Here is a 57,671-nt window from a genome sequence, read left to right as displayed (position 1 = left end):
CCACCATCGGGCGCAGCTCCAAGCGGGCCGACTCGGCCGCCGGGCTCCAGGAGGCGCGCTCCGACTTCCTCGGGCAGTTCGGCATCGGCCTGCTGGCGTGTTTCGTCGTCGCCGAGCGCATACGGGTGGTCAGCCGCAGCGCCCGTACGCCGGATGCGCCGCCCGTGGAGTGGACGGCCGCCGACGACGGTTCGTACGTCGTGCGCACGCTGCCACCGGACGCCCGGCCCGAACCCGGCACCACAGTGCACCTGGTGGCGCGCCCGGGTGCCGGCGACTGGCTCTCCGCGGACCGGGTTCGGTCCCTGGCACGGGACTTCGGTTCGCTGCTGCCGTACGACGTCCGGGTGGGCGACGAGCCGGTCACGGATCTGCCGGCGCCCTGGGACCGCGCCCACCCCTCCCCCGCCACTCGCAGGATGGCCCTGGCGCGCCACTGTCACGACCTGTTCGGCTTCACCCCGCTGGACTCCATCGACCTGGACGTGCCCCTCGCGGGCATCCGGGGCGTGGCGTACGTGCTGCCGACCGCGGTGAGCCCGGCGCAGCGGGCGGGTCACCGGGTGCACCTGAAGGGCATGCTGCTGACCGAGCGGGCCGAACAGCTTCTGCCGGACTGGGCGTTCTTCGTGCGCTGTGTGCTCGACACGGACAGTCTGCGGCCCACGGCGTCGCGCGAGTCGCTGTACGAGGACGAGACCCTCGCGGCCGTGCGCGACGCCCTCGGGGAGCGCATCCGGTCGTGGCTGACCTCTCTCGCCGCCGGTGATCCCGAGCGGCTGGCCGCTTTCCTGTCGGTGCACTACCTGGGCGTGAAGTCGCTGGCGCGGCACGACAAGGAGATGCTGCGCACGATGCTGCCGTGGCTCCCCTTCGAGACGACCGACGGGCGGCTGTCCCTTGAGGAGTTCGCACAGCGGCACCCCGTCGTGCACTTCACCCGGACGGTGGAGGAGTACCGCCAGGTCGCGCCGATCGCGTCCGCGCAGGGCGTCGGGGTGGTCAACGGCGGCTACACGTACGACAGCGAGCTGATCGAGGCCCTGCCCTCGGTGCGCCCGGGCACGGCGGTCGCCGAACTGGACGCGGACACGGTGACCGCGCACCTGGATGCGGTCGACCCGGCCGAGGAGCTGGCGCTCGCCGCTTTCCTGGCGGCGGCGCGGGCCAAGCTCGACCCGCTGGGCTGCGACGTCGTGCTGCGCGCGTTCCACCCGCTGTCCGTGCCCGCGCTGCACCTGGACGACCGGGAGGCGCGCCACGAGCAGGCACGCGCGGAGGCCGAGGAGCAGGCCGACGAGCTGTGGGCGGGCATCCTGGGCTCGCTGCGGGGCAGTGCTCCCCGCGCACGTCTGGTGCTCAACCACCTCAACCCGCTGGTCCGCAGGATCAGCTCCCTGAAGGACGCGGAGCTGATCGGCACCGCCACGGAGTCGCTGTACGGGCAGGCCCTGCTGATGGCCCAGCGGCCGCTCAGGCCCGCGGACTCCGCGCTGCTGAACCGTGCCTTCATCGGCCTTCTGGAATGGGCCACCCACTCCGACTCGCCCAAGGACGGCTTCCGATGAGCCAGGTCATGGACTTCGACGCGCTGCGCCAGGCGATGGCGGACAACCACGAGCAGCCGGAGGGCCCGGCGCGCAACGCGCGCGCGGAGCAGCTGCTGGTGGAGGCGGAGAAGCTCGGCATTCCGCTGGCCGTGATCGAGGCGCTCGGACACCAGCTGAAGGTCTACAACTACAGCTCCGAGAAGGACAAGATGTTCGTCCCGTTCGCGCGGCTGCTGCGCATGTGGGACGAGCGCCCGGAGGACTTCGACGAGTACGAGTCCCATTCGCTGCACTGGGTCTTCAAGTGGGTGTCGGCGGGCATGCTGGGCCAGCCGCACATCCCGCTCGCCTCCATCGAGAAGTGGCTCGGCGAGATGGAGCACCGCTACCGGCTGGCCGGATACTCCGAACGGGCCGTCCGAAGCGCCGAGTTCAACATCGCCGCGCACGTCGGGGACCTGGAGCGGGCCGAGCGGGCGTACACGGCGTGGCTGGCCGCCGACCGGGACGCGATGGCCGACTGCCACGCGTGCGAGCTGCACGACCAGGGCTGGTGGCAGTCCCGCAAGGGCGAGGACGAGCGGGCGCTTCAGTCGTGGCGGCCGGTCCTGGAGGGCGAGCACGTCTGTGCGCACGAGCCGCACGCCGTCCTTGCCTCCTCCCTGTTGCCGCTGCTGCGGCTGGGCCGCCCGGACGAGGCGCGGGCGCACCACCTGCGCGGGCTGCGGCTGGTGCGGGCCATGGAGAGCATGCGCTCCTCGTACGCGGACCATGTGGAGTTCTGCGCGCTGACCGGCAACGAGGCGCGCGGCCTCGAACTGCTGGCCGAGCGGCCGGCGTACTTCACGGACTCCGGGGAGCCGCGCAGCAAGCTGAACTTCCTCGCCGTGGTGGCGCTGCTGATGGACCGGCTGGTCGAGCGCGGGCTCGGCGACCAGGTGGTGCCGGGGCCGGCAGGCCGCGAGTGGACCGCCCGGGAACTCGCCGTCCACGCGCGCGGGGAGGCGCTGGCGCTTGCCGCCCGCTTCGACGCGCGCAACGGCACGCCGTACGTCGGCGAGCGCGCCCGCGAGCGCATGGACCGCCGCCCGCTGGTGGACCGGCTGCCGCTCGGCGTGCGCGCCACGCGCCCGGCACCGGTGGCGCCGCCCCCGCCCGCCCCGCGGGCCGAGGAGCGGGACCTCGCGGACCTGCTCGCCGAGGCGCGGCGGCTCGCGGACGCCCTGGACCCGGCCGCCATGAACGCCTGGGCGGCGGTGGCTCGTGCCGCTCAGGGCCGGGAGCTGGACCCCCGGGACCAGGCGGACCTGATCGACCACGAGGCGATGAGCCGGGGCCCGGAGGGTGTCGGACTGTTCGAGCGGGCGGCCGAGTTGTACCTGGTCGCCGGTGACCCCGGTGAGGCGCTGGCGGCACGCGCGCGTGCGGCCTTCGTCCGCTCCCTGACGGGCCGGCCGGACGAGGCGCTGGAGACGGTCACCGCGCTGCGCGAGGAGGCGCTCGCCCTGTTCGAGGCGGGCGGGACGGGGGTGCGGCAGACGGCGTCCGTGCTCGTCGGGCGGGTCCGCGTCCTGATGAACCGGCTGCACGAGGACGGCGGCGACGCCGGGGCCGCGGAGGAGGCCGCCCGGGAGCTGCTGGCGTTCGCCGGGCCGCACACCGCCGATCGGCACCTGGCGTATCGGGCCGCCGAGGCCAAGGCCATGCTCGGGGAACTGGCGCTGCACGCCGGGGACCCGCAGGCCGGGGCGGAGTTGCTGGCCCGGGCGGCCGAGGAGTACGTCGCGGCCGGCCTGCCGTGGTTCGCGGTGGAGCACGAGGCGCGGCTGGCCGGCATCGCCCGGCAGCTCGGTGACGCGGAGTCGGCCGAGCGGGCGGCCCGTGCGGCGCTGGAGCACGGCCAGGGGCACCTGGAGCCGGTCGGGCAGGCGCAGCTGCACCTTCAGGTGGCGGAGGTGCTGGCGGCGTCGGGGAGGGTCCCGGAGGCCGCCGGGCACGCCCTGGAGGCGGCGCACTGGGCCGACGAGGCGGGCGAGGGCCCCACGCTGGGCGCCTGGGCGCGGCACCAGCTGGGCGGGTTCCTGCTGCGCCAGGGCCGCTTCGCGGAGGCGGCGGAGGTGCTGGAGTCGGCGCTGCCCGACCTGACCGTCGAGACGCACGGCGACGGGGCGATCGTGCAGACCCAGTGGTGGCTCGGCGACTGCCACACGCAGCTCGGCGAGCACCGGGAGGCGGCAGAGCGCCGGCTGCGAGCCGCGGAGATCGCCCGGCACTGGCCGGACCAGCGGGACCACGCCATGCTGGCGCACCTGGCCGCCGAGGCGCTGGGCCGCGCGGACCTGCCGGCGGAGGCGGACCGGGCGTACGCGCGCGCCGGTGACCTGTGGCGCGAGCTGGGCAACACGCCGGGTCTGGTGCGCGCGCTGCGCGCCCGGGCGTGGCTCGCGGCGGGCGGGGAGGCGGGCCTGGACGCGGGGCGGGAGCTGATGGCCGAGGCGGCGCGGGAATGCGCAGCGGCGGCGGACGCCACGGCGGACGACGACGCGCGCGCCCGGCTGATCATCGAACTCGGCCACACCCACCGCCAGTTCGGCGAGCTGGTCGCCCGGTCGGTCGATGACGGCGCGGACGAGGAGGCGACGCACGCGGCGTTCGAGGAGGCGCTGACGCACCTCACGGAGGCGATCGCCGCCTTCGCGTCCCTCGGCGCGGACGCCCTCGGTCCCCGCACGGCCGCGGAACTGGCCGCGGGCTGGCTCGAGGCCGACCTCGGGCGTCCCGAAGAGGCGTCGGCACGCGCGCGTGCCGTGCTGGCGGCCTACGAAGAGGCGGACGCCGACGCGGAGACCGCCGAGGCCCGGCGCGCGGAGGCGGAACGCCTGCTGGAAGTGGCGGCCACCCGGCGGGAAGGGTGACGGTCGCCGCCGGGCGCCCGCCTCCTCTGGGCGGGGCGCCCGGCGGCGCTCCGGATCACTCCACGCCGATCAGCAGCAGCGGCCCCTGACGGCCGCCCCGGTAGACCACCGTGTCCACCGCCAGGTACGACTCGCGCACCCGCGCCTCCAAGTGCTCCACGACGGCTTCCGGGGCCTCGTCGGCGAGGACCAGGGTGACCAGCTCCCCGCCCGCCGCGAGCATGCGGGTGAGGACCGTCTCGGCCGTCGCCGTGACCTCGGAGCCGATGACCACGACATCTCCGTCGATCAGACCGAGGACGTCCCCGGCCTGGCAGATGCCGGCCATCGTCCAGGACCGCTCCGCCGCCACGGTCACCTCGGCGTACCGGGTCGCCCCGGCCGCCGACGTCATCGCCACGACGTCCTCGTCGAAGCGCCGCTCCGGCTCGTGCACGGCCAGCGCCGCGATGCCCTGCACCGCGGACCGGGTCGGGATCAGCGCCACGCGGACGCCCTCGGTGCGGGCCTGCTCGGCCGCGGCGGCCGCGGTGTGGCGCAGGTCGGTGTCGTTGGGCAAGAGCACGACCTCGCGCGCGTGCGCCCGCCGTACCGCCTCCACCAGCTCCCCGCTCGCCGGGGGCTCCCCGGGGCGGGCGAGCACGGTGGTCGCCCCGGCCTCCTGGTAGAGCCCGGCCAGACCCTCGCCCGGCACCACGGCCACCACCGCCCGCTGCACCGGCTCACGCGGCGGTCGCCCGGCGCCCGCGGTGTGCGCGTCCTCGGCGCCGAAGTGGGTGATCCGGATCCGGTGCGGCCGCCCGGCCTCGATGCCCGCCTCCACGGCGGCGCCCGCGTCGTCGACGTGCACATGGACGTTCCACAACCCGTCCCCGCCGACCACGACCAGCGAGTCCCCGAGCGCGTCGAGCCGCTCCCGCAGCCGCGCCACGGCCGCGTCGTCGGCCTCCAGGAGGTAGATCACCTCGTACGCGGGCCCGCCCCCGTCGGCGGAGCAGTCCCCAGGCCCCTGGCGGGGCACGGCCGTCCTGGGGTCCGGCACGCGCGCGTGGCCGCCGGAAGCGGCGGCCGACGCCTCCACGGCCGCCCGGGGCGCCTCGCCGGTCAGCGTCTCCACCAGCGCCGCGAGCACCGCCACCAGCCCCCGGCCGCCCGCGTCGACGACTCCGGCGCGCTCCAGGACCGCCAGTTGTCCGGGCGTCGCCGCGAGGGCCGCCCGCGCTCCCTCGTACGCCGCCCGTGCCACGCCGCCGCAGTCGCCCTCGGCGCCGGTGACCGCGTCCGCGGCGGCCGAGGCGACGCTCAGCACGGTGCCCTCCACGGGGTGCGCGACGGCCTGGCGCGCGGAGTCGGCGGCCTGCCTCAGGGCGAGCCGCAGCCCCCGCGCGTCGGCATGGGCCGTCTCGCCGTCGGCGGCGAGCACCTGCGCCATGCCGCGCAGCAGCTGCGCGAGGATCGTCCCGGAGTTGCCGCGGGCACCGATGAGCGCGCCGTGCGCCATGGCCCGTACGGTGTCGGCGAGCGCCGGCCGCCCGTCGCTGCCGGCGGCGCCCGTCTCGTAGCCGGCGAAGACCGCCTCGACGGCCGCCGCGGCCGACTCCACGGTCAGATACAGGTTGGTGCCGGTGTCTCCGTCGGCCACGGGATAGACGTTGATCGCGTCGATCTCCTCGCGTGCCCGCCCCAGCGCCTGAAGGGCGAGAGAGCACCAGGTGCGCACCGCGCGAGCATCCAAGGGCTGCGGCACCTGCGCCACCTGCGCCTCCTTCAGCTGCTGGACGTGGGAGGCAGCGTAGACCCACAAGGGGTGCGGGCCGGAAGAGGGCCGGGGGACGCCCGTGGTCGGGCCGTCCACAGGGCCGGGAGGAGGTGCGGCGGGGCCGTGGTAGTTTCGTTCTACGGGCGCAGCCGATGTATGCTGCTCCGGTTGCCCGATCCAGGTCGGGTGTTTCCCCTGGCAGCGCCACTCAGATCCTGCGATCTCGATCCCGGCATGCCGGGACCATAACCGTAAGTGCATCTGAAGTCTTTGGAGTGACCCGTGGCTGCCAACTGCGACGTCTGTGGCAAGGGGCCGGGCTTCGGCAACAACATCTCGCACTCGCACCGCCGTACGTCCCGTCGCTGGAACCCGAACATCCAGCGTGTGCGTACTGTGGTCGGCGGGACGCCGAAGCGCGTGAACGCTTGCACCTCGTGCATCAAGGCCGGCAAGGTCTCGCGCTGACGTCCAGTTAAGCGCGCGGCCACCGCTGGTTCGCTGCACTGAGCCGGTCCACCTCGGTGGGCCGGCTTTTTGCTGTGCCCTCGCGGGCGACGCCTGCCAGAATCCGCCGCATGCGCTTCGGCATCCTCGGCCCCCTCGACGTCCGCACCGAGGACGGGACCCCGCTCGACGCCGGCGGCCCCCGCCCCCGGGCGCTCCTCACCCTGCTCCTCCTCGACGCCGGGCGGACTGTGTCCTACGAGCGTCTCACCGAGGGCCTGTACGGCGACGAGCCGCCCGCGGGAGCCGTGGGCGCCCTCCAGTCGCAGATCTCCCGGCTGCGCAGGCGGCTGGGCCCCCACGCGGAGATCGAGGCGGCCCCCACCGGCTACCGCCTCGCCGTCTCCCCCGACACGGTCGACGCGCACCGTTTCGAACGGCTCGCCCGCGAAGGCTCCACGGCCCTCTCCGGCGGCGACCACCGTGCGGCGGCCGCCGTGCTGCGGGAGGCGCTCGCCCTGTGGCGCGGCCCCGCGCTCGCCGACCTTCCCGACGCACCGGCCGAGCGCACCCGGCTCGAGGAGCTGCGGCTGGGCGCCTTGCAGGACCGCGCCGAGGCGGACCTCGCCCTCGGAGCCGGCTCCGGCCTCGTACCCGAACTGCGCGCACTGCTCGCCGCACACCCGCTCAGCGAACGTCTGTACGAGCTGCTGATGCGGGCCCTGCACGCGGCCGGGCGGCCCGCCGAGGCGCTCACGGTCTACGAGCAGGCGCGCCGCACCCTCGCCGACGAACTCGGTGCCGACCCCTCGCCCGGCCTGTCCGCCCTGCACCAGGAGCTGCTGCGCGGCACGGGTCCCTCCCGGGCCGCGCGCGTGCCGACCCATCTGACCGGCTTCGTCGGCCGCGCCCCGGAACTGGCGCGCATCCACGATCTGCTCACCGCGCCCGGCACCCGCCTGGTCACGCTCACCGGCCCGGGCGGTGCCGGCAAGACACGGCTGGCCACGGAGGCGGCCCGCAGGCACCCCGACGTCCACTTCGTCGAGCTGGCCCCGCTCACCGACGGCTCCGCCGTCCCGTACGCCGTCCTCACCGCGCTCGGTGTGCGCGACGGCTTCCGCGGGCCGGCCGTGGACGCCACGGAACGGCTGCTGGCGGCCCTGGAGGACCGTGAGCTGCTGCTGGTGCTCGACAACTGCGAGCACCTCGTCGAGGACGCCGCACGCCTCGCCGCGCTCGTTCTCGCCGCCTGCCCCGGCGTACGCGTCCTGGCGACCGGGCGCGAGGCGCTGGGCATCACCGGCGAGGTGCTGTGCCCGGTGCCGCCGCTGCCGCCGGAGCACGCCGAGCGGCTGTTCGTGGACCGGGCCCGGGCGGTGCGGCCCGGTTTCGAGGGGCACGCGCGCGTGGCGGACGTCTGTGCCGCGCTCGACGGGCTGCCGCTGGCCATCGAGCTGGCCGCGGCCCGGCTGCGCACCCTGACCCCGGACGAGCTGGCCGACCGCCTGGACGACCGGTTCCGGCTGCTGTCCCGGGGGGACCGCACCAAGGCGCCCAGGCACCGGACGCTGCGCGCGGTCGTGGAGTGGAGCTGGGACCTGCTGGACGACGAGGAGCGGGAGCTGGCCCGGCGGCTGTCCGTGTTCTCCGGCGGCGCGACCCTTAAGGCGGTGGAGGCGGTGTGCGACGCGCCGTTTCCGGAAGACCTCATGGCATCGCTCGCCGAGAAGTCGTTCCTGGAGGTGGCCGAGGGGCGCTACCGGATGCTGGAGACCATCCGCGCGTTCACCGCCGAGCACCTCGACCGGGCGGGAGAGCGGGAGCGGCTCAGGGACGCGCACGCCGCGTACTACCTGCGCCTGGCCGAGCGGGCGGAGCCGTACCTCCGCAGCGGGGAACAGCTGCCCTGGCTGGCCCTGCTCACCGCCGAGCACGGCAACCTGGAGGCGGCGCTGCGCCACCTCGTGTCCACCGCTCCCGCGGACGCCCTGCGCCTGATGGCCGGCCTGTCCTGGTTCCGCCGGCTGCGCGGGCCGCACGGTGAGCAGGTTCCCCTCGCCCGGGCACTGCTCGCGGCCGTCGGTGACGAACCGCCCGAGCGACTGGCCGAGGAGTACGCCCTGTGCGTGATGAACACGATCACCGGACGCGGCGACGACCCGGCCGAACCCGAGCGCATCGCGCGGGTCTCCACGGTCATGCGCGCTCTCGACGAGCCGCTGCGGCGGCCGTCCGCGATGGTCCTGTGGGCGCTGGTCGGTGGCCCGCTGCTGTCCGCCGACGCGGAAGCCCGGGCCGTCCAGGTCGGTGACGCCCCCTGGGGCCGCGCCGTGCTGGACCTCGGCCTCGCCTACCAGGCGCTGTTCTCGGGTGGGGCCGCCGTCTCGGAGGCCGCCTTCACCCGCGCCCTGGCCGGTTTCCGTGCGACCGGCGACCGCTGGGGCATGGCCAACTGCCTCGATCCGCTGGGAGCCTTCGCCGACTGGCGCGGCGAGTACGAGCGGGCCCTGGAGCTGCTCGACGAGGGCCTGGCGCACGCCCGGGAGCTTCAGGCCCCGGAGGAGACCGCGGACCTGCTGCGTTCCCGGGCGACCGTGCTGCTGCACGGCGGCGACTTCGCGCAGGCGGCCGCCGAGTTCGAGCAGTCGGCCGACCTCGCGCACTCCGCGGGCGCCCCCGACAAGGTGGCGGCGCCCGGCGCGGCCTGGGTGACCTGGCCCGGCGGTGCGGTGACACGGCGCACGCGCGCGTGATGTACGAGAGGGCCCTGGAGGCTTGCGCGGCCAGCTGGTTCAGCGCCGGTGAAACCGTCCGCATCCTCATCGGGCTCGGCCGCACGGCCGCCGCCGAGGGACATCCCGAGGAGGCCCGCGACTGGCTGGCGCAGGCCGCCGATCTCGCCGCCGAGCAGCCGGGTGTGCTGGAACTCGCCGAGACCGCCGAGGCGTTGGCGTCGATCGCGGAGTCACCCGAGCGTGCGGCCGTCCTCCTCGGCGCGGCCACGGGCCTGCGGGGCGCACCGCTGCTGGGCGACCCCGAGGTCGTGGGCATCCGCCGGGGCACCCGCGCGAAGCTGTCCCCCGAGGCGTACGAGAAGGCCTTCGAGGAGGGCCGGCGGCTGCGGTCAGCGGCGGTCAGCGAACGGTAAGGGAACGGTCAGCGGCCCCGGCGACGCTCCTTGCCATGACGAACACACACCGCCTCGGCCACCTGAACGTCCTCGTCTCCGGCGCCAGCGTCGCCGGACCCGCGATCGCGCTGAACCTCGCCCGGTACGGCGCACGCGTCACCGTCGTCGAGAAGGCGCCCGCCCTGCGCGGCGGCGGCTTCGCGGTCGACTTCCGCGGCCATGTGCACCGCAGGGTGCTGACCGCGATGGGCATCTGGGACGACATCCACGCCCACCAGACCCACATGGGCCGGCAGACGGTCGTCGGCCCCGACGGCAGCCCGCGCGTCGACCTGCCGTCCGAGATGATGAGCGGCGACGTGGAGATCTTCCGCGGCGACCTCGCCCGGATCATGTACGAACGCACCAAGGACCGTGTGGAGTACGTGTTCGGCGACTCCATAGCCACGCTCGACGACACCCCCGACGGCGTCGACGTCACCTTCGAGCACGGCGCGCCCCGCCGTTTCGACCTCGTGGTCGCCGCCGACGGCCTGCACTCGCCCACCCGTCGCCTCGTCTTCGGCGACGAGTCCCGCTACCTGCGCTTCTTCGACCACTACGTGGCCGCCTTCGACATCCCCAACCACCTGGGCCTGGACCGCACCGGCCGCCTGTACAGCGAGCCGGGCCGCGCGGTCGTCATCGGCAACTACGACGGCGACCCGGACCGCGCGGGCGCCCTGCTGGTCTTCCGCTCCGAGCGGCTCGCCCACGACCGCCGGGACATCGCCGCGCAGAAGCGGATCCTCACCGAGCGGTTCGCGGGCATGGGCTGGGAGGCCCCGGCGGTGCTCAAGGCCCTCGAGGACGCCGACGACCTGTACTTCGACGCGATCGCCCAGATCCATGTGGACCGCCTCACCAAGGGACGCGTGGTGCTGCTCGGGGACGCCGGGTACGGGGCCACGATGGGCGGCATGGGCACGGGCGTGGCGGTCGTCGGCGCGTACGTCCTGGCCGGTGAACTCGCCCTCGCGGGCGGCGACCACCGCAGCGCCCTGGTGGCGTACGAGGCGAGGATCCGGGACTTCGCCAAGGGCTGCCAGAAGACCTCCGGCAACGCGGGCCCGTTCTTCGCCCCGGCCACCGAGCGGCGGATCCGCACCCGGGACCGGATGTACCGGCTGCTGAGCTCCCGGCCTCTGGCGAGCTTCTTCAAACGGCTGACCGAGAAGTCGGCGACGGCCATCGAGCTGCCGGAGTACCCGTTGTGAGACCCCGGCTGCTACTCGATGTCCGAGAAGTGGTCCCAGCCGCCCTTGCTGGTCCACGGCGCCCCGTCGACCGTCACCTGCGGCAGCGCCGACGGGTTGAGGACCTCGCCGATCACCTTCCAGCGGGCCGGCAGCTTCACGTCCGGCGGGAAGGTGGCGACGATCGCGTGGTCCTCGCCGCCGGTGAGCACCCACTGCAGGGGGTCAACGCCCACGGCCTGCCCGATGTCGTTCATCTGGGAGGGGATGTCGATGGCACCGGAGCGGATGTCGATCCGCACCTTGCTCGCCTCCGCGATGTGCCCGAGGTCGGCGATGAGCCCGTCGCTGACGTCGCACATCGCGGTGGCGCCGAGCCCTGCGGCGGCCGGACCCGCGTGGTACGGCGGCTCGGGGCGCCGGTGTGCCTCCACGAACGCGCGCGGCGAGCGGAAGCCGCGGGAGAGCACCGCGTACCCGGCGGCGGACCAGCCGAGCCAGCCGGTGACGGCGACCACGTCGCCGGGCTGGGCGCCGGCCCGGGTGACCGGCTCCTGGTTCCGCAGGTCGCCGAGCGCGGTGATCGAGATCATGATGGTGTCGCCGCGTACGACGTCGCCGCCGACCACCGCCGCACCCGCGACCTGGCACTCGTCGCGCAGGCCGTCCATCAGCTCGGTGGGCCAGGTGGCGGGCAGTTCGGCGGGGACGACCAGACCGAGCAGCAGCGCGGTCGGCACGGCGCCCATGGCGGCGATGTCCGCGAGGTTCTGCGCGGCCGCCTTGCGGCCGACGTCGTATGCCGTCGACCAGTCGCGGCGGAAGTGCCGGCCCTCCAGCAGGATGTCGGTGCTCGCCACCACCCTGCGGTCGGGCGCGGCGACCACCGCGGCGTCGTCGCCGGGGCCGACCCGGACCGCCGGGGTGGTGGTGAGCCGCGAGGTGAGCTCCCTGATGAGCCCGAACTCGCCCAGCTCGCCCACGGTGCCCTTCATCGTCGTACGTCCCCTTCTCTTGCCTTCCGCGCCCGGTCGCGAGCTCTCATCGTCCTCGGTACGGTCGTCTCGACCGTCACCTTGTGCCGCCGGTGTCGCCCGGCGCTCACGCCACAGCGCCCGCGGGTCTCCCCTCGGCGAGCGACGACGCGGTACCGTGGCGTCCCTTCTCTCCACATGATCCTCGTGGCCGCCCTGGAGGTTCCGTGGTACAGGCGTACATCCTGATCCAGACGGAGGTCGGCAAGGCGTCGACCGTCGCCGAGACGATCAGCAAGATCCCTGGGGTGATCCAGGCCGAGGACGTGACGGGTCCGTACGACGTCATCGTGCGCGCCCAGGCCGACACCGTCGACGAACTCGGCCGCATGGTGGTCGCGAAGGTCCAGCAAGTGGACGGCATCACCCGCACCCTGACCTGCCCGGTGGTGCACCTGTAGCCCCCGTCTACGCTTGCCCGGTGAACATCCTGCGTCACCGGCTGCTCGGTCTGCCCGCCCTCGCCCTGCTGATCGCCGCCGTGGGCTGCACCTCGAGCGACGCACACCCCTCGGCCGCGGTTCCCAGCCCGGGCACGAAGGTCGCGAAGCTGTGCCGGAACCTGGACGAGGTGCTGCCGCGGAAGGTGGGCGGCCAGGGCCGGAACGACCCCGAGCCCCGGTCCGCGCTGACGGCGGGCTGGGGAAGCCCGGCGATCATACTGCGCTGCGGGGTGGAGCGGCCCGCGGAGATGTCGGACCCGGACGCCGACGGCGTGGAGGTCAACGGGGTGGGCTGGCTGTTGCAGAAGGAGAACGACGGGTCGTTCCGGTTCACGACGACGCTGCGGCAGGCGTACGTCGAGGTGACCATTCCCAAGGCGCGGACGGCTGGGGGCGCGGGACCGCTCGTCGATGTGGCCCCTGCCGTCAAGAAGGCGATCCCCGAGGGGATCGCCTCCTGAGAGCGGATGGGACACGGGCTCCGAGCCGTACGGTCCTCAGCGCAGCCCGGTCGCGCGGTCCAGCGCCGCCTGGATCAGGCGGTCGACCAGTTCGCCGTAGGAGATCCCGCTCGCCTGCCACATCTGCGGGTACATCGAGATGGGCGTGAACCCGGGCATCGTGTTGATCTCGTTGATCACGAACTCGCCCTCCTCCGTCAGGAAGAAGTCCGCGCGGACCAGCCCTTCGCAGGACGCGGCCTCGAACGCCGCCACCGCGAGCCGCTGCACCTCGGCGGTCTGCTCGTCGGTCAGCGGGGCGGGCACGATGCCGGGCGTGGAGTCGATGTACTTCGCCTCGAAGTCGTAGTAGGCGTGCGTGTCCGGCGGCGGGATCTCCGCCGGTACGGAGGCGCGCGGGCCGTCCTCGAACTCCAGGACGCCGCACTCGATCTCGCGGCCCCGGACCGCCGCCTCGACCAGGATCTTCGGGTCGTGGCGCTGGGCCTCGGCGATCGCCTCGTCGAGACCGGAGAGGTCCTCGACCTTGGTGATGCCGATCGACGAACCCGCCCGCGCGGGCTTCACGAACAGCGGCCAGCCGTGCTCGCCGGCGAAGTCGACGATCTTCTTGCGGGCGGCGGACTCGTCGCGCTGCCACTCACGCGGCCGGATCACCACGTACGGGCCGACCTTGAGCCCGAACGAGGCGAACACCCGCTTCATGTACTCCTTGTCCTGGCCGACGGCCGAGGCGAGCACGCCCGAACCCACGTAAGGGACCCCGGACAGCTCCAGGAGACCCTGGAGGGTGCCGTCCTCGCCGTAGGGGCCGTGCAGCACGGGGAAGACCACGTCGACCTCGCCCAGCGCCTTGGGCACCGAACCGGGCTCGCTGTAGACGACTTCGCGGCTCGCCGGGTCGACGGGCAGGACGACGCCGCCCTCCTGGGACTCCGCGAGGTCCTCGACGCTGGGCGTGCGGCGTTCGGTGATCGCCATGCGCTCCGGCGCATCGGCCGTGAGCGCCCAACGGCCGTCCTGAGTGATGCCGATCGGCAGGACGTCGTACTTCGTCCGGTCGATGGCGCGCAGCACCGCGCCGGCGGTGACCACGGAGATCCCGTGTTCGGAGCTGCGGCCGCCGAAGACGACGGCGACACGCGGCTTGCGGGGCGGCTGCCCAGGGCTCTGGAGGAGGTTCTCGGTGCTCATATCGCGATGAGAGTACCCGTAGGTAGTGCCCTGGGTCAGCGTGCGCCCCGCAGGCGAACGATCAAAAACGGGGCGGGATCGCTCAGCGTCGTTCGGGCTTCGCGCTGCGCGACATCAGTTCCTTCAGAGCGACCACCGGGGGCTTGCCCTCGTGGACGATGCCGACGACCGTCTCCGTGATCGGCATGTCGACACCGTGCCGGCGGGCCAGATCCAGCACGGACTCACAGGACTTGACCCCCTCGGCGGTCTGCCGGGTGACCGCGATGGTCTCCTCCAGCGTCATGCCCTTGCCGAGGTTGGTGCCGAAGGTGTGGTTGCGCGACAGCGGCGAGGAGCAGGTCGCGACCAGGTCACCCAGCCCGGCCAGTCCCGAGAACGTCAGCGGGTCGGCGCCCATGGCGAGCCCGAGCCGGGTCGTCTCGGCGAGGCCGCGGGTGATGAGCGAGCCCTTGGCGTTGTCGCCGAGGCCCATGCCGTCCGCGATGCCGACCGCCAGACCGATGACGTTCTTGACCGCGCCGCCGAGTTCGCAGCCGACGACGTCCGTGTTGGTGTACGGGCGGAAGTACGGCGTGTGGCAGACGGTCTGCAGCCGCTGTGCTACGGCCTCGTCGGTGCAGGCCACCACGGCGGCGGCGGGCATGCGCGCGGCGATCTCACGTGCCAGGTTGGGCCCGGTGACGACGGCGACGCGTTCCGGGACGACCTTGGCGACGTCCTCGATGACCTCGCTCATCCGCATGGCGGAGCCGAGTTCGACGCCCTTCATCAGGGAGACGAGGATCGTGTGGGGTGCGAGCAGCGGCGCCCACTCGGCGAGGTTCCCGCGCAGGGTCTGGGAGGGGACCGCGAGTATCGCGAAGTCGGCGTCGCGCGCGGCCTCGGCGGGGTCCGTGGTGGCGCGCAGGTTTCCGGGGAGTTCCACGCCCGGTAGGTAGTCCGGGTTCGTACGGGTGGAGTTGACCGCCTCGACGAGTTCGGCGCGGCGCGCCCAGAGGGTGACCTCGCACCCGGCGTCGGCGAGCACCATGCCGAATGCCGTCCCCCACGATCCCGTTCCGAACACGGCCGCCTTGACCGGCTTGCTCACTGGCCCTGCCCCTCCTTCTCCCGTGCCGTCTGCTGTGCGGCGGCCCGGCGGCGCTGCTCGATGCGCACCTCGCGCGGGTCGTACGGCTTCTCGGGCGCCTTCTCGCCGCGGATCTCCTCCAGCTGGCGGGTGATGGCGGCCATGATGACCTCCGTCGCCTCCTTCAGGAGGTCGGGGGACATCTCCTTGCCGTAGAAGCGCGTGAGGTCCACGGGCGGGCCGACGAGCACGTGATGCGTCTTGCGCGGAAAGAGGTCGGGCTTCTTGGCGTAGGGCGGCAGCAGCTCGTTGGCGCCCCACTGGGCGACGGGGATGACCGGGCACCTGGTCTGCAGGGCGACGCGGGCGGCGCCGGTCTTGCCGGTCATGGGCCAGCCGTTCGGGTCGCGGGTGAGGGTGCCCTCGGGGTAGAAGGCGACGCACTCGCCGCGCTCCACGGCGTCGATGGCGGCCCGGAAGGCGCTGAGCGCGTCCGTGGACTCCCGGTAGACGGGGATCTGGCCGGTGCCGCGCATCGCGGCGCCGACGAATCCCTTCTTGAAAAGGCCGCTCTTCGCGAGGAATCGGGGAACGCGCCCGGTGTTGTACTGAAAGTGGGCGTAGGCGAAGGGGTCCACATGCGAATTGTGGTTCACCACGGTGATAAATCCACCTTCGGCCGGAATGTTCTCCATTCCGCGCCAGTCCCGCTTGAGCAGAACCACCAGCGGCGGTTTGCAGAGGACCGCTGCGAAGCGGTACCAGAAGCCGATTCTGCGGCGGGGCACGCGGACACCTTCCTCTAGGGACCCGGCACGAGGGGCCTGGCGCTTGGCTGTGGGCCGCACAAGTGTCGCCCCAGGCCGCCCGTCTGTCGAGAACACCGTACGCCCGCCTGTCTCCGACGACCGCGCTGCATGCGGCTTCGCACATGTTCTCCATGGGGGCGGGAGACAATGGGCGCGACGAGGACAGGGACGGAGCGCTCGTGCAGTGGACTGTGGTCGTACCCCTGAAGGCCTTGGCGCGGGCCAAGAGCAGACTCTCGGACACCGCGGCGGACGCGGTGCGTCCGGGGCTGGCGCTCGCCTTCGCGCAGGACACGGTGGCCGCGGCGCTGGCGTGTGCCGCGGTGCGTGATGTGGCGGTCGTCACGGACGACCCGGTGGCCGGGCGGGCGCTGGCGGCCCTGGGCGCCCGGATCGTCCCGGACGAGCCGGCGGGCGGGCTGAACGCCGCGCTCGCGCACGGGGCGGCCGCCGTACGGGCACTGCGCCCGCGCGGTGCGGTGGCGGCGCTCAACGCGGATCTTCCGGCGCTGCGGCCCGTGGAATTGGCCCGGGTCCTGGACGCGGCCGCGGAATTCCCGCGCGCTTTTCTGCCGGACGCCGCCGAAATCGGCACGACGCTGCTGGCCGCGACCCCCGGCGGCGAATTGCGGCCGTCGTTCGGACCTGATTCCCGGGCACGTCATCGCGCGTCGGGAGCGGTGGAACTCGACCTCGCCGAGGTGCCTTCGGTACGCCAGGACGTGGACACGGGCGACGACCTGCGCGCGGCCCTGTCCCTGGGCGTGGGCCCGCACACCACGGCGGCTACGGCCCGGCTGCTGATTCCCGGGCAGCCGGGAGGCTGACGGACGCCTCCGGCGCGTGCGCGGTACGACGGGCCCGTCACCGGGTGCGGCCGTCGACGAACGGCGGCACGCCGTCGAGCGGAGAGCGGCCGCTCGGTACGCGCGGCCGGCGCTCGTGCGACGACGGGCGCGGACGGTGCGCCGAAGCGGAGCCGACGGCTCTCTCCTCCGGCGGTGCCGTCCGAACCGGCAGTGCGGTCGCGCCGCCGTCACTCGGCGCCGTGGCGCTGTGACGCCGTGGCGCTGTGACGCCGTGGCGCTGTGACGCCGTGGCGCCGTGGCGCCGTGGCGCCGTGGCGCCATCGCGGCGGCCGTCCAGGACCCGTCGGCGCTCAGTCCCGCCTTCGTGCCCCCGCCGCCGGGCTCGGCGCCCACCGGCGCCGATAGGCTGCGGTCATGCAGGCGACCGCGTACACCTACGACCCCGACAGCCGCACCGGGCAGGTGCTGCTCGACGACGGCACCCCGGTCCCCTTCGACGCGGCGGCGTTCGACGCCGGCGGGCTGCGCCTGCTGCGGCCGGGGCAGCGGGTGCGGGTCGAGATGGAGGGCGAGGGTGAGGGCCGGCGGATCACGCTGGTGACCCTGCACACGTTCTGAACACACCGCGGGCCGGGCTCCTGATGGGAGCCCGGCCCGGCGCGTGAGTGCCCGTGCGCCCCGGTTACCTGCGGGCGGTGGTCTTCTTGGCGGTGGTCTTCCGTCCCGTGGACTTCTTGGCCGGAGCCTTCTTGGCCGGGGCCTTCTTCGCCGCCGCCTTCTTGGTGGTGGTCTTCTTGGCCGTGGTCTTCTTGGCAGCCGCCGTGGTCTTGGCGGGCGCCTTCTTCGCCGTGGTCTTCTTGGCCGCCGTCGTGGTCTTCTTGGCGGGCGCCTTCTTCGCCGCGGCCTTCTTCGCGGCCGGTGCCGCCTTCTTGGCGGCGGCCTTCTTGCCGGCAGCCTTGGCGATGGTGGGCGGCGGGCCGGACAGGCTGCCCTTGGGCGCCTTCTTGACGGCGACCTCACCACCGCGCGGGAGCTTCTTCGTGCCGCTCACCAGGTCCTTGAAGCCCTGGCCCGCGCGGAAGCGCGGCACGGAGGTCTTCCTGACCCGAACCCTCTCGCCGGTCTGGGGGTTGCGGGCGTAACGGGCCGGACGCTCGACCTTCTCGAACGAACCGAAGCCGGTGACCGAGACCCGCTCGCCCGCGACGACAGCGCGGACGATGGCGTCCAGGACATGATCGACAGCATCGGCGGCCTGCTGGCGGCCACCCAACTTGTCGGCAATCGCTTCTACGAGCTGCGCCTTGTTCACGTCTTCCCCTTCGGAGACATCGCCGGAACGAAAGTGTTCAAGCTTTTTCGCACGTTAGGCAGATATATACCGCAAATCAAACACGAAACGGGCTTATCACCCTTGTGCCGCAACAGACTCGGCCGCCTCAGACTTCCTCTTCGGGGATGCGCTCCTCGTCCAGGTCGCCCATGAACCACTCCAGACGCCGGGCCGCTTCGGCGGGATCGTGCTTGGCCGCGGCCGTGATGACCAGCAGCTTCCGGGTCAGCGCCATCCGTACGCCCTCCGGGACTTGCAGTGTGCGCACCCTTGCGTGCGCTTCCTTGAGTTGGCCCGCGACCGCCGTATAGAGCTGGAGTTGGCCGTCGTTGTCCATGCACAGATTGTGCCATCTGGGGCGAGTTGTCGCCCCCGCTGGGGGGTAACTGCCGCGCCCCGGAGGCTCTCCGGGCGCCTCGGCACATCGCGGTGTCACCATGCGGGTACCCAGGCAATGACCTCTGTAACTGCGGTAGTTGATGACCACCGGGGCGACCCGCGGACCCTCCCCGGGGCAGATACGGCTGTACCCCCAACCGTCCACGATTGGGGGTACAGAGCGATCCTGCAATGGCCGAAACCAGCTCTTGCGCGAGGGCCGGGCGTCAGACCCGTGTCAGACCTGGAGCGTCCGCGGCTTGTAGGAGGGGCGGCGCGCCTCGTACGCGGCGATGTCGGCCTCGTTCTGGAGCGTGATGGAGATGTCGTCGAGGCCGTTCAGCAGCCGCCAGCGGGAGTTCTCGTCCAGCTCGAAGGCGGCGGTGATGCCCTCGGCGCGAACCTCACGAGCCTCAAGGTCCACAGTGACCTCAGCAGTGGGGTCCTTCTCCGTGAGCTCCCAGAGCGCGTCGACGATCTTCTGCTCGAGGACGACCGTGAGCAGCCCGTTCTTGAGCGAGTTGCCGCGGAAGATGTCGGCGAAGCGGGAGGAGATGACCGCCTTGAAGCCGTAGTTCTGCAGCGCCCAGACGGCGTGCTCACGGGAGGAGCCGGTGCCGAAGTCGGGGCCGGCGACCAGCACCGTGGCGCCCTGCCGCTCGGGTCGGTTGAGCACGAACTCCGGGTCCTTGCGCCAGGCCTCGAACAGCCCGTCCTCGAACCCGTCCCGCGTGACCTTCTTGAGCCAGTGGGCGGGGATGATCTGGTCGGTGTCGACGTTGCTGCGGCGCAGCGGGACGGCCCGGCCGGTGTGCGTGGTGAATGCTTCCATGACTCTCAGACTCCAGCGGGCGTACGAGTGTCGGCGTCGGACAGGTCGGCGGGGGACGCCAGGTGACCGAGGACGGCCGTGGCGGCGGCGACCTGCGGCGAGACCAGGTGCGTCCGGCCGCCCTTGCCCTGCCGGCCCTCGAAGTTGCGGTTGGAGGTGGACGCGGAGCGCTCGCCCGGGGCCAGCTGGTCCGGGTTCATGCCGAGGCACATCGAGCAGCCCGCGTGCCGCCATTCGGCGCCGGCCTCCTTGAAGACCACGTCGAGGCCCTCGGAGACGGCCTGGAGACCCACCCGCGCGGAGCCGGGAACGACGAGCATCCGTACGCCGTCGGCGACTTTGCGGTCCTTGAGGATCGCGGCGGCGGCGCGCAGGTCCTCGATGCGGCCGTTGGTGCAGGAGCCTACGAAGACGGTGTCCACCTTGATGGAGCGCAGCGGCTGACCGGCGTCCAACCCCATGTACTCCAGGGCCTTTTCGGCGGCCAGGCGCTCCGAAGCGTCCTCGTACGAAGCCGGGTCGGGGACGGACGCCGAAAGCGGCGCACCCTGGCCGGGGTTGGTGCCCCAGGTGACGAACGGCGAGAGCGCGGAGGCGTCGATGTGGACCTCGGCGTCGAATTCGGCGTCGTCGTCGGTCCGCAGCGTCTTCCAGTACTCGACGGCGGCGTCCCAGTCGGCGCCCTCGGGGGCGTGCGGGCGGCCCTTGAGGTACGCGAAGGTGGTCTCGTCCGGGGCGATCATGCCCGCGCGGGCGCCGGCCTCGATCGACATGTTGCAGATGGTCATCCGGGCCTCCATCGAGAGCTTCTCGATGGCCGAGCCGCGGTACTCCAGGATGTAGCCCTGGCCGCCGCCGGTGCCGATCTTCGCGATGATCGCCAGGATCAGGTCCTTGGCGGTGACGCCCTCGGGCAGCTCGCCGTCGACCGTGATCGCCATGGTCCTGGGGCGGGCCAGCGGCAGCGTCTGGGTGGCCAGGACGTGCTCGACCTGCGAGGTGCCGATGCCGAAGGCCAGCGCGCCGAAGGCGCCGTGCGTCGAGGTGTGCGAGTCGCCGCAGACGACCGTCGTGCCGGGCTGGGTCAGGCCCAGCTGCGGGCCGACGACGTGCACGACGCCCTGCTCGACGTCGCCCAGCGGGTGCAGCCGGACGCCGAACTCCGCGCAGTTCTTGCGCAGCGTCTCCAGCTGGGCGCGGGAGACGGGGTCCGCGATGGGCTTGTCGATGTCGAGGGTCGGGGTGTTGTGGTCCTCGGTCGCGATGGTGAGGTCGAGCCTGCGCACCTGGCGGCCGCTCTTGCGCAGCCCGTCGAAGGCCTGCGGGCTGGTCACCTCGTGCAGCAGGTGCAGATCGATGAAGAGGAGGTCGGGCTCGCCCTCGGCGCGCCGGACGACATGGTCGTCCCAGACCTTCTCCGCGAGTGTCCTACCCATCGCTTTCCCTCCGGTCGGCAAAGAGTGCACCGACCCAACTAGAGATCCTGGGGTGGCGGCGCCCGTACCCCTGGTTTGCGGGCGTGTGCCGCCGGGCCCGATGGTCCGCGGGCCGCCGTGACATCAAGGGTGGCGCGTTCCACGAAAAATTGAACTTGCGTTTCACAGAGTGAGACGTGAGTATCGTTGCATGGACAACAGTAGCGGCGTCGGCGTTCTGGACAAGGCGGCCCTCGTCCTGAGCGCTCTGGAGTCCGGTCCGGCCACCCTCGCGGGCCTGGTCGGCGCCACCGGACTGGCACGACCCACGGCGCACCGCCTCGCCGTGGCGCTTGAGCACCACCGCATGGTGGCGCGTGACATGCAGGGCCGTTTCATTCTCGGCCCCAGGCTGGCCGAGCTGGCCGCGGCGGCGGGCGAGGACCGCCTGCTGGCGACGGCGGGCCCCGTGCTGACCCACCTCCGCGACGTCACCGGGGAGAGCGCGCAGCTCTACCGACGCCAGGGTGACATGCGCATCTGTGTGGCCGCAGCGGAACGCCTGTCGGGCCTGAGGGACACCGTCCCGGTCGGCTCGACACTCACCATGAAGGCGGGCTCCTCGGCACAGATCCTGCTGGCCTGGGAGGAGCCCGAGCGGCTGCACCGCGGACTGCAGGGCGCCCGTTTCACGGCGACGGCCCTGTCGGGCGTGCGGCGCCGCGGCTGGGCCCAGTCCATCGGCGAGCGCGAGCCGGGCGTGGCGTCCGTCTCCGCGCCCGTACGCGGGCCCTCGAACCGCGTCGTGGCCGCGGTGTCCGTCTCCGGCCCCATCGAGCGCCTGACCCGCCACCCGGGCCGTATGCACGCCCAGGCGGTCATCGACGCCGCCGCCCGCCTCTCGGAGGCACTCCGCCGCTCGGGCTGACCATTCCAGTACGTCCCCGGGGAGGGCCGCCTCAACGCCGCGGCAGGCCCTCCCCGGCAGGCGGCTCAGGAGGCCCGAAGCCGGTCCGCCGCGCGCTCGCCCCGGCGGCCGACCGGTACGAGGCCCGTGGCCTTGGCCAGGCCGTAGGCAGGCATGTTCAGGTAGATCGCCTCGTGAGCGCCGGCCGGCACGACGTACGTCTCGTGCCAGATGCCGACCTTGCCCTTCCCCTCGCGCACCCGCCGGTTGAAAGCGGCCCAGGCAGGCCGGTGGTTCTTGTCCTGCGCTGCGGCGTACGCGAGGAGCTTCTCCTTCGACTCCCAGTACTGCACCATGTAGGTCTCGCGCGGCCCGCCCAGCAGGGTCTTGAAGCCGAGCAGCCCGCTGCCCTTCTCGCGGGAGAGCTCCGCGAGCATCGGCCCCATCGCCCTGAACGCCGGCCACCAACTGCGCACCGCCGCAAAGCTGTTGATGCGCAGCCCGATGAGGAAGACGACCACGCCGTCCTCGCTCGCAGCGGCCATGCGCCCCTCGATCGGCTTGGCACCCATGTGATTCCCCCAGTCACGCCGTCTCGGCTTGCCCGAATGTCGGATAGCTCTACTATCCATGATTGGATAGTGACACTCTCCAACGGGGCTCGCAAGAGGAATGAGGTGCGGGACGGAAATGCGACTGGCGGAGCTGAGCGCGCGCAGCGGCGTCTCGACGGCGACGATCAAGTACTACCTGCGCGAAGGGCTGCTGCACCCCGGCCGCCGGATCACGGTCACGCAGGCCGAGTACGACGAGGAACACCTGCGGCGGCTGAGGCTGGTGCGAGCACTGATCCAGGTGGGCCGGATCCCGGTGAATTCCGCCCGTGAGGTGCTCGCCGCCCTGCAGGAGGAGGACCTGGACCGCAACAGACGCCTGGGGGTCGCCGTATGGGCCCTGCCCCACGGCCCGGCCCCCGATGAGTCCGACCCGGCCACGGAGGCGGCCCGGCGCACCGCCGGCCAATTGCTGGACCGGCTCGGCTGGAACCACTGCGGCGCGTCCGGCGACACGCCGACGGCACCCGCGTACGACATGCTGGTGACCGCGATCGTCGCACTGTCGCGGCTCGGTTACCCCTGCGCCCTGGAGGACTTGGAACCCTACGCCCGCGCGATGCAGCGGATCGCCGTCACCGACCTGGACGTTGTGGAGCGCTACGAGACGCCGGACGAACAGGTGGAGGCGGCCGTGGCACTCACCGTGCTGTACGAGCCGGTGCTGCTGAGTCTGCGCCGACTGGCGGAGGCGGAGGAGTCGCGCCGCCGGTTCGGCGGGAAGTGACCCACGGATAAGGGCCCTCCCGAGGGAGGGCCCTTCCGACTGCGTACCCCCGACCGGATTCGAACCGGCGCTACCGCCTTGAGAGGGCGGCGTGCTAGGCCGCTACACAACGGGGGCGAGGATCATGCGTTTCCGCAGATCAGCTGGTCTACCTGGACTCGAACCAAGACTAACTGAACCAGAATCAGTCGTGCTGCCAATTACACCATAGACCAAAGGTGGTTTAGACCTTTCAGTACCCCCGACCGGATTCGAACCGGCGCTACCGCCTTGAGAGGGCGGCGTGCTAGGCCGCTACACAACGGGGGCCCATGTGATCCTGGAAGGATCCGTACCCCCGACCGGATTCGAACCGGCGCTACTGCCTTGAGAGGGCAGCGTGCTAGGCCGCTACACAACGGGGGCTTGCGGATGAGATCCGCGGGTGCAGATGAGCTCTGCGAGCTGGCCTACCTGGACTCGAACCAAGACTAACTGAACCAGAATCAGTCGTGCTGCCAATTACACCATAGGCCACTGGAACGCAAGCCCCTGAGGGGATCTTGTTCTAGTTCTACGCTGCTGAGTTCCGGCCTTCCGGCCCGCTCCCCGCGGCGCAGGAAGAACATTACCTGAAGGTGGACGGCGCTCCAAAACGGGTATCGGCGCGGAGGATCGCGGGGAGTTCGGCGAGGGACGAGATCCGATGGCGGCCCTCGATGGCGTCACCGCTGATCAGCGCCGTGTCACGGCAGATCCAGACCGAAAGCAGACCCGCCTCGGCGGCGCCCCGCCCGTCGATCTCCGGATGGTCTCCGACGTACGCCACCTGGTGGGGGGGCGAGCCCCAGCGCGTCGCAGGCGGCACGGAAGGCCCGGGCGTCCGGCTTGGAGACGCCCAGCTCGGCGGCGCACAGCACGGCCTCGAAGCGCTCGCGGACGCCGAGGGTGCGGAGCTTGTGCTCCTGGACGTGGACGCTGGAGTTGGACAGCACGGCGTGTCGGTGGCTGGCGGCGAGGGCGTCGAGGACGGGCAGGACGTCCGGGAAGAGCGCCCAGGCGGCCTCGTAGTGCTCCCGGTACCGCCGGAACCAGGCGTCGGCCTCGTCGTCGGTCAGGTCCTTCCCCAGAAAGACCCGCACCCGGTCGCGCCGCTGCCCCTCGAAGGAAACCTCCCCCGCCGCGTACCGCGCCCACTGCGCGTCGGTGATCTCCCGCCAGCGGGCGATGGCCTGCTCGGCGGTCGCGAAGCCGTCCAGCTGGCCCTCGGCCGCCAGATGGGCACGCATTCCGACTCGGTCGGCGGTGGTGTAGTCGAAGAGGGTGTCGTCGACGTCCCAGACCACGGCCCGAATACTCATGGCCCGACAGTAACTCGGACCGGTGACGCCTCTGCCGGTTTCCAGGATTCGGTGGCCCGCAGACGTCGTAGCGTGGCGGAACCGACGAGCGAAAGACCGGGCCACAGCCCATGACCGAGTGCCGCGTCCAGTTCACCGTCGAGGTCCGCGCGACGTACGAACCCCTGCCCGCGGAGCGCCGGGTTCAGTTGGACGAGGCGCTGCGCGTACTGGCCCGTGACCCGTTCCACAAGACGGCTACCGCCCAGCTCGGCCCGGACGGGCATCTGCGCAGGGCTTACGTGGCTCCCCGGCGTCGTACTCGAGTACATGGTGGCGGGCGCGATCATGGTCGTCGTGGTCCTGGAGACCTTCGACGAGAGCCACTACCCGATCGCCGAGAACGACGCCGCCCGACGTACGCCCAAGGGGCGGCACCCGGAGTCCGGGTGCCGCCCCTTCGGCGTACTTACGCCGCCAGCTTCACCAGCGCCGCGTCGATGCGCGCGATCGTCTTCTCCTTGCCCAGGACCTGCAGGGACTCGAAGAGGGGCAGGCCTACCGTGCGGCCGGTGACGGCCACGCGGACCGGGGCCTGGGCCTTGCCGAGCTTGAGGCCGTGCTCCTCGCCGGCCGCCAGCACGGCGTCCTTCAGCGACTCCGGGCTGCTCCAGTCGGCCTGCAAGAGCTTGGCGCGGGCCGTGGTCAGCAGGGCGTCGGAGCCCTCCTTCATCGCCTTGGTCCAGCTCGCCTCGTCGAACGCCGGCTCCGGCAGGAACAGGAAGTCGACGTTGTCGGTGATCTCGGACAGGACCTTGACGCGGGTCTGCGCGTGCGGCGCGATCGCCTGCCACTTCGCCTCGTCGAAGTCCTCCGGCGCCCACGGGGCGAACGGGGCCTTCAGCCACGTCCGGCAGCGCTCGGTGAAGTCCTTCACGTCGAGCAGCCGGATGTGGTCGGCGTTGATCGCCTCGGCCTTCTTCAGGTCGAAGCGGGCCGGGTTCGGGTTCACGTCCGCGATGTCGAAGGCGGCGACCATCTCCTCGACCGAGAAGATGTCGCGGTCGGGGGCGAGCGACCAGCCCAGCAGGGAGAGGTAGTTGAGCAGGCCCTCGGGGAGGAAGCCCTGCTCGCGGTACAGGTTCAGCGACGACTGCGGGTCGCGCTTCGACAGCTTCTTGTTGCCCTCGCCCATCACGTACGGGAGGTGGCCGAACTCGGGCACGGCCTTGGCGATGCCGAGCTCGATCAGCGCCTTGTACAGGGCGATCTGCCGTGGCGTGGAGGAGAGCAGGTCCTCGCCGCGCAGGACGTGGGTGATCTCCATCAGGGCGTCGTCGACCGGGTTGACGAGCGTGTAGAGGGGGGCGCCGTTGGCGCGGACGATGCCGTAGTCCGGCACGTTCTCCGGCGTGAAGGTCAGCTCGCCGCGGACCAGGTCGGTGAAGGTGATCGGCTCGTCGGGCATGCGGAAGCGGACGATGGGCGTGCGGCCCTCGGCCTCGTACGCCGCCACCTGCTCGGCGGTCAGCTCGCGGCAGTGCCCGTCGTACCCGGACGGCTTCCCGGCGGCGCGGGCGGCGTCACGGCGGGCGTCCAGCTCCTCCGTGGTGCAGTAGCAGTGGTAGGCGTACCGGCCGTCCAGGAGCTTCTTCGCGACGTCCTTGTAGAGGTCCATCCGCTGGGACTGGCGGTACGGCGCGTGGGGGCCGCCGACCTCGGGGCCCTCGTCCCAGTCGAAGCCCAGCCAGCGCAGCGAGTCCAGCAGCTGGACGTACGACTCCTCGGAGTCGCGGGCCGCGTCCGTGTCCTCGATGCGGAAGACGAACGTGCCGCCGGTGTGGCGGGCGAACGCCCAGTTGAACAGGGCGGTGCGGACCAGGCCCACGTGGGGGTTGCCGGTCGGGGACGGACAGAAACGTACGCGGACGGATCCGTTAGCCACGCTTGATCACCTTGTTGGTGAGAGTGCCGATGCCTTCGATGGTGACGGCGACCTCGTCGCCGACGTTGAGGGGGCCGACCCCCGCGGGGGTGCCCGTGAGGATCACGTCGCCGGGGAGCAGCGTCATGGCCTCGGAGATGTTGACGATCAGGTCCTCGATCGGGTGGATCATCTCGCTCGTGCGGCCGAGCTGGCGCTGTTCGCCGTTGACCGTGAGCTGGATGGTGAGGTCGCCCGGGTCGACGTCGGTCTCCACCCAGGGGCCGAGCGGGCAGGAGGTGTCGAAGCCCTTGGCCCGGGCCCACTGCTTCTCGCGGCGCTGGACGTCGCGCGCGGTGACGTCGTTGGCGCAGGTGTAGCCGAGGATCACGTCCTTGACGCGCTCGCGCGGGACCTCGCGGCACATGCGGCCGATCACCACGGCCAGCTCGGCCTCGTGGTGCAGTTCCCGGGAGAAGGAGGGGTAGGCGATCTCGTCGCCGGGGCCGATCACCGAGGTGGACGGCTTGAAGAAGGCGAACGGGGCCTCGGGGACCTCGTTGCCCAGCTCGCGCGCGTGCTCCGCGTAGTTCCGGCCGAAGGCCACGACCTTGTTGGGGAGCACCGGCGGCAACAGCCTGACCTTGCTCAGCGGGACCTTGGTGCCGGAGAGCTCGAAGTCCGCGAACGGGATGCCCTTGATGATGTCGAGGACGAGCTCGTCCGGCTTGTCACCCTCGACCGCGCCGAAGGCGACGTTCCCGTCGATGGAGAATCTGGCGATGCGCACGGGATCCTTGCGCCCCTTAACTGAGCTGGCTGGAGTCTGACGCTCCAGGCTAACGCGGCAAGGGGCGCGCACCTCGCGCTTTACGGGCGCCACGGGTCCGGTAGGGATGGGGCGGGGGGTCTCCGGCGTACGGGCCGACGGCCGCCGGCAGGCCGTACGGGTCGGCGGCCACCGCCGAATCCGGGCGTCACCGGCGGGCACCGCCGGACTCGTGCCTGATCGGCGGTACGCGTCGGGAGACGGTCATCCGCCTACCGGCGGTGAGCGGCCGCTCACCGGGGCCGCTCGATCCGGCACGGCATACGCGGGCGCCCCACGATTGCCCTCGTCCCGTTGAGCGTGCGGCGCCCGACGCGCGTACTACTGCGCGACGGAGGCCTGGACCGGGACCTCCATGAGGACGGTGCGCTTGGGATTGGCGGTCTGGGTGGGAAGGTCGACGGAGTGTTCCGGGGTCGCCGGCACCTGCAGCTCCTCGGCGTCGGTGAGGTGCACCAGCGTCGTCCGCCGCGGGTTCGCTATGGTGCGGAACATCATCGTGGTCTTCACTGTTGTCGTTGACCTCGTCGTTGCGGGCGCCGGGCGGGCCTCAAGGGCCGTCGCCGGGGCGCGGGTTGTCGGATTCGCCATCCCTGTAAAGCGTCAGGCTAAACATCCAATTCCCACGCAAAGCCCTGAAGAGGGTCTGATCACCGTGTGAGTTTGCTCACTGACGGACAGACAAAAGGGGCATTCGACACCAGCAACCTCCGTCAGCGAAACGGACATTGCTCCATTGAAGCCCGCATTCCGCTCCTGATCATGGCGACTGGGACACCGGACACACATCAATGCCTCGTCCGCATGCGCCCGTTATGTACGGGATCACTTTCTACGTCCCGTGACGCGCCACTCACAAGGTGTCACGGTGGTCACACGCTCGCCCGTTGGCCTTGTTGGAGATCCGGCACTGTGCTGGAATTCCACGGACCGCCGCGGGATCGCACCGGCGCACAGGGGGCGCAACGCAGCGCCGAAGAGCGGCGGGAAGGGGGAGCCAGCGCCGGTCACTCACGACCACCCGGGGAGCGTATTCAGGGCGCTCCCCACGACGCCGACACCGTCCCACCGCTCGCGCGGAGGGGCGCCTGGTCCAGAGGTTGCGACGCTAGTGCAGGGACGTTTCAAGAGGGATGGCAGCGCTTCGGCGGAGCCGGAGCCGCACGGCGGGACCGACCGCGGTTCCTCGCCCCAGCACGCCCAGAACCCGGGACCGGCACCGGCCGCCGGCGGCCCCGAGCGGCCCGGGCGCACCGGCGCGCCCACGCCCGGCACGTCGACCACGCCGCCCCCGCGCCTGCGGCGCCCAAGGGCAGCACTCCCCCGGTCGACGCCGGTTCACGCCTGGCGCTGCGCAACTGGCGCATCTCCACGCGCCTTGTGTCACTGCTGGCGCTCCCCGTGGTCGCGGCGACCTCGCTCGGTGCCCTGCGCATCAGCGACAACGTGGACCAGATCCAGCAGCTCGACAACATGAAGCTGCTGACTGACATGACCCGGCAGGCGACGCAGCTCGCGGAGGCGCTCCAGGACGAGCGCGACCAGTCCGCCGGCCCGCTCGCCCATGGCGCGACCGCGAGCGACTACACGGTCAAGGGCGTCCGCGACAAGACCAACCGCGCCCGCTCCGCCTTCCTTGAGGGCACCCAGGAGATCGGCGACGCCTCCGGCAGCGGCCAGCTCTCCGGCGTGCGCGACAGCATCGTCGGTATCGCGAGCGAGCTGAACAACCTCAGCGCGATACGCGCCAACGCCTACAAGGACCCGAAGAACTCCACGCAGACGGTCGAGGCCTACCACCGTCTGATCACCGGCCTGCTCAGCCTGTCCCAGGACATGGCGCAGGCCACCAGCAACCCGGAGATGATCCAGCGCACCCGCGCCCTGGCGGCCTTCTCCACCGCCAAGGAGTACGCGTCGATGCAGCGCGCGGTGATCGCGGCGGCCCTGCCCGCGAGCAACACCACGTTCGGCCAGCTCTCCGAGAACGACCGCCAGTACGCCCTCTCGGCCCTGGAGAGCCAGGACTCCGAGCTGGACAGCTTCCGCAGCATCTACGGCGACGGCGCCGAGGACCTGACGAAGCCGATCGACCAGGGCAGCCCGACGATCGAGGCCGCCGACCAGTACGCCGGCCGCGTGCTGAAGAGCGCCAACGGCCTGGAGTCGCAGGACAAGCGCTCGTACAAGGACTGGGTCGACGACGACTCGACCAAGATCCAGCAGATGAAGAGCATCGAGGGCACGCTCCTGGAGCAGATGGAGCAGAAGGCCCGCGAGCTGAAGAACGTCTCTGAGCGAGAGGCGATCATCTCCGGTGCGCTGATCCTCCTGGTCCTCGGTGTCTCCCTCGTCGGCGCCTTCGTCGTGGCCCGCTCCATGATCCGCTCGCTGCGGCGGCTCCAGGAGACCGCGACCAAGGTCGCCCAGGAACGCCTGCCCGAGCTGGTCAAGCAGCTGTCCGAGTCCGACCCGCAGGACGTCGACACGTCCGTGGAGTCGGTCGGTGTGCACTCCCGGGACGAGATCGGCCAGGTGGCCGCGGCCTTCGACGACGTGCACCGCGAGGCGGTCCGCCTCGCCGCCGAGCAGGCCCTGCTGCGGGGCAACGTCAACGCGATGTTCACCAACCTCTCGCGCCGCTCCCAGGGTCTGATCCAGCGCCAGCTGTCGCTGATCTCCGAACTCGAGTCCCGCGAGGCCGACCCGGACCAGCTGTCCTCGCTGTTCAAGCTCGACCACCTCGCGACGCGTATGCGCCGTAACGGTGAGAACCTCCTCGTTCTCGCCGGTGAGGAGCCGGGCCGCCGCTGGACCCGCCCGGTCCCCCTGGTCGACGTGCTCCGCGCCGCCGCGTCCGAGGTGGAGCAGTACGAGCGCATCGAGCTCGCCGCGGTCCCGGCCACCGAGGTCGCCGGCCGCGTCGTCAACGACCTCGTGCACCTGCTCGCCGAGCTCCTCGAGAACGCCACCTCGTTCTCCTCGCCGCAGACCAAGGTCAAGGTCACCGGTCACGCACTGCCCGACGGCCGCGTCCTGATCGAGATCCACGACACCGGTATCGGTCTGTCGCCCGAGGACCTCGCGGCGATCAACGAGCGGCTCGCCTCGCCGCCCACCGTGGACGTGTCGGTGTCCCGCCGCATGGGTCTGTTCGTGGTCGGCCGTCTGTCGCAGCGCCACGGCATCCGCATCCAGCTGCGCCCGTCCGACTCCGGTGGCACGACCGCGCTGGTCATGCTCCCGGTCGACGTCGCCCAGGGCGGCAAGAAGCCCGCCCCGGGCAAGCCGGGCCAGGGCGCCCCGCACACCGGTGGCCCGGCCGCCGCGCAGGCCGCCGCCGGCGCGGCCGCGGCCCGTCGCCAGGCGCAGCAGGGCAACCGGTCCGCCGGTGGCCCCGGACTCGACGCCGCCCCGGAGCGTGGGCAGGTGGGCGCCGGTCAGGGCCCGCGCGCCGCGCTGCCCGGCACCTTCCCCGGTGGCCGCCCCGGCGGCCCCGGTGGAGCGCATGCCCCCGTCTCCCCGCAGGGCCGTCCGGCCCCGGCGGGCGCGGGCACCGGAGCCTTCGGCCAGAGCGGCCCGCAGGGACTGCAGGCTGCCCAGCCCTTCCAGGAGCCCGGTTCCCGGCAGGGCGGCTTCGGCGACGGCGGCCCGGGTCTGCGCCCGGCCGGGTTCGGCGACAGCGCCCCCGTACCGCCGCAGCAACCTCAGCAGCAGCAGTCGCAGCAGCCCAAGGAGCGCGGTGGCCGTCGCCGTCCGCAGCTGCCCGGGCGTGGCGGTTCGCGGCCGGAGCTGCCTGGTGCCGCGCGCAGCAGCGCACGCCGAGCTGGAGCGACGAGAACGCGCAGCCGCCGGTGCCGCGCGCCTCGCTGGACGCCCCGCGCGGCCATGAGGAGCCGGACCCGCTGACCTCGACCTCGCCCATGCCGCGGATCGACGACCGCCAGGTCCCCGGTTCGACGGCGGAGTTCCCGCGCGTCGACGAGCGACAGCAGTTCCCGCGGATCGACGACCGACAGGGCCCCGGCTCCACCTCCGAGTTCCCCCGGCCGGACTTCAACGCCCCGCGCCCCGCCGCCGACGCCGCGGACAACGGGCAGTTCGTCCGATCCGACGTGTTCGGCGCCCCGGGCGCGGGCGGCCCCACGGGCCACTACCCGGCGGCCGGACAGGGCCAGGACACGGGCCGCTTCCCGGCGCCGGGCCGCGCCCAGGGCCCGGCTCCGACGGGCCAGTTCCCCCCGCAGGGCTACGACGGCTCCAGCACGGGCCAGTTCGCGTCCCCGGGCTTCGGCAACCGCCAGGAGCCGTCGTCCACCGGGCAGTTCGAGCGTCCGCAGGCGGGCGGTGACGCCTACGGCGCGCCCCGGCCGCCGGCCCCCAGCAGCCTCAGCACCGCCAGGAGCCCGAGGCCCTGCCGCCGGCGGCGAGCCCCGGCGACGGACGCACGCCGCTGTACGACACGCTCGAGACCAACTGGTTCCGCGAGCGGCAGCAGGGCGGCGCCTCCACGCCGCCGCAGGCCGCGCCCCCGGCCCAGCCCTCCCCGGGTCCCCAGCGTCCGGCCGGTTCGGCCTGGCGGACCTCCCCTAACGACGAGCTCGTCCGCCAGGCCGAGCGCGTGCGGCAGCCCGCCTCCGGCGGGGTCACCACCTCCGGCCTGCCGCGCCGGGTCCCGCGTGCGAACCTCGTGCCGGGCACGGCCCAGCAGCAACAGCACCACAGCGGTCCGCAGGTCTCGCGCGCCCCCGACGAGGTGCGCGGTCGGCTGACCAATCTCCGACGGGGCATCGCCCAGGGTCGCCAGGCCGGTACCGGCCAGACCGGCAGCTTCCCCAGCCCCACTCACCAGCAGGAGCGTTAGTTGAGCCCGATGAGCCAGGCGGCACAGAACCTCAACTGGTTGATCACCAACTTCGTGGACAACACCCCCGGGGTGTCCCACACCGTCGTCGTGTCCGCCGACGGTCTCCTGCTGGCGCTGTCGGAGGGCTTCCCCCGTGACCGCGCCGACCAGCTCGCGGCCGTGGCCTCCGGGCTCACGTCGCTGACGGCAGGGGCCTCCCGGATCTTCGAGGGCGGCACCGTGGCACAGACCGTCGTCGAGATGGAACGCGGCTTCTTGTTCCTGATGTCCATCTCGGACGGCTCGTCCCTCGCCGTGCTCGCCCACCCGGAGTGCGACATCGGCCTGGTCGGCTACGAGATGGCGCTCCTGGTCGACCGCGCGGGCGCGGTACTCACCCCCGACCTGCGCGCCGAGCTCCAGGGCAGTCTGCTCCACTGACCGGCCCCGGTACCACCCACCTCACGAAATCACCGTCAGGCCGCCACAGTCCCCCCACCGGCCCCGTCAGACGGCTAGCCCGACCGACTTGCTGTCCCGCCCGGAGGATTCATGACCCCGCCCACCGCCTCTCACGATCCGTACGCAGAGCCGTACGGGGACGAGGGCGACCAGCCGCTGGTCCGTCCGTACGCGATGACGGGCGGCCGGACCCGGCCGCGCTATCAGCTCGCGATCGAGGCGCTGATCAGCACCACGGCCGACCCGGCCCAGCTGATGGGACTGCTGCCGGAGCACCAGCGGATCTGCCACCTGTGCCGCGAGGTGAAGTCGGTGGCCGAGGTGTCGGCGCTGTTGGCCATGCCGCTCGGTGTGGCCCGGATTCTCGTCGCGGACCTCGCCGAGGCCGGACTCGTCGCGATCCACCAGCCGGGTGGCGACGAGAACAACGGCGGCGCGCCGGACGTGACACTGCTCGAAAGGGTGCTCAGTGGACTTCGCAAGCTCTGACGGAGGGCGGGCGACCACCTCCGCGAAGATCGTGGTGGCGGGCGGCTTCGGCGTCGGCAAGACCACGTTCGTGGGCGCCGTCTCGGAGATCAACCCGCTGCGCACCGAGGCCGTGATGACCTCCGCGTCGGCGGGCATCGACGACCTCACCCACACCGGGGACAAGACCACCACCACGGTGGCGATGGACTTCGGCCGTATCACCCTCGACCAGGACCTGATCCTCTATCTCTTCGGTACGCCGGGCCAGGACCGCTTCTGGTTCATGTGGGACGACCTGGTCCGCGGCGCGATCGGCGCGGTGGTGCTCGTGGACACCCGGCGCCTGGCCGACTGCTTCCCCGCCGTCGACTACTTCGAGAACTCGGGTCTTCCGTTCGTGATCGCGCTCAACGGTTTCGACGGGCACCAGCCGTACACGCCCGACGAAGTGCGGGAAGCGCTGCAGATCGGCCCGGACACCCCGATCATCACGACGGACGCCCGCCACCGTGCGGACGCGAAGAGTGCGCTGATCACGCTGGTGGAACATGCGCTCATGGCCCGCCTGCGGTAGATCAAGTCGGCGGCACCACACGGCAGTTGTCGTAGATCATCGGGCGCCGGCTGTGGCGTTTGACACGGTCGGCCCCGGTGTTCATAACGTTTCGACAGAGAAATTCGGTGGTACCGACACACCGCGCGGTCGGTCGGTACCGCTGCGCTCACAAAAGCCCCGCCTTTTGGCGGGGCTCGCTCTTTATGACCGTTTTATCTAGGGCATCCGGCGTTCGGAATCCCGGATTCCGAGTGTTTGGAATCGCGCAGGTCGACGTGCTGGAATGCCTGAACTGCCCAGTAGTCAAAGACGTACAAGTCTCGGACAGGGCTCTGGAGACACCGCGGCACGACGTAGGTGCCGTCGCCGAGAGGTTGTTGGTCGAGTGAGGCGAAGCAAGAACGGTCCCGAGCCGTCGGCGCGGGGCAACTTCACCCCGCCGCCGCGCGGAGCGGCACCCGCACAAGTGCCCGGCCCGGAGGCGACGGCTCTCCCGCCCAAGGGCAGCCGCTTCTCCCCGCGCAACTGGCGCGTGCCGACCAGGCTGAACGCGATCCTGCTCATACCCGTGCTGGTCGGCCTGGTGATGGGCGGCTTCCAGGTGAAGAGCTCGATCGACACCTGGCGACAGGCGCGGGACGCGGAGAACACGGCCCGTCTCGTCCAGGCGTCCCTGACCTACGCCAACGCGCTCATCACCGAGCGCGACGTCAGCGCCGCACCCCTCCTCCAGGGCAAGGGCCAGAACGACTCGACGGTCGTCCAGGCACGCGGTGCCACGGACCAGGCCGCCAAGGCCTTCGACCAGGCAGCCCAGAACATGCCCCACAAGTCGGGCCTGGAGCGCCGCCTCTCCATCTTCCGTAAGGCCGAGACCAAGCTGCCGGCGTTGCGCCAGGGCGCCTACACCGCCGCCCTGAGCGGGGTGCAGACCGAAGAGGGCTACGTCCAGGTCCAGCACCCACTGATGGAGTTCGCCAACGAGCTCGGTCTGGGCACCGGCAACATCACCAGCTACGGCCGCACCGTCTACGCCATCTCCCTGACGAAGGCCGCTCTGTCCCTGGAGCGCTCGATCGGCATGCACATGCTGATCAAGCCCGGCACCTCGGACACCAGCCTCGCCAAGCAGCGCGTCGCGCTGTCCTCGTACGCCTACCTCGAAGGCATCGCCGTCGAGGAGTACATCGGCGGCGGTACCCAGGCGGACGCCGACAAGCTCACGGTCCTCGAGAAGAAGATCCAGTCCGACGGCGCGGCAATGGCCCAGCAGGCCAAAGCCAAGGACCCGAGCTACGTGCCCCCGCCGTCGGACCCGACCAAGATGGTCGCGGCCCTCGCCTCGCTGCCGTCCACCGGCACCACCGCCCGCGCCGCGCTCGCCCAGCAGGGCATCACGCCGCAGAACTGGTGGGCGGTCAACACCCTCAAGTTCAACGCGTACCGCCAGATCGAGTCGGACATGGCCGACAAGGCCGTGGCGGACGCCTCGGCCATCGCCGACAACGCCAAGCAGTCCGCGTTCGTCACCGGCGCCATCGTCGTCGTCGCCCTGCTGGCCGCGTTCATCATCGCCGGCCTCATGGCCCGCCAGATGAGCCGCTCGATGCGCCAGCTGCGCAACGCGGCCTTCGGTGTCGCCGAGCAGCGCCTGCCGATGCTGGTCGACCAGCTCTCGCGCACCGACCCCGGCCGTGTCGACACCCGGGTCGCGCCCATCCCGATCTCCTCCACGGACGAGATCGGCGAGGTCGCCCGCGCCTTCGACCAGGTCCACCGCGAGGCCGTCCGGCTCGCCGCCGAGCAGGCCCTGCTGCGGGGCAACATCAACGCGATCTTCACCAACCTCTCGCGCCGCAACCAGTCGCTGATCGAGGGCCAGCTGACCCTGATCACCGAGCTGGAGAACAACGAGGCCGACCCGGACCAGCTGGAGAACCTGTTCAAGCTGGACCACCTCGCGACCCGTATGCGCCGCAACGGCGAGAACCTCCTCGTCCTCGCCGGCGAGGAGCCCGGCCGCCGCTGGGACCAGCCGGTCCCGCTGATCGACGTCCTGCGCGCCGCCTCCTCCGAGGTGGAGCAGTACGAGCGCATCGAGCTGTCCGGCGTCCCGGAGGCCGAGATCCACGGCCGCGCCGTGACCGACCTCGTGCACCTGCTCGCGGAGCTGCTGGAGAACGCCACGACGTTCTCCTCGCCGCAGACCAAGGTCCGCGTGACCGCGACCCGTCTCCCCGACGGCCGCATCATGGTCGAGATCCACGACAAGGGCATCGGCCTGACCGCCGAGGACTTCGCGGACATCAACCACAAGCTGGCCAACCCGCCGACCGTGGACGCCGCGATCTCGCAGCGCATGGGCCTGTTCGTGGTCGGCCGGCTGTCCGACCGGCACGGCATCCGGGTCCAGCTGCGCCCCTCGGGCGAACAGGCCGGCACCACCTCGCTGGTCATGCTGCCCGACGCCATCACCCACGGCGGTGGCGGTGAACAGCCGCTGGAGCGCGACGAGTTCACCGTCTCCCAGATCATCCCGCAGCAGACCTTCCACGGTGAGAGCTTCGACGGGCAGCCGCTGCGGACGGCGGCGGAGCTGGGCTTCGACGACAGCCGCTACACCGAGGTCCCGAACGACATACGGGACTTGGACCCCGTCGGCCGCTCGCTGATGCGCGAGGAGCGCCGTGCGGCCCTGGAGGCTCAGGTCCAGGGCACCAACCGGCCGCAGGAGCCGCAGGAAGGTGATCGGACCGCTCCCTCGTACCAGGACGGCTTCGAAACGCAGCAGCCGGCGTACGGCGACGGACAGCACGCGTACGACAACGGCCAGTCCCCGTACGACAACGGACAGCACGCGTACGAAGAGCAGCGGGCGGCGTACGACCAGCAGACGGCGTACGCGGAGCCCCAGCAGACCGCGTACCAGGATCCGTACTTCTCCCAGAACGGCGGCCTGCCGCAGAACGACGGCTTCCCGTCCGGTGGCGGCTACCCGGAGCCCGCGTATGCGGAACAGGTGCCGGAGGGCCGTACGGCGGACCGGTCCGGCCCTGCGGAGACGTTCTCCTCCTTGGAGGAGTCGTCGTACCAGGACGACTGGCCCCAGCGGGACGACTTCCAGAGCGGCTACCGCTCCGAGTACGCTCCCGAACCGGAATCCGCGCAGGCCGGTGACGTAAGTGAGCGGGACCGCGTAGGCTTCGACCGTCCGGGACCGGCCCCCTCCGCCGGCCACGAGCTGACCGATGCCGGACTGCCCCGCCGCGGCTCCACCGCGAACGGCACCGCCGGCCGGCCCCAGCCCGTGACCCAGGATCCGCCGGCGGCCAAGGAGACGGGCGGCGACTGGCGCTCCGCGAACGACGAGCGGTGGCAGCAGGCAGCGCAGCTCCGGAAGCCCAAGGCGGGCGGGGTCACCGCTTCCGGTCTGCCTCGACGGGTACCCAAGGCGAACCTGATCGAGGGCGCCGCGGAGGCGACCCCGCAGGGAGGCCCCCAGGTCTCCCGTGCCCCCGAGGACGTCAGGGGCAGGCTGAGCAACCTGCGCCGAGGCGTCCAGCGGGGACGCCGAGCAGGCAGTGAAACGAACGGCCAGGGCTTCGGTCCTGACAGCACCTACAACCAGGAGCGTTAGTGTGAGCCCGATGAGCCAGGCGGCACAGAACCTGAACTGGTTGATCACCAACTTCGTGGACAACACCCCCGGGGTGTCCCACACGGTGGTGGTCTCCGCCGACGGACTCCTTCTGGCGATGTCCGAAGGCTTTCCGCGCGATCGCGCCGACCAACTGGCGGCCGTCGCCTCCGGTCTGACCTCGCTGACCGCGGGTGCCTCCCGCATCTTCGAGGGCGGCAGTGTGAACCAGACGGTTGTGGAGATGGAGCGGGGATTCCTGTTCATCATGTCCATTTCCGACGGTTCGTCGCTCGCGGTTCTCGCACACCCGGAGGCGGACATCGGCCTCATTGGGTACGAGATGGCGCTTCTGGTCGATCGTGCCGGTACGGTCCTGACTCCGGACCTTCGTGCGGAGCTCCAGGGCAGCCTTCTCAACTAGAAGACGGACGGTGCGTTTGAGCGTCCCGGGGCCGTAAGGTTTCGGGACGCGGCTTCCACAGGCATGGGTGCCCGGCGCAGTCGGAGGAGGAGAGAACGTGGCAACACCCCCAGGCGGTTCGCCTACCGGCAACTGGTCCTACGGCCCCGGTCAGGGCCCGGGCCAGGGTGACCAGAACCGGTACGACTTCCCCTCCGCGCCGGGCCAGTGGCGCCAGCCGTACGCGCCGCAGGGCCCCCAGGGTCCGGGTCCGTCGCCGTACGACCAGCCGCCGGCACCGCGTATCCAGCCCGTGCAGCCGCAGCGCCGCTCCCCCGAGCCGGCGCCCGCCGGGTCCTCGAACAACCCTCTGGTGCGTCCGTACGCCATGACGGGCGGCCGCACCAGGCCGCGCTACCAGCTCGCCATCGAGGCGCTGGTGCACACCACCGCACAACCGCACCAGATGCAGGGCCAGTTGCCCGAGCATCAGCGGATCTGCAACCTGTGCCGGGAAATCAAGTCGGTGGCCGAGATCTCGGCTCTCCTCACGATCCCTCTCGGCGTGGCCAGGATCCTCGTCGCCGACTTGGCGGAGGCGGGCCTGGTCGCCATCCATCAGCCCGGCGGCGACGAGAACGCCGGCGGCCAGCCAGACGTGACACTGCTCGAAAGGGTGCTCAGTGGACTTCGCAAGCTCTAGCGGCGGTCCTTCCCGCTCCACCACCTCCGCGAAGATCGTGGTGGCGGGCGGCTTCGGCGTGGGCAAGACCACGTTCGTCGGCGCCGTCTCGGAGATCAACCCGCTGCGCACGGAGGCCGTCATGACGTCTGCTTCGGCGGGCATCGACGACCTCACCCACACCGGGGACAAGACCACCACCACGGTGGCGATGGACTTCGGCCGTATCACCCTCGACCAGGACCTGATCCTCTACCTCTTCGGTACGCCGGGCCAGGACCGCTTCTGGTTCATGTGGGACGACCTGGTCCGCGGCGCGATCGGCGCGATCGTCCTGGTGGACACCCGGCGCCTGGCCGACTGCTTCCCCGCGGTCGACTACTTCGAGAACTCGGGTCTTCCGTTCGTCATCGCTCTGAACGGTTTCGACGGACACCAGCCCTACACGCCCGACGAGGTGCGCGAGGCGCTGCAGATCGGCCCCGACACCCCGATCATCACCACGGACGCCCGGCACCGTGCGGACGCGAAGAGTGCGCTGATCACCCTCGTGGAGCACGCGCTGATGGCTCGGCTTCGTTAGGCGCAGTCTTCGTCTACCGGGCTGCCCCGTATGCCGCACGCCGCCTGCGGGCCCGCACCTGGCTGGTCGCGCAGTTCCTGGCGCCCCTTGGTGGGCGCACCCAAGGGCCCCTTCTTGCGGAGGGGCCCTCGCCCTTTTTCCGGCGCAGCAAGAAGGGCCCCTCCGCAAGCGGAGGGGCCCTTCAGCAACGGCTCGGGCGGCGCGGCTACGCGTGCCAGCTGTGCGGGGCGCGGAAGCCCGGTTCGCGCTCGAGGCGGCGCCAGCCTGCCTTGGCGCGGCCCCGGTGGGACGCGGTCGTGGCCGTGGGCTGGGCCGCGGCGCGGGCCAGGAGGACGGCCGTGATGGCGGCCACTTCCTCGGGCTCGGCGTGGCCCTTCTCGACGCGGATGTCAGGGTTGCTCATGGGTGTCAGTCTCCGTGAGAGAGGGGTCCGCGGGGTTGCCGCGGTGGGTCCGCCCGGTTACTGCGGGGGGTTGCCGTGCTTGCGGGACGGCAGGTCGGCGTGCTTCGCGTGCAGCATCGCCAGGGACCTGATCAGGACCTCGCGGGTCTCGGCAGGGTCGATGACGTCGTCCACCAGGCCCCGCTCGGCCGCGTAGTACGGGTGCATCAGCTCGGACTTGTACTCCTTGACCATCCGCGCCCGCATGGCCTCGGCGTCCTCCGCCTCGGCGATCTGGCGGCGGAAGATGACGTTGGCCGCGCCCTCCGCGCCCATCACGGCGATCTCATTGGTCGGCCAGGCGTAGGTGAGGTCCGCCCCGATGGACTGGCTGTCCATCACGATGTACGCACCTCCGTACGCCTTGCGCAGGATCAGCGAGATCCGCGGCACGGTCGCGTTGCAGTACGCGTACAGCAGCTTCGCCCCGTGCCGGATGATGCCGCCGTGCTCCTGGTCGACACCCGGAAGGAACCCGGGAACGTCCAGGAACGTCACCAACGGAATGTTAAAAGCGTCACACATCTGCACAAAACGTGCAGCTTTTTCACTGGCCTCGATGTCGAGCACACCGGCGAGCGTCTGCGGCTGGTTGGCGATGATGCCGACCACCTGGCCGTCCAGCCGGGCCAGCGCGCAGATGATGTTCCGCGCCCAGCGCTCGTGGACCTCGAGGTACTCGCCGTCGTCGACGATCTCCTCGATCACCTTGGCCATGTCGTACGGCCGGTTGCCGTCCGCCGGCACCAGGTCGAGCAGGACGTCCGAGCGGCGGTCGACGGGGTCGGTGCACTCCACCCGCGGCGGGTTCTCCCGGTTGTTCTGCGGGAGCAGGGAGAGGAGGTAGCGCACCTCGGCGATGCAGGTCTCCTCGTCGTCGTACGCGAAGTGGCAGACACCGCTGGTCTCGGCGTGGACGTCCGCGCCGCCCAGACCGTTCTGCGTGATCTCCTCGCCGGTCACCGCCTTGACCACGTCCGGGCCGGTGATGAACATCTGCGAGGTCTCACGGACCATGAACACGAAGTCCGTCAGGGCGGGGCTGTAGGCCGCGCCGCCCGCGCACGGGCCGAGCATCACCGAGATCTGCGGGATGACACCGGAGGCCTTGGTGTTGCGCTGGAAGATGCCGCCGTAGCCGGCGAGCGCGCTCACGCCCTCCTGGATACGGGCGCCCGCACCGTCGTTGAGGGAGACCAGCGGCGCCCCGGCCGCGATGGCCATGTCCATGATCTTGTGGATCTTGGTGGCGTGGGCCTCGCCCAGCGCGCCGCCGAAGATGCGGAAGTCATGGGCGTAGACGAAGACCGTGCGGCCCTCCACCGTGCCCCAACCGGTGATCACACCGTCGGTGTACGGCTTCTTCGACTCCAGGCCGAACCCGGTCGCCCGGTGCCGGCGCAGTTGCTCGACCTCCTGGAAGGAGCCGGGGTCCAGAAGCAGTTCGATGCGCTCCCGGGCGGTCAGCTTGCCCTTGGCGTGCTGCGCCTCGGTCGCCTTATCGCTCGGGCCCGCGAGCGCCTGCTTGCGGATCTCGTGCAGTTCGGCGACCCGCCCGCGCGCGTCCGCGGGCTCGCTCCCGGAATCCACAGCCTCGTCCAAAACGGTCATGTAGCGACCTTACGAAGTCCACCAAGGAAAGCTCGCCGTCGACTCCGTACAGTCTCGGGCCCGTTTTCCTGGTAACCCTGAACAGAACACAGCCCGGATGCAGCCGTTCTGACTGCTCAGAGGGCCTCGGCCTTGTCAGGCTCCCACAAAGTGGGGGACGCGCAGTGATCACACCTTGGTGGGCGGCACATGCCATCCCCCGAGTGACGAGGGGCCTCGAACGGACGTAGGCGGCTACCCACGGTACCGGTCGACCGAAGCCGACGCGCCCGCCGCGCCTCCGTGAGCGACACAGACCCAATAATGTTGAAACTCGAACGGAATAGGTCTACCGTCTCTCGTGTTGAGCTCGTTGAATCTTAAACAGCTTCGAGCCGCGGCCTCCCTCAGGGACCGCGATCCGTCCCCCAAAGGAGCACGTCATGAGCATCTTCAGCCGCAAGAACGGCGCCGAGACCGCACCGGCCGCCGCAGTGAACCCGGACCTCGCCGCCCTGACCGGCGAGTACACGCTGGACCCGGCGCACAGCACCATCGGGTTCGTGGCCCGGCACGCGATGGTCACCAACGTCAAGGGCAGCTTCAAGGACTTCACCGGCACCCTGCACCTGGACGGCTCGGACCCGTCGAAGTCCACGGCTTCCATCGACGTGAAGATGGACAGCATCGAGACCGGCTCCGCCGACCGCGACAACCACCTCAAGAGCTCCGACTTCTTCACGATCGACGAGCACCCGACGATGACGTTCCGCTCCACCCGCGCGGAGGCGCTCGGCGGCGACGAGTACCGGATCACCGGCGACCTCACGATCCTCGGCACGACCAAGCCGATCACCATCGCCCTGGAGTTCAACGGCGCGGCCAAGGACCCCTTCGGCAACGAGCGCGTCGGGTTCGAGGGCAAGGCGGAGATCCTGCGTTCCGAGTGGGGCCTGACCTGGAACGCGGCCCTCGAGACGGGCGGCGTGCTGGTCTCCGACAAGATCAAGCTGGTCTTCGACATCTCGGCGATCAAGCAGGCGTGACCTCGCCGGAACCACCGCCGAGCGCCCGCCCTCCCGATCCGGGAGGGCGGGCGCTCGCATCTTCTCCCGACCTCTGCCCCGGTCAGAACCCTCCGCTGAAGTCCCCGCCGCCCCCGCCGAAGTCGCCTCCCCCGCCGAAGTCCCCACCCCCGCCGTCGCCGAAGCCGCCGCCGAAGTCCCCGGGATCGAAGTCGGCGCCCGAGACGTCGCCGCCCTCGTACCCGCCGAAGTCGCCGTAGCCGGTGCCGTAGTCGGCGGCGTACGAGGGGGTGGCCATCATGCTGCCGAGCAGCGTGCCGACGAGCAGGCCGGGCAGGAGGCCGCCGCCGAAGTAGCCGCCCGCCCAGGGGCCGTAGGCGGGGCCGGCGTCCCAGTACGGACGGCGGCCGTACTCCGTGTCCACCTCGCGGATCACGGGGTCGCGGCCGTCGGCCAGACGAGCCCGGTCGGCCGCGCAGACCGGGACCTCGCGCGGGGCCCCGCCCGGAGGCGTCCAGGTCGCGTCGGCGACGGACGGGCCGTGGCGCGGGTCGAAGAAGCAGGGCGCCCGGCGCTCGGGCAGCGGGCGGCCCTCACGGCGGGCGGCGAGCGTCGCCAGCGCGAACCGGCCTTCCTCCAGGGCCTGGGTCACGGCCTTCACGTCCTCCGGGCGCCGCGCCGCCGTCATGGCCGACTTCGCCTCCTCGTACGCGTCCAGGGCGCGGGCGTAGTCCGCACGCATCGCGTCGTCGGCGCCCGGCTCCCCCGGCCGGAAGTCGAGGCGGTCGAGTTCCTCGCCGAAGGCGGTGATGTCCTCGTCCACCACGACCCGCAGCTTCTCCAGCGCGGCCTGCTGCTCCTCCTCGCGCCGGCGCCGGCCGCGCCGTACGAGCATGTAGGCGCCGGTGCCGCCGAGCACCAGGACCACGGCGAGCGTGATCAGCGCGGTGGACGACACCGCGTGGTTGCTGCGGGAGGTACCCCAGGTCGAAGGGGCGTGTCCGCCGACGTTGGCGAGGGCACGGTCGGTGAAGTCGTTCAGCTGGGCCTTGGCGGTCTCGCCCTGGACACTGGTGACCAGGTTCTGCACGGCACTGTGCCCGAGGACCGAGGAGTCGGCGCGGGCGTCGAAGCGGTCGCCGAGGCGGACGCCGTACAGGCCGGTGATGCCGGTGGCCGTGCGCAGGTCGGCGAAGAGGTCCCGGGTCGGGTAGTCGGCGGGCAGGACCACGAGGAAGACCGGCTTGCCCGCGTCCTCGATCTTCTTGGCGAGCGCGTCGGCGTCCGCGACGGACAGCTGCCGGGAGGCGGCCGGATCCACGTAGACAGGACCGCTGCGGAGCGCCTGTGCGATGGCGGAGACGTCCGTGGCGGCCTGCGCGCGGGCCGCTCCGGTGGACAGCACCGTGAGCACGGCCATGAGCAGGGCGACCAGCGGTACGACCAGTCCTCGACGGAGCACGGCGTTCATACTTCGAACCTACCGGAAGGCGCCCGGACCCGGAGGTCGGTGCGGGTGGGCGGCAACCCACCGCCCACCCGCACCGGTTTCCGTCAGGCCGCAGCCCGATAGGCCTGCGTCAGCTCGGCCACGGCTGCCGCGTACCTGCCCGTCAGCAGCAGGTGGTCGGCGTCGGCGAACGGTTTCGCGATGGCCGCCGTCATCGCGGACCCCGCCTTCTGCTGGACGAGCAGCCGGGCCCGGGTGACGATCTCGCGTCCGGCCCGGTCGGAGCCCGTCCTCTCGGCTGCGGCGGCCGCGAGCGCGAGCGCCTTCAGGGTCGCCGTGCCTCCCTCGGGGACCCCGGTCAGCGTGGTGAGCCCCCACCCGTAGGGGAACTGCGGATCGTACGAGGCGTCGCCGACGTTGATCGGCAGCTGGTTCTCCGACCTCGGCCAGGTGACGGGGAGCTGCCCGGTGAAGGGCCGCCCTTCTGGTTCTTCTTCAGCGGGAGCACACCGTGCGCGTTCTTCAGCAGCACCTGGGACTCGGCGGCCGCCTGCCGGGCCACGGCCCGGTGGGCCGCCGAGCCGATCCGCGCGGCACCGGTGGTGTCGGCGTAGGGGTGCTCGAAGAGCCCCAGCCTGAACTTCTGCGTGAGGATGCGGGAGACGGCGTCATCGACGCGTCGCTCGCTGATCCGCCCGGCCTCCACCTCGTCGACGAGTGTCGTGCGGAAGTCCTTGTACGTGTACGGCACCATCATCATGTCGACACCCGCGTCGACCGCCGAGCGGACGTGGGACGCGTAGTCGCCGGGGAGCTGGTCGATGGCGTTCCAGTCGCTGATGACGAAGCCGTCGAAGCCCATGCGGCCCTTGAGCACACCGTTGATCATGTCGCCGCGGGCGTGCATCTTCACGGGGCCCCGGCCGTCGCCGACGATGTCGAGCGAGGAGTACGACGGCATGACCGAGCCGATGCCGCGCTCGACGGCCGTCTTGTACGGCGCCAGGTGGACGGCCTCCAGCTGCTGCCGGGTGACCGTGGTGACGCCCTGGTCGATGGTGTAGGAGCCGGTGGTCGACGAGCCGTACGCGGTGCCGCCGTCGCCGACGAAGTGCTTGGCGGTGGCGAGCACCTTGTCGTCGCGACCGAGGTCGCGCCCGTCCGGCCGTCCTTGCAGGCCCTGGATGATCGTCTCCATGGACTGCACGAGCGCCGGGTCCTCGCCGAAGGACTCGTAGGAGCGGCCCCAGCGTTCGTCACGGGTCACGCACAGGCAGGGCGCGAAGTCCCAGGGAACGCCGGTGGCGCGTACCTCGGAGGCGGTCACCGCCCCCGCCTTCTCGGCCAGTCGGGGATCTCTGGTCGCTCCGATGCCGATGTTGTGCGGCATGATCGTGGCGCCGGTGAGGTTGTTGTGGCCGTGTACCGCGTCCACGCCGTAGATCAGCGGGATCTGGAAGCGGGTGGCCTGCGCCTGGAGCTGGAAGCCGTCGATCATCTTCGCCCAGGCATCGGGGGTGTTGGGCGTGGGGGTGGAGCCGCCGCCCGAGAGGAGTGAGCCGAGGGCGTAGGCGGCGATGTCGCCCTGGTCGGTGAGGGCGGCGCGCTCGGCCTGGGTCATCTGGCCGGCCTTCTCCTGAAGGCTCATACGGGAGATGAGGTCCGCTACGCGCTTCCTGATGGGCAACCTCTTGTCCAGGTACGGCAGTCCGTGGGCGTCGATGACCACCTGGGGTGTCCCGGCCGGCGCCTTGGCTCCGGTGACCATGAGCTTGACGGGGATGGTCTCGGCGGGCTCGGCGGACCTGTCCTTCAGGGTGGGGACCTGGATGGTCCGGGAGGTGCCGGAGGCGGTGCCCGCGGGGAAGGTGAGGGTGCCGAAGACCGGGGTGTAGTCCTTGCCGGGCTCGGCGCTGCCGCCGCCGGTCTCGTACCGCACGGTCACGGGCTCGTCGATCGGAGCGGAGCCGGTGGTGGCGACGGTGACCCTGACGGTCGCCGTTCCGCCCTCCTTCACCGGGAGGACGGGTGCGTCGGTGGTGACGGAGGCGCGCAGCGACTGGTCGGCCTTGCCATACAGCTCCACGTCGTCCATCGCGAAGCGGCCCTTGACTCCGACCGGCAGGGTGACGGCGTAGCCCCACATCTGCGTCAGGCCGAGGACGTGGTCGATTCCGCCGACCGGCTGGTAGTCCGTGCGATAGGTGAAGTCGGTGAAGGGGATCTCGATCTGTTTCCAGCCGGTGAAGTCGTCGGTGAAGGAGGTGGTCCACAGCTCCGACGCCTCGCCGTTCGCGCCGCCGTCCTTGATCTCGAAGGCGATCTTCTTGCCGTTGTCCTGGCCGTCCCACCAGAAGCGGATTCCCTTGTGGGAGGACCAGTCATGGGCCGGCCGGTCGGCGGCGAAGTTGTGGGTGAAGCCGCCGTAGCCGCTGATGTCGTAGCCGCCGGTGAGCACCTTGGCGCCCTCGGGGGCGTCGGCGCGGTCGGCCAGTTGGAGCGTGGGCGGGTCGTCGCTGTCGCCGCCCCAGGTGAAGATGCCCTCCGCCGGCTGCTGGGCGAAGGGCACCTCGCCTTCGAAGTGGTCGACGGGTTCGGGCGCGGGGGCGGGGTCGTCGGCCGCGCGCGCCGACGCCAGGGGGATCAGGGCGGTGAGCAGGGTGGCGGAGGCGAGCAGGGCGGTTCTTCGCATGGACGGACCTTCCCTCGACTCATCAAGTCGTCATGGTTCACTCATGACTTAGATCACGCCGTGAGTTAACTAGCGCCCCCGGCACCCGTCAAGACTTCACGTCAGAAGGGTCACAAGCACAACTCCCTTCCGAATCCGTCCCCTTGTCGCTTCGGATTCTGAACGCGCACCCCCTTGACGCGTGTACGAAGCCGTCATTTACTCACGCCTCGCACGCCCCCATCCCCCACCTTCAGAAGGGCGGCGCTCCATGAACGGACACAGGCGCACGGTCCGGCTGCTGCTCGCCGGGCTGCTCACCGCCGCCGGGTTCGCCACGGCCACACCGGCGCACGCGACCGGTGAACAGGTCACCGTCTGGCTCACCACGACCGACGACTCGGGCGGGCGCCATGTGATGCGGGGTCTGCAGGCGCAGACGCCGTTCGCCTTCCAGCCCGGAACCGGTGGCAGCGGTGAGAACATCACCGTGGACGAGAACACGCGCTACCAGACCTTCACCGGCGGCGGGGCCTCCTTCACGGACACCGCGGCCTGGCTGATGAACAGCAGCGGGGCGCTCACGCAGGCGACGCGGGACGCGACCATGCGGAAGCTGTTCTCGCCGACTGACGGGATCGGCCTGTCGTTCCTCCGCAATCCCATGGGCGCCTCCGACCTGGCGCGCTACGGATACACGTACGACGACGTGCCGGCCGGTCAGACCGATCCGTCCCTGGCGAAGTTCTCCATCGCACACGACCTGGCGGACGTGGTGCCGCTGACGAGGCAGGCGCTCCAGCTGAACCCGCAGCTGACGGTGATGGCCTCCCCGTGGACGGCGCCCGCCTGGATGAAGGACAGCGGGCAGCTGGGCGGGGGCTGGCTGAAGGCGGAGGACTACGGGGCGTACGCCTCATACTTCGTGAAGTACCTCCAGGCCTACCGGGACCAGGGCATCCCCGTCTCGTACGTCACGGCCCAGAACGAGCCGACGTGCTGCTCGGGCTATCCGTCGATGAGCTGGAACGCGTCCGGCCTCGCCTACTTCACGAAGAACGAGCTGCTGCCGAAGCTCCAGGCGGCGGGTCTGACGACGAAGGTGCTGGCGCACGACTGGAACTGGGACACGTACGACTCCTACGCCGCCCCGACGGTGGAAGACGCGGCCGTCCGCTCGCACCCGAACTTCGGCGGGATCGCCTGGCACGGGTACGGGGGTGACGTGACGAAGCAGACGGCCGTCCACAACCAGTACCCGCAGCTTGACGCGTTCGGCACGGAGCACTCGGGCGGCACCTGGATCGCGAACCAGCAGCGCGAGGACATGCTCAACATCGTGGACTACACCCGGAACTGGGCGAAGTCCGTGACGAAGTGGTCGCTGGCCGTCGACCAGAACATGGGGCCGCACAACGGCGGCTGCGGCACCTGCACCGGACTGGTCACGGTCCACGACGGGGACGGTGCGAGCAGAACGGTCGACTACACGATCGAGTACTACACGATGGGGCATCTGACGAAGTTCGTACGGCCGGGCGCGCAGCGCATCGCCTCGACCGCGTCGTCGTCCGTGCCGAACGTGGCGTGGCGGAACCCGGACGGTTCGAAGGCACTGATCGCGTACAACGACGGCACGTCGGCGAAGACGGTGACGATCGACTGGGGTGGGCAGCACGCGACGTACTCGCTGCCGGGGAAGACGTCGGCGACGTTCACGTGGTCGGGTGCGCAGTCGGGCGGCGGCGACCGGTCGGGGGCGTTCGTGGGGCTCGCGGGCAAGTGCCTGGACGTGGCGGGGGCGTCGAGTGCCGACGGCACGGCCGTGCAGCTGTACGACTGCAACGGGACGGTCGCGCAGCAGTGGACGGTGAAGGCCGACGGGTCGATCCAGGCGCTCGGGAAGTGTCTGGACGTGACGTCCGGGTCGACGGCTGACGGGGCGAAGGTGCAGTTGTACGACTGCAACGGCACGGGAGCGCAGCAGTGGTCGTACAACTCGTCGACGGGTGACGTGGTGAACATCGCGGCGAACAAGTGCCTGGACGTCACGGACAACTCGTCGGTGAACGGGGCGCGGGCGCAGATCTGGTCGTGCACGGGTGCGGCGAACCAGAAGTGGCGGTTGCAGTAGCCCGCCGATGCCGGGCCGAGCGCTGCTCGCAGCCTCGGCCCGGCATGGGCGGCCTCGGGGACTACTCCGCCGGTTCCACGCCCGCCCGCAGCAGGCCGTATGTGTACGCGTCCTCCAGGGCCTGCCACGAGGCCGCGATCACGTTCTCCGCCACGCCCACCGTGGACCATTCGCCCTTGCCGTCCGACGTGGAGATCAGGACGCGGGTCGTGGACTGGGTGCCGTGCACGCCCTCCAGGATGCGGACCTTGTAGTCGACGAGGTCCAGGGCGGCCAGCTCCGGGTAGATCTTCTCCAGGGCCACCCGCAGGGCGCGGTCCAGGGCGTTGACCGGACCGTTGCCCTCCGCCGTCGCCACGATCCGCTCGCTCTTCGCCCACAGCTTCACCGTGGCCTCGTTGGCGTGCGTGCCGTCCGGGCGGTCCTCGACGATCGCCCGCCAGGACTCCGTGCGGAAGTAGCGCAGGGGCTTGCCCGCCACCTCCTCGCGCAGCAGGAGTTCGAACGACGCGTCCGCCGCCTCGTAGGTGTAGCCCTTGAGCTCCCGCTCCTTGACGCGCTCGACCACCCGGCCCACCAGTTCGCGGTCGCCGCCCAGGTCGATGCCCAGTTCCTTGCCCTTGAGCTCCACCGAGGCCCGGCCCGCCATGTCGGAGACCAGCATCCGCATGGTGTTGCCGACCAGTTCCGGGTCGATGTGCTGGTAGAGGTCCGGGTCCACCTTGATGGCCGAGGCGTGCAGGCCCGCCTTGTGGGCGAAGGCCGAGACGCCCACGTACGGCTGGTGGGTGGAGGGGGTGAGGTTCACGACCTCCGCGATCGCGTGGCTGATGCGCGTCATCTCGCGCAGGCGGCCCTCCGGCAGCACCTTCTTGCCGTACTTCAGCTCCAGGGCCGCCACCACCGGGAACAGGTTGGCGTTGCCCACCCGCTCGCCGTACCCGTTCGCGGTGCACTGCACGTGCGTCGCGCCCGCGTCCACCGCCGCGAGGGTGTTCGCGACCGCGCAGCCCGTGTCGTCCTGGGCGTGGATGCCGAGCCGGGCACCCGTGTCCGCCAGCACCGTCGAGACCACCGCGTGGACCTGGGCCGGCAGCATGCCGCCGTTCGTGTCGCACAGGATGACCACGTCCGCGCCCGCCTCCGCCGCCGTACGCACCACCGACTTGGCGTACGCGGCGTTCGCCCGGTAGCCGTCGAAGAAGTGCTCGCAGTCGACGAAGACCCGCCGGCCCTGCGCCCGCAGGTGGGACACCGTGTCGCGGATCATCTCCAGGTTCTCGTCGAGCGTCGTGCGCAGCGCCAGTTCGACATGGCGGTCGTGGGACTTGGCGACCAGCGTGATCACCGGAGCCCCCGAGTCCAGCAGCGCCTTGACCTGCGGGTCCTCCGCGGCCTTGCCGCCCGCGCGGCGCGTCGCGCCGAAGGCCACCAGCTGGGCGTGCCGGAAGTCGATCTCCTGCTGGGCGCGCGCGAAGAACTCGGTGTCCCGCGGGTTCGCGCCGGGCCAGCCGCCCTCGATGAAGCCCACGCCGAAGTCGTCCAGGTGCCGTGCGATGGCCAGCTTGTCCGCGACGGTGAGGTTGATCCCCTCGCGCTGCGCGCCGTCGCGCAGCGTCGTGTCGAAGACGTGGAACGAGTCGTCGAGCTCGCTGGTTGCCGTCTCGGTCATGGTCTCAAGGCTCCTGTTTTGGATCTCGGTCTTACCGGAATGACCGGTTCCACCGTCCCCCCATACTCCCTCGCGCTCCGCCCCCGGCTGAAGGTGGGCCAGGAAACGAAAAAACCTCTCGCGGGTGCGAGAGGTCTGCGCGCGGGTCGAGGACGACGGTGGCCACCCGTACCTGGTCGTACGTGGCGGTCACTGCGGACCGGCGCGCCTGCTGCCAATAATCATGGCGAACGAGAGCACGGGGGCAGTCTGGCACAGTCCGCCCCCGCGCTCACCGCCGTCTCAGGATGCGGTCGTCACGGAGGAGGGCTGCCCGTCCTTCATCCGGGTGAGGTCCAGGTCCCTGGTCTCCCGCATGCTGACGTACACGACCAGCGAGACGGCCGCACAGGCCGCGACGTACCAGAAGAAGCCGGACTCGGCGCCCGCGTCCTTGAACCACAGGGCGACGTATTCCGCCGTTCCGCCGAACAGGGCGTTGGCCACCGCATAGGGAAGCGCCACACCCAGCGCGCGGACGCGCGTCGGGAACAGCTCGGCCTTCACACAGGCGTTGATCGAGGTGTATCCGGTGACCACGACCAGGGCCAGCAGCGCCAGGCCGAGCGCCGGCCAGAAGCTGTCCGCCTGCTTCAGCAACGTCATGATCGGCACCGTCAGCAGGGTCGAGCCGACGGCGAAGGTGATCAGCAGCGGGCGGCGGCCGATCCGGTCGGAGAGCCGGCCGGCGAGCGGCTGGAGGCAGGCGAAGACGATCAGCGCGGTGAAGGAGACCAGGGTCGCGGTCTGTTTCGGCAGGCCCGCTGAGTTCGACAGATACTTCGTCAGATACGTGGTGTACGTGTAGTACGCGACCGTGCCCCCCATGGTCAGCGCGATCACCAGGAACGCCTCGCGCTTGTGCCGCCACAGCGCGCGCAGCGTGCCGCGCTCCTCGCCCTCGTCCTCGACGGATTCGGCCTCGTAGACGTCCGTCTCCAGCATGTTCCGGCGCAGATAGAAGACCACCGCCGCGCCGAGGGCGCCCAGCACGAAGGGGATGCGCCAGCCGTAGTCGTGCAGCGCGCCGTCGGACATGGTGCGCTGGAGGACGATCTGCAGGCCGAGGCCGACGATCTGCCCGGCGGTCATCGACACGTACTGGAAGCTGGAGGCGAAGCCGCGCCTGCGCGGGTCGGACGCCTCGGTGAGGTAGGTCGCGCTGGCCGCGTACTCGCCGCCCACCGACAGCCCCTGGAGCAGTCGGGCGACGAGCAGCACCGCCGCGCCGCCGTACCCGGCGACGGCGTACGTCGGCGCGATCGCGATGAGGATGGCGGAGGCGGACATCAGCGTGACCGTGAGGGTCAGCGCGGCCTTGCGGCCCCTGCGGTCACCGACCCGGCCGAGCAGCCAGCCGCCGACCGGGCGCATGAAGAAGCCGACCGCGAAGATGCCCGCCGTGTTCATGAGCTGGGCCGTGGGGTTGTCGTCGGGGAAGAACGCCCCGGCGAAGTAGGTGGCGAAGCTGGCGTAGACGAACCAGTCGTACCACTCCACCATGTTGCCGGCCGAGCCGACCCAGATCTTCTTCCAGTGCTCTCGTCCCATGGCCCGTAACGTGCCGGGCGTTGGCGGGTGCGACAAGAGCGCCTCGGGTTTCGTTCATTGCGTTCATGACGCATCCGCGGGCCGGCCGCCTGCCCCCGTATGGGGAAAGAGGGCCGCCCCGGAGGTGAGGTCCGGGGCGGTCCCTGAAGGGGTGCGGCGGGCGTCAGCCCAGCTTGTGCATCCAGCCGTGCGTGTCCTCGCGCGTGCCCCGCTGGATGTCGAGCAGCGCCTCGCGGAGCTTCAGGGTGACCTCGCCCGGCTCGCCGCCCGACTGCTTCCACTCGGCGGTGGCGCGCTTGACCGTGCCGACCGGGGTGATGACCGCGGCGGTGCCGCAGGCGAAGACCTCGGTGAGGGTGCCGTTCTCGGAGTCGCTCTGCCACTGGTCGATGGAGATCCGGCCCTCCTCGGCCTCGTAGCCGAGGTCACGGGCGACCGTCAGCAGGGAGTCACGGGTGACGCCCTCCAGGATGGAACCGGTCAGCTTCGGGGTGACGATCTTGTTGCCGTACACGAAGTACAGGTTCATGCCGCCGAGCTCCTCGACCCACTTGTGCTCCACGGCGTCGAGGTAGCAGACCTGGTCGCAGCCCTTGGCGGCGGCCTCGGCCTGGGCGAGCAGGGAGGCCGCGTAGTTGCCGCCGGTCTTGGCGTCGCCCATGCCGCCGGGGACGGCGCGGACCCGGTCCTCGGACGCCCAGATGGAGACGGGCTTCACACCACCCGGGAAGTACGCGCCGGCCGGGGAGGCGATGACCAGGAAGAGGTACTCGTTGGCGGGCTTGACCCCCAGGCCGACCTCGGTGGCGATCATGAAGGGGCGCAGGTAGAGGGACTCCTCACCGCCGTGCGCCGGCACCCACGCCTTGTCCTGCTGGACGAGCAGGTCACACGCCTCGATGAACGTCTCGACCGGGAGCTCGGGCATCGCGAGGCGCTTGGCGGAACGCTGGAAGCGCAGGGCGTTCATCTCCGGGCGGAAGGTGGCGACGGAGCCGTCGGGCCGGCGGTAGGCCTTGAGACCCTCGAAGATCTCCTGCGCGTAGTGCAGGACGTTGGTGGCCGGGTCGAGGGAGATCGGCGCGTAGGGGACGAGCTGACCGTCGTGCCAGCCTCGCCCCTCGGTCCACTTGATCGTCACCATGTGGTCGGTGAAGTGGCGGCCGAACCCGGGGTTGGCCAGGATCGCCTCCCGCTCCGCGTCGGAGAGCGGGTTGGAGGAGGGCTTCAGCTCGATCGTGGGCGTCGTCATGTGTGGTTGTCCTTCACCGGTTGTCGTGACGGGCCGCGCTCGCTCCCGCACCGGCAGTGGCCGGTGCTAGGACGTCCGAGCATTCCCTCATTCCGCGGCTCCGCGTTCGATTATGGCAAGCGGGTGAGGGATGGGGGCACCCCCACGCCTTTCGGGCTGCGGGGGAGAAACGGTGTGAATACGGCCCTAGGGGTAGCACAGGGGTGGGTCGATGGTGACACCCGGCGAGGGCATGAGAAAGCCGCCGGGTGCGGTTGCGACCCGGCGGCCTTGACTCAGGGGGTGTGAGTAGGGCGGCGGGTCAGCCGGCTACTCGTACGGCGAGCGTGTCGCCGATCTCGTCGGTCGTGCGGGCGGGCTTGCCCACGCGCTCCGCGAGGTCGGCGGAGACGGCCTCCTCGATGCGGGCGGCCTCGGCCTCGTAGCCGAGGTGACGCAGCAGGAGGGCGACCGACAGGACGGTGGCCGAGGGGTCGGCCTTGCCCTGGCCCGCGATGTCGGGCGCCGAGCCGTGCACGGGCTCGAACATCGACGGGAACTCGCCGGACGGGTTGATGTTGCCGGAGGCGGCGACCCCGATGCCGCCGGAGATGGCGGCGGCGAGGTCGGTGATGATGTCGCCGAAGAGGTTGTCGGTGACGATCACGTCGAAGCGCTCGGGCTGGGTGACGAGGTAGATCGTCGCCGCGTCGACGTGCATGTACTCGGTGGTGACCTCGGGGAACTCCTCGGCCACCTTGTTGAAGATGTTCGTCCACAGGTGACCCGCGAACGTGAGCACGTTGTTCTTGTGGACCAGGGCCAGCTTCTTGCGCGGGCGGGCCTGAGCGCGTGCGAAGGCGTCCCGGACCACGCGCTCGACGCCGAAGGCGGTGTTCACGGACACCTCGGTGGCGACCTCGTGCGGGGTGCCCTTGCGGATGGTGCCGCCGTTGCCCGTGTACGGGCCCTCGGTGCCCTCGCGGACCACGACGAAGTCGATCTCGGGCTGACCCGCGAGCGGGGTCGCGACGCCCGGCAGCAGCTTGGAGGGCCGCAGGTTGACGTGGTGGTCGAAGGCGAAGCGGAGCTTGAGCAGGAAGCCGCGCTCCAGCACGCCCGACGGCACCGAGGGGTCGCCGATCGCGCCGAGCAGGATCGCGTCGTGCCGCTTGAGCTGCTCGAGGTCGGCGTCGGTGAGGGTCTCACCGGTGGCGTGGTAGCGCCTGGCGCCGAAGTCGTACTCCTTGGTCTCCAGCTTCACATCCTGCGGAAGGACGGCGGAGAGGACCTTCAGCCCCTGGGCCACGACCTCCTGGCCGATGCCGTCACCGGGAATCACTGCGAGATTGATGCTGCGAGACATGACGGCACCGTACTCCTTGTCCCACGCAATGACACGAGGCGTCCGCGATGCGGACACCGCTCAACATCGAGGTGCGGCGCGGCAGATGGCGCCGGGGCGCCCGGCCGCGCCGCACCTCGTGCGGGTGCGGCTCCCGGCTTATGGGTGCAGCCTCATGGGTGAGGGTGCGGGCCGTACGAGTGAGGGCCCGGGATGCGGAGGCGCGGCTCAGTGGCCGGTCGCGCCGCCGTTGTCCCTGCGGTCGAGGGCGCGCTGGAGCGCCGCGGCGGCGTTCTTGCGGTCGGACTCGCTCGTACGGGAAACGTGACGGACTCGGCGGCGGGCGGTCGTCTCGGCCATGGGAAATCGACTCCTTCGACATCCGGGAGTGCGGAAAGGGGTTTCGAGACACCGGCGGAGGCGGGGAGCGGTGCCGCAGGGGTTGCCTGCACGGGGCCCGGCTCACGACCGCCATTCGCTTGATCGAGCGAGACGTTCGGCTTCTACAAAAGTAAGGGAGGACCACGCGTCTGTCTCCACAATTACTCGGACTTCCTACTATCTGAGACAGTGCAGCGGGCCATACGAGCGTGACCTGGGAAAACCGTCGTCGACGGTCAGAGGACGTCACCGTCGCGCCAGTCGAAGACCAGCTTGCGCTTGAAGTCGAGGTCGCCCGCGGCGGCGGGGCGCACATAGGTGCAGTCCTGGTCGTCACGCAGACGGACGACACCGCGGGGGCCGAGGCCGCACAGGCGGCCGCGCCAGAGCCGCCAGCCGCGGGCGGCGTAGAGGGGGGCACCGTCGTCGCTGGCGGAGAGCGCACCGAGGTCGTAGGCGCGGTCGATGATCCGCTCGACTTCGGCCATGACACGCCCGCCGAGCCCCTGGCGCCGCACGTCGGCGCGGACACCCACGCCCTCGACGTACCCGACGCGCAGCCAGCGCTTGCGGTACCGGGCGCGTCGCTGGATGACGGACCCGTGTGCGGCGAGCCCCTGCTCGTCGCTGACGAGCACGTGCATCCCGCCGAGCGCGTGCTCCCAGTCGTCATCGTCGTAGTCCCCGTCGAACGCCGCATCGAGCAGCGCGCGCACGGCCCGGAGCTCGGCGGGGTCGAGGTCGGCGGTATGGGCGGTACGGACTCCGACTGTCACGTGATCAGTATCACTCGTCACGTCGCGTTCTCCCCGCCCGACGCCACACCTGCCGCTCCCCTGCGCGACGCTCCGGGCTCCGGGTCACAGCACGTCCGCGACCGCCTGGCGGAATCCCTGCGGGTCCTCTGTCCAGGGCATGTGACCGGCGCCGGGCAGGACCACCCGCCGCACCATCGGCAGGGCCCGTTCCAGGGAGTCGACCGCCGGACGCGGACGGATGTCCCGGCCGCCGTCGACGATCAGCACGGGCACGTCGAGGATTCGGCAGGCGGCGTGCAGCTCCGGGGTGCCCCAGGTGCGCTTTCGCTCCTCCTTGAGGGCCCTGTTGCACTCGTCGTTGACGCCGAACCAGGGATCGGCCATGCGTCCGGCGTGCTCCAGAGCCCGCTCGCGGTCCTCGAACTCGATCGACCACTGCAGGACGGCCCGCTCCCGGTCCTCCTCATCGGTGCGCTCGGCGCGGTCGGTCAACTCCCGCCGGCGCAGCAGGTGTTCGGGCTGCTCACCGAGTCCGGCGAGGAAGTTCTCACGATAGGCGGGGTGCCAGGTGTCGTCCGAGTCGATGCCCGTACCGGAGACATGGATCAGCGCGCTCACCCTCTCCGGGTGCGTCAGCGCGTGGCTCAACGCCGGCTGCGCGCCCCAGGAGTGGCCGAGCAGAGCCATGCGGTCGAGGCCGAACCGCCGTCGTACGGCGTCGAGATCTGCCACGAAGCGGGCGCTCGTCCAGGGTCCGGAGCACTGCTGCGACCGCCCGCAGCCGCGCTGGTCCCAGCGGACCACCGTGGACCGGTCCCCGAGCAGTTCCGCCACGTCCTCCAACATGTCCCACAGGCGGGCCCACCGTGGCACAGGATCAGCGGATCGCCCCGGCCCGACCGCGCCGCCCACAGGTGTACGCCGTCGTCGGCGGTCACCGTCCGCTCATCGATCATGCGGCCAGTCTGCCCCGGGACGCACGCGAACGGGCCGGGTCCGCACAGGGACCCGGCCCGTTCCGCCCGTCGCGGGTGTCAGCCCATGTGCGGGTACGTGTAGTCCGTCGGCGGGACCAGCGTCTCCTTGATCGCGCGGGTCAGGGTCCAGCGCAGCAGGTTCTGGGGGGCGCCCGCCTTGTCGTTCGTGCCGGAGGCACGGCCGCCGCCGAAGGGCTGCTGGCCGACCACGGCGCCGGTCGACTTGTCGTTGATGTAGAAGTTGCCGGCCGCGTAGCGCAGCCTCTCGGCCGTGTACGCCGCCGCAGCGCGGTCGTTCGCGATGACCGAGCCCGTCAGGGCGTAGTCCGAGACCGACTCCATCTGGGTCAGCATCTCGTCGTACTTGTCGTCCTCGTAGACGTGGACCGCGAGGATCGGGCCGAAGTACTCGGTGCGGAACACCTCGTTCTCCGGGTCGCTGCACTCGATGACGGTCGGACGGACGAAGTAGCCCACCGAGTCGTCGTAGGAGCCGCCCGCGACGATCGTGCAGGCCGGGTCCTCCTTGGCGCGGTCGATCGCGGCCTTGTTCTTCGCGAAGGCGCGCTCGTCGATGACGGCGCCGATGAAGTTCGACAGGTCGGTGACATCGCCCATGCCGATGCCGTCGACCTCGGCCGCGAACTGCTCCTTGAAGCCGTCGTTCCAGATCGAAGCCGGGATGTACGCGCGGGAGGTGGCGCTGCACTTCTGGCCCTGGTACTCGAAGGCGCCCCGGGTGAGCGCCGTCTTCAGGACCGCGGGGTCGGCCGACGGGTGGGCGACGACGAAGTCCTTGCCGCCGGTCTCGCCGACCAGGCGCGGGTAGGAGCGGTACTTCTCGATGTTGTTGCCGACCGTCTTCCACAGGTACTGGAAGGTCTTGGTGGAACCGGTGAAGTGGATGCCCGCGAGGTCGCGGTGCTCCAGAGCGACCTCGGAGACCTCGATGCCGTCGCCGGTGAGGAGGTTGATGACGCCCTTCGGCAGGCCCGCCTCCTCCAGGAGCCGCATCAGCAGGACGGCGGCATGGGTCTGGGTCGGGGACGGCTTCCACACCACGACGTTGCCCATGAGCGCGGGGGCGGTGGGCAGGTTGCCCGCGATGGCGCTGAAGTTGAACGGCGTGATCGCGTAGACGAAGCCCTCCAGCGGGCGGTGGTCCAGGCGGTTCCACACGCCCGGGGAGTTGGCCGGGGGCTGCTCGGCCAGGATCTGGCGGGCGTAGTGCACGTTGAAGCGCCAGAAGTCGACCAGCTCGCACGGGGTGTCGATCTCGGCCTGCTGGGCGGTCTTGGACTGGCCGAGCATGGTGGAGGCGGCCAGCGTCTCGCGCCAGGGACCGGCCAGCAGCTCTGCGGCGCGCAGGATGATCGCGGCGCGGTCGTCGAAGGACATCGCGCGCCAGGCGGGCGCGGCGGCGAGCGCGGCGTCGATGGCGTCCTGGGCGTCCTGCCGCGTGGCGTTGCGGTAGGTGCCGAGGACGGACTTGTGGTTGTGCGGCTGCACGACCTGGAGCTCCTCGCCGCCGCCCATGCGCTGGACGCCGCCGATGGTGCAGGGCAGGTCGATCGGGTTCTCGGCCAGCTCCTTCAGCTTGGCCTCCAGGCGGGCACGCTCGGGCGA

45 protein-coding genes, 5 tRNA genes and 3 pseudogenes (2 of these 53 running past the window's edge) are annotated in these 57,671 nt (G+C 71.2%); 22 read left to right on the top strand and 31 right to left on the bottom strand.

The features are described from left to right. Together N8I84_RS28195 and N8I84_RS28190 are read left to right on the top strand one after the other, a co-directional pair. Positions 1-1,568, top strand: the 3' portion of a protein-coding gene (locus tag N8I84_RS28195; protein ID WP_263232264.1) for an HSP90 family protein. It extends 289 nt beyond the left edge of the window; only the last 1,568 of its 1,857 coding nucleotides appear in the window; its start codon lies off the left edge, out of view; the stop codon is at positions 1,566-1,568. After that, positions 1,565-4,465 carry a tetratricopeptide repeat protein gene (locus N8I84_RS28190; RefSeq protein WP_263232263.1) on the top strand — a complete coding sequence of 967 codons (2,901 nt, stop codon included), beginning with the start codon at positions 1,565-1,567 and terminating at the stop codon, positions 4,463-4,465. The genes N8I84_RS28195 and N8I84_RS28190 overlap by 4 nt, the downstream gene beginning before the upstream one ends. A 55-nt stretch (positions 4,466-4,520) precedes the next feature. Here the strand turns inward: N8I84_RS28190 and N8I84_RS28185 are convergent, their stop codons facing one another. Next, positions 4,521-6,221 carry a DAK2 domain-containing protein gene (locus tag N8I84_RS28185; protein ID WP_263232262.1) on the bottom strand — a complete coding sequence of 567 codons (1,701 nt, stop codon included), beginning with the start codon at positions 6,219-6,221 and terminating at the stop codon, positions 4,521-4,523. Between the two features lie 285 nt (positions 6,222-6,506). Between N8I84_RS28185 and rpmB the strand changes: the two genes are divergently transcribed. The 4 genes from rpmB (at position 6,507) to N8I84_RS28170 (ending at position 11,060) form a co-directional block, all read left to right on the top strand. Further along, positions 6,507-6,692 (top strand): 50S ribosomal protein L28, encoded by a 186-nt coding sequence (rpmB, locus tag N8I84_RS28180; RefSeq protein WP_003993230.1) that lies wholly within the window; start codon positions 6,507-6,509, stop codon positions 6,690-6,692. Between the two features lie 110 nt (positions 6,693-6,802). Continuing rightward, complete coding sequence (locus tag N8I84_RS28175) at positions 6,803-9,427, top strand: BTAD domain-containing putative transcriptional regulator (protein WP_313884297.1); 2,625 nt, start codon at positions 6,803-6,805, stop codon at positions 9,425-9,427. Then, entirely contained in the window at positions 9,427-9,822 is a 396-nt protein-coding gene (locus N8I84_RS43410; protein ID WP_313884296.1) for a hypothetical protein, read from the top strand. Before N8I84_RS28175 ends, N8I84_RS43410 begins: the two co-directional genes overlap by 1 nt. Positions 9,823-9,857: 35 nt before the next feature. Then, positions 9,858-11,060 (top strand): FAD-dependent monooxygenase, encoded by a 1,203-nt coding sequence (locus N8I84_RS28170; RefSeq protein ID WP_263232261.1) that lies wholly within the window; start codon positions 9,858-9,860, stop codon positions 11,058-11,060. A gap of 11 nt (positions 11,061-11,071) precedes the next feature. Here N8I84_RS28170 and N8I84_RS28165 read toward each other — a convergent pair whose 3' ends face one another. Then, positions 11,072-12,034: a thiamine-phosphate kinase gene (locus N8I84_RS28165; protein ID WP_103838079.1), complete on the bottom strand. Its 963-nt coding sequence runs from the start codon at positions 12,032-12,034 to the stop codon at positions 11,072-11,074. A 206-nt stretch (positions 12,035-12,240) separates the two neighbouring features. On the opposite strand from N8I84_RS28165, the gene N8I84_RS28160 reads away from it, so the two are divergent. Together N8I84_RS28160 and N8I84_RS28155 are read left to right on the top strand one after the other, a co-directional pair. Next, positions 12,241-12,474 carry an Lrp/AsnC family transcriptional regulator gene (locus N8I84_RS28160; RefSeq protein ID WP_028802415.1) on the top strand — a complete coding sequence of 78 codons (234 nt, stop codon included), beginning with the start codon at positions 12,241-12,243 and terminating at the stop codon, positions 12,472-12,474. A 20-nt stretch (positions 12,475-12,494) separates the two neighbouring features. Continuing rightward, positions 12,495-12,977 carry a DUF3515 domain-containing protein gene (locus N8I84_RS28155; protein WP_263232260.1) on the top strand — a complete coding sequence of 161 codons (483 nt, stop codon included), beginning with the start codon at positions 12,495-12,497 and terminating at the stop codon, positions 12,975-12,977. 36 nt (positions 12,978-13,013) lie between these two features. Here the strand turns inward: N8I84_RS28155 and N8I84_RS28150 are convergent, their stop codons facing one another. The 3 genes from N8I84_RS28150 to N8I84_RS28140 form a co-directional block, all read right to left on the bottom strand. Continuing rightward, positions 13,014-14,171 carry a D-alanine--D-alanine ligase family protein gene (locus N8I84_RS28150; protein ID WP_263232259.1) on the bottom strand — a complete coding sequence of 386 codons (1,158 nt, stop codon included), beginning with the start codon at positions 14,169-14,171 and terminating at the stop codon, positions 13,014-13,016. An 82-nt stretch (positions 14,172-14,253) separates the two neighbouring features. Then, positions 14,254-15,264, bottom strand: a complete 1,011-nt coding sequence (locus tag N8I84_RS28145; RefSeq protein WP_263232258.1) for an NAD(P)H-dependent glycerol-3-phosphate dehydrogenase — start codon at positions 15,262-15,264, stop codon at positions 14,254-14,256. Beyond that, positions 15,261-16,031, bottom strand: a complete 771-nt coding sequence (locus N8I84_RS28140; protein ID WP_263232257.1) for a lysophospholipid acyltransferase family protein — start codon at positions 16,029-16,031, stop codon at positions 15,261-15,263. The genes N8I84_RS28145 and N8I84_RS28140 overlap by 4 nt, the downstream gene beginning before the upstream one ends. A 200-nt stretch (positions 16,032-16,231) precedes the next feature. Between N8I84_RS28140 and cofC the strand changes: the two genes are divergently transcribed. After that, positions 16,232-16,879, top strand: coding sequence for a 2-phospho-L-lactate guanylyltransferase (gene cofC / locus N8I84_RS28135; RefSeq protein ID WP_263232256.1), 648 nt, complete (start codon positions 16,232-16,234; stop codon positions 16,877-16,879). Positions 16,880-17,275: 396 nt separating this feature from the next. After that, complete coding sequence (locus N8I84_RS28130; protein WP_103838073.1) at positions 17,276-17,479, top strand: hypothetical protein; 204 nt, start codon at positions 17,276-17,278, stop codon at positions 17,477-17,479. A 64-nt stretch (positions 17,480-17,543) separates the two neighbouring features. Here N8I84_RS28130 and N8I84_RS28125 read toward each other — a convergent pair whose 3' ends face one another. From N8I84_RS28125 to leuC, 4 genes are all read right to left on the bottom strand, one after another. Continuing rightward, on the bottom strand, positions 17,544-18,173 hold the full coding sequence (locus N8I84_RS28125) for an HU family DNA-binding protein (protein ID WP_263232255.1): 630 nt from the start codon (positions 18,171-18,173) through the stop codon (positions 17,544-17,546). 127 nt (positions 18,174-18,300) lie between these two features. Then, the gene (locus N8I84_RS28120; RefSeq protein WP_200422581.1) at positions 18,301-18,531 is read right to left on the bottom strand and encodes an SCO5555 family protein; all 231 of its coding nucleotides are present in this window, start codon (positions 18,529-18,531) and stop codon (positions 18,301-18,303) included. Positions 18,532-18,810: 279 nt separating this feature from the next. Then, positions 18,811-19,404, bottom strand: coding sequence for a 3-isopropylmalate dehydratase small subunit (gene leuD, locus N8I84_RS28115; protein ID WP_263232254.1), 594 nt, complete (start codon positions 19,402-19,404; stop codon positions 18,811-18,813). A gap of 5 nt (positions 19,405-19,409) precedes the next feature. Further along, a complete protein-coding gene (gene leuC / locus N8I84_RS28110; RefSeq protein WP_263232253.1) occupies positions 19,410-20,840 on the bottom strand; it encodes a 3-isopropylmalate dehydratase large subunit in 1,431 nt (476 codons plus the stop codon). Between the two features lie 190 nt (positions 20,841-21,030). On the opposite strand from leuC, the gene ndgR reads away from it, so the two are divergent. Then, positions 21,031-21,747 (top strand): IclR family transcriptional regulator NdgR, encoded by a 717-nt coding sequence (gene ndgR, locus N8I84_RS28105; protein ID WP_023546516.1) that lies wholly within the window; start codon positions 21,031-21,033, stop codon positions 21,745-21,747. 65 nt (positions 21,748-21,812) lie between these two features. Here ndgR and N8I84_RS28100 read toward each other — a convergent pair whose 3' ends face one another. After that, complete coding sequence (locus N8I84_RS28100; protein ID WP_263232252.1) at positions 21,813-22,298, bottom strand: DUF4188 domain-containing protein; 486 nt, start codon at positions 22,296-22,298, stop codon at positions 21,813-21,815. A 118-nt stretch (positions 22,299-22,416) separates the two neighbouring features. Between N8I84_RS28100 and N8I84_RS28095 the strand changes: the two genes are divergently transcribed. Then, complete coding sequence (locus N8I84_RS28095) at positions 22,417-23,067, top strand: MerR family transcriptional regulator (RefSeq protein WP_263232251.1); 651 nt, start codon at positions 22,417-22,419, stop codon at positions 23,065-23,067. A gap of 44 nt (positions 23,068-23,111) precedes the next feature. Here N8I84_RS28095 and N8I84_RS28090 read toward each other — a convergent pair. From N8I84_RS28090 to N8I84_RS28050, 9 genes and pseudogenes are all read right to left on the bottom strand, one after another. Then, positions 23,112-23,184 (bottom strand) — tRNA-Glu (locus tag N8I84_RS28090). 26 nt (positions 23,185-23,210) lie between these two features. Then, a tRNA-Gln gene (locus N8I84_RS28085) sits at positions 23,211-23,282 on the bottom strand. Between the two features lie 21 nt (positions 23,283-23,303). After that, positions 23,304-23,376, bottom strand: a tRNA-Glu gene (locus tag N8I84_RS28080). Between the two features lie 23 nt (positions 23,377-23,399). Further along, positions 23,400-23,472 (bottom strand) — tRNA-Glu (locus tag N8I84_RS28075). 39 nt (positions 23,473-23,511) lie between these two features. Beyond that, positions 23,512-23,583, bottom strand: a tRNA-Gln gene (locus N8I84_RS28070). Between the two features lie 91 nt (positions 23,584-23,674). After that, positions 23,675-24,407, bottom strand: a pseudogene (locus N8I84_RS28065) (HAD family hydrolase). Positions 24,408-24,855: 448 nt separating this feature from the next. After that, positions 24,856-26,331, bottom strand: a complete 1,476-nt coding sequence (gene gltX, locus N8I84_RS28060; protein WP_263232250.1) for a glutamate--tRNA ligase — start codon at positions 26,329-26,331, stop codon at positions 24,856-24,858. Next, positions 26,324-27,100 carry a fumarylacetoacetate hydrolase family protein gene (locus N8I84_RS28055; RefSeq protein WP_263232249.1) on the bottom strand — a complete coding sequence of 259 codons (777 nt, stop codon included), beginning with the start codon at positions 27,098-27,100 and terminating at the stop codon, positions 26,324-26,326. Before N8I84_RS28055 ends, gltX begins: the two co-directional genes overlap by 8 nt. Before the next feature lie 360 nt (positions 27,101-27,460). Continuing rightward, complete coding sequence (locus N8I84_RS28050; RefSeq protein ID WP_263232248.1) at positions 27,461-27,649, bottom strand: hypothetical protein; 189 nt, start codon at positions 27,647-27,649, stop codon at positions 27,461-27,463. A 601-nt stretch (positions 27,650-28,250) separates the two neighbouring features. On the opposite strand from N8I84_RS28050, the pseudogene N8I84_RS28045 reads away from it, so the two are divergent. The 8 genes and pseudogenes from N8I84_RS28045 to N8I84_RS28010 all read left to right on the top strand — a co-directional run bounded on the left by N8I84_RS28045 (position 28,251) and on the right by N8I84_RS28010 (position 38,779). Further along, positions 28,251-32,003 (top strand): annotated as a pseudogene (locus N8I84_RS28045) (nitrate- and nitrite sensing domain-containing protein). Between the two features lie 9 nt (positions 32,004-32,012). Further along, the gene (locus N8I84_RS28040; RefSeq protein WP_103838061.1) at positions 32,013-32,426 is read left to right on the top strand and encodes a roadblock/LC7 domain-containing protein; all 414 of its coding nucleotides are present in this window, start codon (positions 32,013-32,015) and stop codon (positions 32,424-32,426) included. Positions 32,427-32,537: 111 nt separating this feature from the next. Further along, on the top strand, positions 32,538-32,936 hold the full coding sequence (locus N8I84_RS28035) for a DUF742 domain-containing protein (protein WP_103838060.1): 399 nt from the start codon (positions 32,538-32,540) through the stop codon (positions 32,934-32,936). Then, complete coding sequence (locus tag N8I84_RS28030; RefSeq protein ID WP_054219273.1) at positions 32,917-33,492, top strand: GTP-binding protein; 576 nt, start codon at positions 32,917-32,919, stop codon at positions 33,490-33,492. Before N8I84_RS28035 ends, N8I84_RS28030 begins: the two co-directional genes overlap by 20 nt. 367 nt (positions 33,493-33,859) lie before the next feature. Beyond that, positions 33,860-37,111: a sensor histidine kinase gene (locus tag N8I84_RS28025; RefSeq protein WP_263232247.1), complete on the top strand. Its 3,252-nt coding sequence runs from the start codon at positions 33,860-33,862 to the stop codon at positions 37,109-37,111. 10 nt (positions 37,112-37,121) lie between these two features. Then, complete coding sequence (locus N8I84_RS28020; RefSeq protein WP_004983065.1) at positions 37,122-37,535, top strand: roadblock/LC7 domain-containing protein; 414 nt, start codon at positions 37,122-37,124, stop codon at positions 37,533-37,535. Between the two features lie 97 nt (positions 37,536-37,632). Next, complete coding sequence (locus tag N8I84_RS28015) at positions 37,633-38,217, top strand: DUF742 domain-containing protein (protein WP_263232246.1); 585 nt, start codon at positions 37,633-37,635, stop codon at positions 38,215-38,217. After that, on the top strand, positions 38,198-38,779 hold the full coding sequence (locus N8I84_RS28010) for a GTP-binding protein (protein WP_200422570.1): 582 nt from the start codon (positions 38,198-38,200) through the stop codon (positions 38,777-38,779). The genes N8I84_RS28015 and N8I84_RS28010 overlap by 20 nt, the downstream gene beginning before the upstream one ends. 205 nt (positions 38,780-38,984) lie before the next feature. Here N8I84_RS28010 and N8I84_RS28005 read toward each other — a convergent pair whose 3' ends face one another. Next, complete coding sequence (locus N8I84_RS28005; protein WP_263232245.1) at positions 38,985-39,182, bottom strand: acyl-CoA carboxylase subunit epsilon; 198 nt, start codon at positions 39,180-39,182, stop codon at positions 38,985-38,987. A 57-nt stretch (positions 39,183-39,239) separates the two neighbouring features. Next, complete coding sequence (locus N8I84_RS28000) at positions 39,240-40,832, bottom strand: acyl-CoA carboxylase subunit beta (protein WP_263232244.1); 1,593 nt, start codon at positions 40,830-40,832, stop codon at positions 39,240-39,242. A 422-nt stretch (positions 40,833-41,254) separates the two neighbouring features. Between N8I84_RS28000 and N8I84_RS27995 the strand changes: the two genes are divergently transcribed. Next, positions 41,255-41,857 (top strand): YceI family protein, encoded by a 603-nt coding sequence (locus N8I84_RS27995; protein ID WP_263232243.1) that lies wholly within the window; start codon positions 41,255-41,257, stop codon positions 41,855-41,857. 82 nt (positions 41,858-41,939) lie between these two features. Here N8I84_RS27995 and N8I84_RS27990 read toward each other — a convergent pair whose 3' ends face one another. Both N8I84_RS27990 and N8I84_RS27985 read right to left on the bottom strand, forming a co-directional pair. Next, positions 41,940-43,307 (bottom strand): hypothetical protein, encoded by a 1,368-nt coding sequence (locus N8I84_RS27990; RefSeq protein WP_263232242.1) that lies wholly within the window; start codon positions 43,305-43,307, stop codon positions 41,940-41,942. 83 nt (positions 43,308-43,390) lie between these two features. Continuing rightward, positions 43,391-45,978 (bottom strand): annotated as a pseudogene (locus tag N8I84_RS27985) (glycoside hydrolase family 3 N-terminal domain-containing protein). A gap of 250 nt (positions 45,979-46,228) precedes the next feature. On the opposite strand from N8I84_RS27985, the gene N8I84_RS27980 reads away from it, so the two are divergent. Beyond that, on the top strand, positions 46,229-48,091 hold the full coding sequence (locus N8I84_RS27980) for a ricin-type beta-trefoil lectin domain protein (RefSeq protein ID WP_263232241.1): 1,863 nt from the start codon (positions 46,229-46,231) through the stop codon (positions 48,089-48,091). 61 nt (positions 48,092-48,152) lie between these two features. Here N8I84_RS27980 and cimA read toward each other — a convergent pair whose 3' ends face one another. The 8 genes from cimA to pruA form a co-directional block, all read right to left on the bottom strand. Then, positions 48,153-49,763, bottom strand: a complete 1,611-nt coding sequence (gene cimA, locus N8I84_RS27975; RefSeq protein WP_263232240.1) for a citramalate synthase — start codon at positions 49,761-49,763, stop codon at positions 48,153-48,155. Between the two features lie 282 nt (positions 49,764-50,045). Continuing rightward, complete coding sequence (locus tag N8I84_RS27970; RefSeq protein ID WP_263232239.1) at positions 50,046-51,353, bottom strand: MFS transporter; 1,308 nt, start codon at positions 51,351-51,353, stop codon at positions 50,046-50,048. Between the two features lie 163 nt (positions 51,354-51,516). Continuing rightward, entirely contained in the window at positions 51,517-52,605 is a 1,089-nt protein-coding gene (locus N8I84_RS27965) for a branched-chain amino acid aminotransferase (RefSeq protein ID WP_263232238.1), read from the bottom strand. A 301-nt stretch (positions 52,606-52,906) separates the two neighbouring features. After that, positions 52,907-53,950, bottom strand: a complete 1,044-nt coding sequence (locus N8I84_RS27960) for a 3-isopropylmalate dehydrogenase (RefSeq protein WP_263232237.1) — start codon at positions 53,948-53,950, stop codon at positions 52,907-52,909. Between the two features lie 207 nt (positions 53,951-54,157). Further along, positions 54,158-54,289, bottom strand: a complete 132-nt coding sequence (locus tag N8I84_RS27955) for a hypothetical protein (protein ID WP_103838047.1) — start codon at positions 54,287-54,289, stop codon at positions 54,158-54,160. Positions 54,290-54,546: 257 nt separating this feature from the next. Next, positions 54,547-55,086, bottom strand: coding sequence for a GNAT family N-acetyltransferase (locus N8I84_RS27950; protein WP_263232236.1), 540 nt, complete (start codon positions 55,084-55,086; stop codon positions 54,547-54,549). 84 nt (positions 55,087-55,170) lie between these two features. Then, positions 55,171-55,914 (bottom strand): alpha/beta fold hydrolase, encoded by a 744-nt coding sequence (locus tag N8I84_RS27945; RefSeq protein ID WP_313884295.1) that lies wholly within the window; start codon positions 55,912-55,914, stop codon positions 55,171-55,173. Between the two features lie 188 nt (positions 55,915-56,102). Further along, a protein-coding gene (gene pruA / locus N8I84_RS27940; RefSeq protein WP_263232235.1) for an L-glutamate gamma-semialdehyde dehydrogenase crosses the window boundary here: on the bottom strand, positions 56,103-57,671 show its 3' portion. 63 nt of this gene lie beyond the right edge of the window; 1,569 of the gene's 1,632 nt are visible here — the last part of the coding sequence; the start codon falls outside the window, past its right edge; it ends in the stop codon at positions 56,103-56,105.

This window comes from Streptomyces cynarae, from assembly GCF_025642135.1.
In the GTDB taxonomy this organism is placed as follows: Bacteria; Actinomycetota; Actinomycetes; order Streptomycetales; family Streptomycetaceae; genus Streptomyces; species Streptomyces cynarae.
This window is presented reverse-complemented; position numbering and strand designations above follow the sequence as displayed.

What these genes read in the sequence shown, in the direction of transcription:
- cimA (WP_263232240.1), bottom strand. Translation starts at nt 49,763, where the DNA reads ATGACCGAGACGGCAACCAGCGAGCTCGACGACTCGTTCCACGTCTTC.
- N8I84_RS27980 (WP_263232241.1), top strand. Translation starts at nt 46,229, where the DNA reads ATGAACGGACACAGGCGCACGGTCCGGCTGCTGCTCGCCGGGCTGCTC.
- N8I84_RS27995 (WP_263232243.1), top strand. Translation starts at nt 41,255, where the DNA reads ATGAGCATCTTCAGCCGCAAGAACGGCGCCGAGACCGCACCGGCCGCC.
- N8I84_RS27955 (WP_103838047.1), bottom strand. Translation starts at nt 54,289, where the DNA reads ATGGCCGAGACGACCGCCCGCCGCCGAGTCCGTCACGTTTCCCGTACG.
- leuD (WP_263232254.1), bottom strand. Translation starts at nt 19,404, where the DNA reads ATGGAAGCATTCACCACGCACACCGGCCGGGCCGTCCCGCTGCGCCGC.
- N8I84_RS28150 (WP_263232259.1), bottom strand. Translation starts at nt 14,171, where the DNA reads ATGAGCACCGAGAACCTCCTCCAGAGCCCTGGGCAGCCGCCCCGCAAG.
- N8I84_RS28100 (WP_263232252.1), bottom strand. Translation starts at nt 22,298, where the DNA reads ATGGGTGCCAAGCCGATCGAGGGGCGCATGGCCGCTGCGAGCGAGGAC.
- N8I84_RS27960 (WP_263232237.1), bottom strand. Translation starts at nt 53,950, where the DNA reads ATGTCTCGCAGCATCAATCTCGCAGTGATTCCCGGTGACGGCATCGGC.
- N8I84_RS27945 (WP_313884295.1), bottom strand. Translation starts at nt 55,914, where the DNA reads ATGTTGGAGGACGTGGCGGAACTGCTCGGGGACCGGTCCACGGTGGTC.
- N8I84_RS28165 (WP_103838079.1), bottom strand. Translation starts at nt 12,034, where the DNA reads ATGAAGGGCACCGTGGGCGAGCTGGGCGAGTTCGGGCTCATCAGGGAG.
- N8I84_RS28095 (WP_263232251.1), top strand. Translation starts at nt 22,417, where the DNA reads ATGCGACTGGCGGAGCTGAGCGCGCGCAGCGGCGTCTCGACGGCGACG.
- N8I84_RS28175 (WP_313884297.1), top strand. Translation starts at nt 6,803, where the DNA reads ATGCGCTTCGGCATCCTCGGCCCCCTCGACGTCCGCACCGAGGACGGG.
- N8I84_RS28040 (WP_103838061.1), top strand. Translation starts at nt 32,013, where the DNA reads ATGAGCCAGGCGGCACAGAACCTCAACTGGTTGATCACCAACTTCGTG.
- leuC (WP_263232253.1), bottom strand. Translation starts at nt 20,840, where the DNA reads ATGGGTAGGACACTCGCGGAGAAGGTCTGGGACGACCATGTCGTCCGG.
- N8I84_RS27990 (WP_263232242.1), bottom strand. Translation starts at nt 43,307, where the DNA reads ATGAACGCCGTGCTCCGTCGAGGACTGGTCGTACCGCTGGTCGCCCTG.
- N8I84_RS28000 (WP_263232244.1), bottom strand. Translation starts at nt 40,832, where the DNA reads ATGACCGTTTTGGACGAGGCTGTGGATTCCGGGAGCGAGCCCGCGGAC.
- N8I84_RS28190 (WP_263232263.1), top strand. Translation starts at nt 1,565, where the DNA reads ATGAGCCAGGTCATGGACTTCGACGCGCTGCGCCAGGCGATGGCGGAC.
- N8I84_RS28035 (WP_103838060.1), top strand. Translation starts at nt 32,538, where the DNA reads ATGACCCCGCCCACCGCCTCTCACGATCCGTACGCAGAGCCGTACGGG.
- ndgR (WP_023546516.1), top strand. Translation starts at nt 21,031, where the DNA reads ATGGACAACAGTAGCGGCGTCGGCGTTCTGGACAAGGCGGCCCTCGTC.
- N8I84_RS43410 (WP_313884296.1), top strand. Translation starts at nt 9,427, where the DNA reads ATGTACGAGAGGGCCCTGGAGGCTTGCGCGGCCAGCTGGTTCAGCGCC.
- N8I84_RS28120 (WP_200422581.1), bottom strand. Translation starts at nt 18,531, where the DNA reads ATGGACAACGACGGCCAACTCCAGCTCTATACGGCGGTCGCGGGCCAA.
- N8I84_RS28020 (WP_004983065.1), top strand. Translation starts at nt 37,122, where the DNA reads ATGAGCCAGGCGGCACAGAACCTGAACTGGTTGATCACCAACTTCGTG.
- N8I84_RS28170 (WP_263232261.1), top strand. Translation starts at nt 9,858, where the DNA reads ATGACGAACACACACCGCCTCGGCCACCTGAACGTCCTCGTCTCCGGC.
- N8I84_RS27970 (WP_263232239.1), bottom strand. Translation starts at nt 51,353, where the DNA reads ATGGGACGAGAGCACTGGAAGAAGATCTGGGTCGGCTCGGCCGGCAAC.
- N8I84_RS28005 (WP_263232245.1), bottom strand. Translation starts at nt 39,182, where the DNA reads ATGAGCAACCCTGACATCCGCGTCGAGAAGGGCCACGCCGAGCCCGAG.
- N8I84_RS28130 (WP_103838073.1), top strand. Translation starts at nt 17,276, where the DNA reads ATGCAGGCGACCGCGTACACCTACGACCCCGACAGCCGCACCGGGCAG.
- N8I84_RS27965 (WP_263232238.1), bottom strand. Translation starts at nt 52,605, where the DNA reads ATGACGACGCCCACGATCGAGCTGAAGCCCTCCTCCAACCCGCTCTCC.